Raw genomic sequence first — 46,525 nt, forward strand, 5'->3', positions numbered from 1 at the left:
AAAAGACCGTTTATGAGAATATTGCCTATGCTATGGAAGTTATCGGTGAGCATCGTAGAAATATTAAGAAACGCGTCATGGAAGTTTTGGATCTGGTTGGCCTTAAGCACAAGGTCCGTTCCTTCCCTAATGAGTTGTCAGGGGGGGAACAGCAACGGATCGCAATTGCGCGTGCCATTGTTAACAATCCTCAGGTCTTGATTGCTGACGAGCCGACTGGTAACTTGGACCCAGATAATTCATGGGAAATCATGAATTTGCTGGAGCGTATTAACCTGCAAGGAACTACAGTCCTGATGGCGACTCACAATAGTCAGATTGTAAATACCCTACGTCACCGCGTTATTGCTATTGAAAATGGCCGTGTGGTACGTGATGAAGCGGAAGGAGTATACGGATACGATGATTAGAAGATTTTTTCGTCATTTGATTGAGTCGCTTAAGAGTCTTACGCGGAATGGTTGGATGACTGTAGCGGCTGTCAGCTCGGTTATGATTACCTTGAGCTTAGTAGCTGTTTTTGCTTCAGTAATTTTAAATACAGCCAAGTTGGCAAATGATGTTTCCAATAATGTCCGCGTTATGGTATACATGCGTAAGGATGTTTTCGATAATAGCGAAACGATTGTAAAAGAAGGCAAAACAGTTCAGAATGAAGACTATCACAAGGTCTATGATGCTCTGACTTCTATGAAAAATGTAGAGAAGGTTACTTTTTCTAGTAACAAAGAGCAGTATAATAAGCTGACAGAGACCATGGGTAGTGAGTGGGATGTTTTTGATGAAGAAAATAATCCTCTTTACGATGCTTATATTGTTGAGACCAAGGCACCTAAGTATGTAGAATCTGTTACAAAAGATGCTCGTAAAATTGAAGGTGTATCAGAGGTTCAAAATGGGGGTACTAATACCAAAAATCTCTTTGCGTTTTCTAATTTCATCCAAACGTGGGGATTGATTGGGACAGCGCTTCTGATTTTCATTGCTATCCTTCTCATTTCCAATACTATTCGGATTACCATTATTTCCCGAAGTCGTGAGATTCAAATTATGCGCTTGGTTGGTGCCAAGAATAGCTATATCCGCGGACCATTCCTGTTTGAAGGAGCATGGATAGGCTTGTTAGGAGCAACAGTTCCGTCAATTGTAGTGTATTTGGCATATGGTATAGCCTACCAGACTATGAATAAGAGCTTGGTAGGTCAAGGACTTTCTATGATTGATCCGAAACTCTTTAGTCCGATTATGATAGCAACACTCTTTGTGTTGGGAATTCTTATCGGATCATTGGGATCTATCATCTCTATGAGACGCTTCTTGAAGTTTTAATAAAAAAAACAGCCTACAAAGGCTGTTCAGATTGAAAACAAACATCATTTGGTGTTTGTTTTTTTATTGCACTAACAAATTGGAGAGAGGGGCAAGGAGTAAAGTAGCATAATTTTATTCATACAAATTACTACTATCGCTTTGTTTTCGATAGGCCGAGGCTGACTATAATGAGGGTAAAAAAGAATGCAGACAGGAGGCCTTTTGTGGTACTGTTTAGAAAAGGCTTGTCAAAAACATAAAAATTATAAGCAGAAAAACCTAATCCAAGGAGAGTTAGTATAGCTGAAATAGCCAGCAGAATTAATAAAATTTTTCTTTTATCCATCATGAAGACCATCCTTTGTTTTCTATGAACTAAGTATATCATAATAAGCAAAAAGCGAAAAGACATGGAAGTCAGATTGTAGAGCCTATTTCCTGACTTTTTCTAAAAGCCCTTTTTTCATTCTTACATTGAAACAGTTATTTACTATATAAAAAAACGAGGCAGTCTTGTTATCTGCCTCACTATCAGTTTATTGGAAAAATGGATTGAAATTCTTTTCGTGACCAATCGTTGTGTCATTTCCATGGCCGGGATAGACACGATAGTCTTTGGGCAAGACAAATAACTCTTCGCGGATGCCAGCAAGGAGCTGGTCCATATTACCAGTTGGTAGATCTGTTCTGCCGATGGTTTCACGGAAGAGAGCATCACCAGTCAGAACGACCTGATCTTCTGGGAAAATAATGGAAACTCCTCCGATAGAATGACCAGGTGTCTGAACCGCGTAGAAATGAAAGTCGTCCAGTTGGTAGTCTTGGTGATAGGTGAAATAATGTTCGGCAGGTCTGAGAATGACGTCTTCCAAATCTGCATGGCGGTCAAGACCTGAAAGATTATCAGTAGGAGTATAGAGCCAGCTTGCTTCGCTCTCCGCTACATAGACGGGCGGATTGGCAAAGTTATCTCGGACCTTATCCAGACTCATAATATGATCGTAATGCGTATGAGTCAGCAAAATAGCTGTGATGGGCTTAGCGATTTCTTCTAGCTTGCGTTGGATCTTTCGCCAGTCGCTGCCGGGATCAACTACGATGACATGACGGTCATTTTCAAGGAGATAAGTGTTTTCAAAGGCGATGAGATTGACAATTTTGTGAACTTTCATTGGGCTTCCTCTGTGTATGTTTTCTCAATAAAGAGTGTAACAAAAAAGCAGAAATTTTGCACAAAATTTATTTTGAGGCTCAGCTTATTTTCAGATGTCTCAGGCTGGCATTTGTGATATAATCATAGCAGTATGACACAATCGAACTATAAATATGCTGTCATCGACTTGGAGGCTACAAGTGCGAACAGCAATGCAAAAATTATTCAAATCGGCATTGTCATCATTGAAAACGGGGTGATTTGCCAAACGTATGAAACAGATGTGAATCCGCATGAGGATCTGGATGAGCATATTAAACAGCTGACAGGATTGGATGATCAGCGCTTGCGTCAAGCTCCGGATTTCTCACAGGTTGCCCGTGAAGTTTACGAGCTGATTGAGGATGCGATTTTTGTCGCCCATAATGTCAAGTTTGATGCCAATTTATTGGCAGAAGCTCTCTTTTGGGAAGGCTTTGACCTGCTGACTCCAAGAGTAGATACGGTGGAACTAGCTCAGGTTTTTTATCCGACTTTTGATAAATATGCCTTGGGGAACCTGTGCGAACTTCTGGAAATTCCTCTGGAAAATGCTCATACTGCTTTAGCAGATGCTCAGGCGACAGCTCAGTTATTTCTAAAAATCCAGGAAAAGATAGCTGGACTGCCAAAAACTTTGCTGGAGAAGGTGCTGGAATTTTCCGATAGTCTTATCTATGAGTCGCGGCTAGCGATCGAAGAGATTTTTCAGTCGATGCCAGAGGATTCTGGTCAGGATTTGCAGGAGACGCATGGCATCTTTTTGAAAAAGCCGAGAATTCTGCCGCCTGGAAAGAAACTTTCGCAGGACTTTCTGACCAACCTTTATCTGCTAGGGCTGGACGAGCGCCCTGACCAGCTGAGATTTGCGCAATATGTGACTGAGGCGCTTAGTCAGACTGCCGCTAGCTTTTTGGAGGCCCAGACAGGACTTGGCAAGACCTTTGGCTATTTATTGCCCATTTTGGCTCATGGTCAGGATAGAGTCCTGGTGACCGTTCCGACGAAGATTTTACAGGATCAGCTGATGCAAAAGGAAGGCCGACTCTTAGAGGAAGTCTTTCATATCTCCTTCCATAATCTCAAAAGTCCAGAAAACTATCTGAAATTAGATTATTTTTATCAAAGTCTATTGGTCTTGGATGATAATCGACTTGTTAATCGTTGCAAAATGCAGCTTTTGGTTTGGCTGACAGAGACGGAGACGGGTGATTTAAATGAAATCGGTCAGGCTTATCGTTTTGAGTCTTATTTTAGCCAGATACGCCATGATGGGAAATTAATCAAACATTCTCTCTTTTATGAAGAGGATTTTTGGCGACTGGGGCAGGTCAAGGCGGCTAGCAGTCGTGTCGTGATTACCAATCATGCTTATCTTTTGACGCGCCTAGAAGATGACCAGTCTTTGCTGGACAATCGGATGTTGGTGGTGGACGAGGCTCAGAAAATGTTTTTTGCTTTGGAAAGTTTTTCGCAGGCCAGTATCAATTTGACCAAGCAATTGCAAACTATCAGTCAAGCTCTACAGACAGAAAAACGGATTTTACAAGAACGCCTCTTGCAAAGCATCCAATTTGAACTGGCAGATGCTGCCGAAAAGCATCGGGGCAAGACCAGTGAATTGGATTCCAAGAAGATAGCCAAGCTGCGTCAGGATGTGTCTGAACTGGATGAGAACTTGCTGCCAGAGCTCAGGGAATTGTTTTCAACCAAGTACCAATACTACTGGCTAACGGAAGAACAATTTGCAGATCATCGGGTGACAAGGCTTCATGCCGGGCGCTCAGAACTGATGAGATTTAAGGATTTCCTGCCTGAGACAGTTAAGGTGATCTTGGTTTCTTCTACTTTGGAGATTAGTTCCAAGGTAAATTTACCTCAGTTACTAGGCTTTGAGGATTATCATTTTTATAAACTTCCTCAGCAAAAAAGGCCCCTGCAGAAACTTTTCTTAGATCTAGATTTTCCAGATGTGGTGGAGTTATCAACGCAGGAATATGCTGAGAGGATTGTCGCAAGTTTGGAGAGATTAGCTCCACTGGATTTGCCGATGGTGGTTCTCTTTACCTCCAAGGATTTATTGCTGGCCACTTCAGACCAGCTGACCTTGCCGCATTTGGCCCAGTATAAGAATGGCGAGCCAGCCAATATCAAGCGGCGCTTTGACAAGGGAGAGGCACCCATCTTGCTAGGAGCAGGCAGTTTCTGGGAAGGAGCGGATTTTGCTCAGCAAGAGCAAATCATTCAGCTCATCACGCGGATTCCTTTTGATAATCCCAAAGATTTCTTTGTGCAAAAAATCAATCATCATCTGAAGGCAGAAGGCAAAAATCCTTTTTACGATTATCAGTTGCCGTCAGCTATTTTACGATTGAAGCAGGCTATGGGGCGAACCCGTCGCAATGAACATCAGAAGTCGGCGGTTATTCTTCTAGATAAGCGTATTTCAACCAAGCGCTACGGTCGGCAGATCCAGCAAAATCTAAATCAGCTGGCATCTCTAGAAATGCTGTCGCAGCGGGATATTGTAAAGGAATTAAAAGAATTTTTCGACTAAAACTGCTTGAAAACAGTCAATTTTATCTGGCTGTTTTTCTAAATGATTGCAAATTTTCTCGGCTACTGATGCCAAAAATCTGCTATAATGAAAAGAATAGGAAGAAGGTTATGACGTGAAAAAGAATCTACCAGGAATTGCTCTATCGTTTGCGATAGCCGCTGTTTCCATTTGTTTAGGAAATTGGTTTCCGCTGATTGGATCCAGTGTGTTTGCCATCGTTTTAGGAATTTTGCTCAGTAATTTATGGAAACTTCCAGTTGTCTTTCAGCCGGGCTTGACCTATTCAGGAAAGAAACTACTTCAATATTCTATTATCTTTTTAGGTTTTTCCATGTCTATCGGCAAGGTCTCTGCAACGGGCTTGTCCTCTCTGAAGATTAGTATTTTAACTATTTTAATTGCTTTCTTGGCGGCCTATGCAGCTGGGAAGTTCTTCAAGATGAGACGTGTTTTAACCATTTTGATTGGCTTTGGAACGGCAATTTGTGGTGGTTCAGCTATTGCAGCAGCTTCGCCTATTTTAGAAGCGGAAGAAGAGGATATTGCTCTTTCCATTTCAACCATCTTCTTTTTCAATATTTTAGCTGTTTTTATCTTTCCTTTTCTGGGGCATCTCATGCAAATGTCTGATGCCTATTTTGGGACTTGGGCAGGGACGGCTATCAATGATACTTCGTCAGTCGTTGCGGCAGGTTATACTTACAGTCAAGCAGCGGGAGATTTGGCAACTATTGTCAAACTAAGCAGAGCCTTGATGATTGTACCCGCCTGCCTCATCTTTGCTGGCTATCGATATGTCCGAGATAAGCGATCAGCGCAAAAAGTAGACTTGAAGAAGATTTTTCCATGGTTTATTTTGTGGTTTGTCTTGGCTTCTGTAGTGAGCAGTTTGGGAATTTTCCCATCAAATCTAGTTCCTTACACAAAGCTGTTGTCCCAATGGTTGATGGCTATGGCCTTAGCAGGAATTGGAGCTAAGGTCTCTTTCAAACAGTTCAGGGAGGCTGGAGCGGGACCTTTATTGACTGGAGCTTTTGCTTGGTTCTGCGTCGCAGTCTCTAGCTTGATTATCCAATATTTTTTGTAAGAAAGGAGAATTATGCCTTCACAGCAAAGAACATTTGAGTCTCGGATTGATTACAGCTTGCTTTTACCTGTCTTGCTCTTACTATCGATCGGAGTTACGGCTATTTATATAGCGGTTAGCCATGATTATCCAAATAATGTCTTGCAGATTGTTGGTCAGCAAGTAGTTTGGATTTTATTAGGCTTTCTGATTAGCTTTATCGTTATGTTTTTTAACACTAAATTTCTTTGGAAGATGACGCCTTTTCTGTATGTTCTAGGCTTAGGACTTATGATTCTTCCGCTTGTATTTTATAGTGAGAGCTTAGTGGCTTCTACAGGGGCAAAAAACTGGGTATCTATTCGCGGTGTTACTCTCTTTCAGCCATCTGAATTTATGAAAATCTCATATATTTTGATGCTGTCACGAGTTGTAGTGAAGTTCCTGCAGCAAAATAAGAACTATGAGCGAACCATTGCTTTAGATCTCTTTTTGATTGTAAAATTAGCATTATATACCTTGCCGGTTTTGTTGCTTTTGGCTTTGCAGAGTGATTTGGGGACAGCTCTAGTATTTGCTGCGATTTACTGCGGTATTGTCCTTTTATCTGGTGTTTCGTGGAAGATTATTCTACCGGTTTTCTTGACAGTATCCCTTCTTTTTACTGTCTTTATGTTGATCTTTATTTCAAATGGTGGCCGCGCTTTTCTCCATGGTTTAGGGATGCCGACTTACCAGATCAATCGGATCTCAGCCTGGCTCCATCCGTTTGAATATGCTCAGACAGTAACCTATCAGCAGGCACAAGGACAGATTGCTATTGGAAGTGGAGGTTTGTTAGGTCAAGGATTTAATGTCTCAAATCTGCTAGTACCTGTCCGTGAAAGTGATATGATTTTCACCGTGATTGCAGAGGATTTTGGTTTTCTTGGTTCGAGTTTGGTGATTGTTATTTATCTGTTCTTGATTCATCGTATGCTTCAGATTACTATTAAGTCCAACAATCAGTTCTACACCTATATCTCGACCGGTCTCATTATGATGCTGCTCTTTCATATTTTTGAAAATATTGGTGCTGTGACAGGGATTTTGCCTTTGACAGGGATTCCACTCCCCTTCATTTCCCAAGGGGGGTCCTCCATCGTCAGCAATCTCATCGGAATCGGTCTCCTACTGTCTGTCTCTTATCAAAATAGCTTAGAAGAGGAGAAGCATGCGGTGACTCCGCCTGTTCGTAAAAAAATTGTACTTAGAAAAATAAAATAAGAAGTGGATACCTTGTATCCTAGAAAGGTGTTTTACATGAAAAAAGTAGCTCTCATGTTAGCCAATGGCTTTGAAGAAATTGAAGCCCTCACTGTTGTCGATGTCTTGCGTCGTGCAGGCTTTATCTGCGATATGATTGGTTTTGAGGAGGCTGTGACAGGTTCTCATCAGATCACTGTCAAAGCCGATCAAGTCTGGAATGGGAATCTATCTGCTTATGATATGGTCGTTCTTCCAGGCGGTATGCCAGGATCAACAAATCTGCGTGATGATGACCGCCTGATGGAAGTTCTACAGGAATTTCAAGCAGAAGATAAATTTGTCGCAGCTATCTGTGCGGCTCCGATTGCTCTTGATCGCGCAGGGCTCCTGAATGGCAAGAACTTCACTTGCTACGATGGAGTGGAAGCAAACATCGAGAACGGTAGCTATCAGAAGCAGACCGTTGTCGTAGATGGAAAGCTAATCACCAGCCGTGGTCCATCCACAGCCCTGCCTTTTGCCTATGAGTTGGTTCACCAGCTAGGCGGAGATGCGGACCAATTGGCAAGTTCTATGCTTTTTAAAGACGTTTTTGAGAACTAAAAGATTCACTCGATTTTCGGGTGAATTTTTTCTGTCTAAGTTGGATGAAAAATCGATGAAAATATGCTATTTCATCATAAATAAAAGCCCTTTTTTTCAAAAAATATGATATAATAAAGGGTATGAATTATCAAGATTACATCTGGGATTTGGGTGGGACTCTCTTGGATAATTATGAGACTTCAACCGCAGCTTTTGTCCATACCTTGCAGGACTTTGGTCTGACTGCGAGTCATGATGAAGTTTATAAGGCTCTTAAGGTCTCAACAGAGTATGCAGTCCGCCAGTTTGCCCCTGGAAATAAGGAATTTTTAAAGGCTTATAAGGCGAATGAGGCCAAGGAATTAGAACATCCGATCTTGTTTGAGGGAGCTTCAGAATTATTAGCACAAATTATCCAGCAGGGTGGCAGAAATTTTTTGATTTCTCACCGAGATGATCAGGTGTTGGAGATTTTGCAGAAGACGCAGATCAGTGCTTATTTTACAGAAGTAGTGACAGCTACTAATGGTTTTAAACGCAAGCCAGACCCTGAGTCTATGCTGTATTTAAAAGATAAATACCAGATTGAGTCTGGTCTGGTTATAGGAGATCGACCGATTGATATCGAAGCTGGTCAGGCGGCAGGATTTAGCTGCTATCTCTTTGATAATATGAGAAATCTTGAAGAATTTGTAGATATTGAACTAGAAAAGGAATAACATGACAGAAGAAAAGCAACAAGACATACAAGCGCAAGAATATGACGCCAGTCAGATTCAGGTCTTGGAGGGCTTAGAAGCCGTTCGGATGCGCCCTGGTATGTATATCGGTTCGACCTCCAAGGAAGGTTTACACCACTTAGTATGGGAAATTGTTGACAACTCGATTGATGAAGCCTTGGCTGGCTTTGCCACTCACATTCAAGTCTTTATTGAAAAAGATAATTCGATTACAGTTGTTGACGATGGTCGAGGCATTCCCGTTGACATTCAGGAGAAAACAGGCCGCCCGGCTGTAGAAACCGTCTTTACTGTCCTTCACGCTGGAGGAAAATTCGGCGGTGGTGGCTACAAGGTCTCAGGAGGTCTGCACGGTGTAGGCTCTTCCGTTGTAAATGCCCTGTCCACTCAGCTGGATGTCCGCGTTTATAAAAACGGTCAGATTCATTACCAAGAATACCGTCGAGGTCATGTAGTCGCGGATCTAGAAGTCATCGGTGAGACCGATCGTACAGGTACGACCGTTCACTTTACGCCAGATCCAGAGATTTTCACTGAAACAGTAGAATTTGACTTTGAGAAGCTTAATAAACGGGTGCAGGAATTAGCTTTCCTTAATCGTGGTCTCAGAATTTCCATCACTGATAAGCGAGATGGAATGGAGCAGGTCAAGGATTACCACTATGAGGGCGGGATTGCCAGCTATGTTCAATACATCAATGAAAACAAGGATGTTATCTTTGATACGCCGATTTACACTGATGGCGAAATGGACGACATTACGGTTGAAGTGGCTATGCAGTACACGACTGGCTATCATGAAACAGTCATGAGCTTTGCTAATAACATCCATACCCATGAGGGTGGAACGCATGAGCAAGGTTTCCGGACTGCCCTGACCCGGGTCATCAATGACTATGCTAAGAAAAACAAGCTTCTCAAAGAAAACGAAGACAATCTGACTGGGGAGGATGTGCGTGAGGGACTGACAGCAGTTATCTCTGTTAAGCACCCCAACCCTCAGTTTGAAGGTCAGACCAAGACCAAGCTGGGCAATAGTGAAGTAGTCAAGATTACCAATCGCCTCTTCAGTGAAGCCTTCTCTGATTTCCTTTTGGAAAATCCTGCGGTGGCTCGAAAAATCGTTGAAAAGGGAATTTTGGCTTCTAAGGCCAGAATTGCTGCTAAGCGAGCTCGGGAAGTAACCCGCAAGAAGTCTGGTTTGGAAATCTCTAATCTGCCAGGAAAATTGGCTGATTGCTCGTCCAACAACCCACAGGAAACAGAACTCTTCATCGTGGAGGGAGACTCAGCGGGTGGTTCAGCTAAGTCTGGGCGTAACCGTGAATTTCAGGCTATTTTGCCGATTCGCGGTAAGATTCTCAACGTTGAAAAAGCCAGCATGGATAAGATTTTGGCTAATGAAGAAATCCGCAGTCTCTTTACTGCTATGGGAACTGGTTTTGGGGCTGACTTTGATGTTAGCAAGGCTCGCTATCATAAATTAGTCATCATGACTGATGCGGATGTGGATGGAGCTCACATTCGGACTTTGCTCTTGACTTTGATTTACCGTTACATGAAGCCGGTTCTGGAAGCAGGCTATGTCTACATCGCCCAACCACCTATCTATGGTGTCAAGGTCGGTAGCGAGGTAAAAGAATACATCCAGCCAGGTGCAAATCAAGAAGAAGAACTGCAAGCTGCTCTCGAGCGCTATAGCGAAGGTCGCTCTAAACCGACGATTCAGCGCTACAAAGGTTTGGGAGAAATGGATGACCATCAGTTGTGGGAAACGACCATGAATCCAGAACACCGTCTAATGGCGCGAGTTTCTGTCGATGACGCAGCAGAAGCTGATAAGATTTTTGATATGCTGATGGGAGATCGTGTAGAGCCTCGTCGTGACTTTATCGAAAAAAATGCAGTATATAGCACACTTGATGTCTAATAAGTTAGAAAAAGCAACCATTACAAATGAATTTGTGATATAATCAATATGTTTGCTTTTTAGTAAAAGAATGAAGGAGTTTTATATGTCTAATGGACTGATTATTCTCATTATTGTAGTAGCAGCACTATTAATTTTAGGCTATTTTACTGCTATCTATATGAGAAAACGAAATGAAGCGAAGCTTCGAAGTTTGGAGGAGAAAAAAGAGGAGCTTTACAATCTTCCCGTGAATGATGAAGTGGAAGAAGTTAAAAATTTACATTTGATTGGGCAAAGTCAAGTAACTTTCCGTGAATGGAATCAAAAATGGGTAGATCTCTCTTTAAATTCATTTGCTGATATTGAGAACAATCTCTTTGAGGCAGAGGGCTACAATAATTCTTTCCGTTTCCTCAAAGCCAAGCATGCGATCGAAAACATTGAAAGCCAAATTGATTTAATCAGTGAAGATATTCATGCGATTCGTCAAGCTTTAGAAGATCTTAAAAAACAAGAATCTAAAAATAGCGGACGGGTTTTACATGCCCTAGATCTATTTGAAAATTTGCAGCATACTGTGGCTAGCAATCCTGACGCTTATGGACGAGCTCTTGCAGAAATTCAGAAGCAAATGGAAAATATTGAGTCTGATTTCTCTCAATTTGTTACTCTCAATTCTTCAGGGGATCCTGTGGAAGCGGCAGAAATCTTAGACAAAACAGAAGATCGTATCTTAGCATTGACACAGATCGTCGAAAAAGTTCCAGCAATTGTAGAAGACTTGACTGAGAAATTACCAGATCAATTAGAAGATTTGGAGTCTGGCTACCGCAAATTATTGGAAACCAATTATCATTTTATTGAGACTGACTTAGAGGCGCGTTTCCAACAACTTCGTGCTAGTTTGAAACGAAATGAAGAAAATCTTGTGGCTTTGGAGTTGGATAATGCCTTGTATGAGAATGAACAAATTCAAGAGGAAATCGATGCTCTGTATGCCATCTTTACTCGAGAGATTGAGGCTCATAAAGTCGTTGAGAAGTTGGTGAACTACCTTCCTGACTATTTAGAACACACTAAAGAGAATAACCAACAGCTTCAAAGCGAAATGGAACGTTTATCACATTCCTTCTTGCTGCCAGAGCCTGAAATAAATCATATCAAGGATTTGAAATCTGAATTATCTGCTCAAGAAGCAGTGGTTCACTCTTCACTTGAAGATACAGCTGAAATGAAGAAACCTTTCTCATTGGTTAGAGAAGAGTTGGAAGCTATTCAAGACCGATTGAAAGAAATCGAAGATGAACAGATTGAACTTGGTGAGCAACTAGAAAAGATCGAAAAAGACGATGTCAATGCCCGTCAAAAAGTTACGATTTACGCCAATAAATTGCATACGATTAAGCGATTTATGGAAAAACGTAATTTACCGGGTATTCCAGAGTCCTTCTTAACAATTTTCTTTGGAGCAAGTGACTATATTGAGGAGCTGGCTAGAGAGTTGGAAGCAACTCGTGTGAATATCGAATCTGTTAACCGCTGGTTAGAGATTCTGGCAAATACAATGAATGAATTAGAAGAAGAGACATATCGCATCGTTCGAAATTCTACCTTAACAGAGCAGTTGCTACAATACTCTAACCGTTATCGTTCCTTCGATGATAATGTGCAGGCAGCCTTCAATGAATCCCTTCATGCCTTTGAAGTTGAATTTGACTATGCAAAATCTTTGGAAATTATTTCAAAAGCCTTGGATATTGTTGAGCCTGGAGTTTCAGCTCGTTTTATCAATTCATATGAAAAAACACGCGAAAATATTCGCTTCTAAGAAAGTTCCTTCGGGAACTTTTTTCTTTGCGATCTTGCTTGTTTTGCGATTAAAAATCCTGTATAATACAACAAATCACAGAAAATATGAGGTGAGTAGATGAGTCAGGTCACAGGTTTATTGGTTATGGATGTAGATAGCACTCTTATTATGGAAGAGGGCATTGATTTGCTGGGCGAGGAAGCTGGAGTTGGGCAGCAAGTGGCTGCTATCACTGAGCGAGCTATGCGCGGGGAATTAGATTTCGAGGCTGCGTTACGGGAGAGGGTTTCACTTTTGGCGGGACTTCCGGAAACTATCTTTTCTCAAATAGCTGATAAGATTCATTTCACGCCTGGTGCTAAAAAATTAGTAGATGAGCTGCATGCGCGTGGCTACAAGGTTGGCTTGGTTTCAGGTGGTTTTCATGAAACGGTGGATAGACTGGCTGAAGAGCTAGGAATTGACTATGTAAAGGCCAATCGCTTAGAAATCAAGAATGGCTTGCTTACAGGTCATGTGTTGGGAGACATTGTTAGCAAAGATACTAAAGTTCAGATGCTGAAAGAATGGGCTCAAGAAAACAATTTGGAATTAAATCAAACCATTGCTATGGGGGATGGCGCCAATGATTTGCCCATGATTCAAACGGCAGGTATTGGAATTGCTTTTAATGCCAAGCCAATTGTAAGAGAGCAAGCGCCCTATCAAATCAATGTTTATGATCTCTATCAAGTAATGGATATTTTAGATGGGAAGGAAAAATAGGAGGCATGATGCATATCTTGTTAGCACCAGATTCTTTTAAGGAAAGTTTGTCTGCTGTTCAAGTAGCAGAAGCCTTGAAAGAAGGTTTTTCCCAAGCATTGCCAGAGGCGACTTTTGACTTGCTGCCTATTGGAGATGGCGGCGAAGGGACTGTGGCTGCCTTGATTTCTGCTATGAAGCTAAAAGAGTTTCGTTATTGGGTAACTGGACCTTTCGGCCAGCCAGTCGAAATGAAATATGCAAGACAAGACCAGCTCGCTCTCTTTGAAATGGCAGATTTAGTGGGACTGGCTTTAATTCCTAAGGAAAAACGCAATCCTCTAGGATTGGAAACTAGAGGTCTGGGGGAGCTGATTCGTCATTTGGCTGAAAATGGAGTCAGGAAGATTCTAGTCGGTGTTGGCGGCTCGGCAACGAATGATGGTGGAATCGGTATGGCAGCTGGTCTGGGCTATGACTTTTTTGATGAAAACAATCATCGACTGCGACCTGTCGGTTCCTCTCTAGGGAGAGTTGCCCGAATTTCTGCGGAACGTGTTCCAACTTTCCTGAATAATATTGACATCGAAATTTTGACAGATGTGTCCAATCCTTTATGTGGACAGCAGGGAGCGACTCAGGTCTTTGGACGACAGAAAGGCTTGTCTGAATGGCTTCTTTCATCTGTCGATCAGGAAATGAGGGAGTTCTATAAACTGACCAATCCGCAGATTTTCACCCAAGCTGGTGCTGGTGCAGGAGGGGGCATGGCAGCGGGACTAGTCACATTTGCCAAGGGGAAAGTCGTGTCAGGAATTGATACCTGCCTGGATTTGCTGGATTTTGACAGTAGGGTTAAAGAAGCGGACTTGGTTGTTGTTGGTGAGGGGCGCATGGATAAGCAGTCTTTGGCGGGAAAGGCTCCAGTTGGGGTAGCAAGGCGGACACCAAAAGAGATTCCTGTTCTTGCGATTTGTGGCAGTTTAGCTGATGATTTGCCTCCATTTCCTAGGGAGAATATCCATGCAGCTTTTCCCATTATCTCGCAAGTGGTGGATTTGGACGTAACCTTAGCTCAAGCGAGGGAAAATATGGTTCGTACAGCTCGCAATATTGGCAACCTATTAGCCATCAAAAAAAGAGAGTGGGATAGAAATCGGTAATTCGTTAGAATTCGATTTCGTCGTCCCACCTCCGCACAGTTGAGCAGGGCTGTAAAAGCTGATGAAATCAGCGTAGTAGAGCCCGCTCAACCACTGCGTCTTGCTCGACAATCCAAAGACAATTAAGAGGCTAGGACTTTTGTCCCAGCCTCTTTTTCAGTAAATATTCGATCTCTTTGACAATTAAGCTGTTTGCAAATTCAAATAGATCGCAGGAAAGGTCTCCGTGGTCATTGACCAAAATTGTCAGAATCCGACTTTGCTCGGAATTGCTGTGATAGTATTGGCAACTAAACTGTGTGGAACTATTCTGATAGGCCTCCTGTATCCTGTGGAGGTAGGCTTCTTTTCCCTGAATGATTTCTGGGGATTCTCCATGCAGCTCCCAGACGACATGCTCGTTTAAAAAAGTTTGATAAATGTCCCAATTACGCTGATTTTCCGCCTCGAAAAAGGTAAATAATTTCTCTAAATTTGTCATTTATGAAACATTTTTTTCCAAAGGGAGGTCTTCTTGAGGGGAGATGGTTTACTATCTGCTGGGTGGAGGACATCGGAAAATTGCTTGCTCAAGTCCTTTTCTTCAACGGTCACAGGACGATCACTATGGATAACCAAACCGAAAGGAGAGGATTGGCAAAAGGCGGAGACAATGGCGGCCTCGCAGCCTAAGTCTTTGGCGGTTTTTAGGTAAAAAACCTGCTGGCTGGATATGACTTCAGGCGATATTTTGACTGTGACGGGCTGGTAGCTTTCAGTGATCTTCTCAACTATTTCTTTAAAATGCTGTTTTAGAAGCGAAGAATTGGCATCCGAAATAGAGCAGTAAGCAATCACCCGCTCTTCAAAAGTTTCCAGAAATTTGCGCTGTTCATCAGGATTGAGCTTAGCATTTCCCTGAGATTTTTCCATGATAATATTATTTAGATCTGTCATATTTCTAGTATATCATAAATAAAGGATTTCTGATTTTCAAACCATTAAGAAAAAGATAGGATGTAACCGATTGCATTTCAAAATTTGTGATTTTTCACGCAAAGGCACTGTTTTTCCTTGAAAAAAAAGCGCTTTTGAGGTATCATAGACTAGTAAATAATTTTAAACAATAAGGAGAGTCAAAATGTCAATTATTACTGATGTTTACGCTCGCGAAGTCCTCGACTCACGCGGTAACCCAACACTTGAAGTAGAAGTTTATACTGAATCAGGTGCTTTCGGACGTGGTATGGTTCCTTCAGGAGCTTCTACTGGTGAACACGAAGCAGTTGAACTTCGTGATGGTGACAAATCTCGTTACGGCGGTCTTGGTACACAAAAAGCAGTTGACAACGTGAACAACGTTATCGCTGAAGCTATTATCGGTTACGATGTACGTGACCAACAAGCTATCGACCGTGCAATGATCGCTTTGGACGGTACTCCAAACAAAGGTAAATTGGGTGCGAACGCAATCCTTGGTGTGTCTATCGCTGTAGCTCGTGCTGCTGCTGACTACCTTGAAATCCCACTTTACAGCTACCTTGGTGGCTTCAACACTAAAGTTCTTCCAACTCCAATGATGAACATCATCAATGGTGGTTCTCACTCAGACGCTCCAATCGCTTTCCAAGAATTCATGATCGTACCTGCTGGTGCACCATCATTCAAAGAAGCTCTTCGTTGGGGTGCTGAAATCTTCCACGCTCTTAAGAAAATCCTTAAATCTCGTGGTTTGGAAACTGCTGTTGGTGACGAAGGTGGATTTGCTCCTCGTTTCGAAGGAACTGAAGATGGCGTAGAAACTATCATTGCTGCTATCGAAGCTGCTGGTTATGTTCCAGGTAAAGACGTATTTATCGGATTTGACTGTGCATCATCAGAATTCTACGATAAAGAACGTAAAGTTTACGACTACACTAAATTCGAAGGTGAAGGAGCTGCTGTACGTACTGCTGCAGAACAAATCGACTACCTTGAAGAATTGGTAAACAAATACCCAATCATCACTATCGAAGATGGTATGGACGAAAACGACTGGGATGGTTGGAAAGCTCTTACTGAACGTCTTGGTGGTAAAGTTCAATTGGTTGGTGACGACTTCTTCGTAACAAACACTTCTTACCTTGAAAAAGGTATTGCAGAAGGCGCAGCTAACTCAATCCTTATCAAAGTTAACCAAATCGGTACTCTTACTGAAACATTCGACGCTATTGAAATGGCGAAAGAAGCTGGTTACACTGCTGTTGTATCACACCGTTCAGGTGAAACTGAAGATTCAACAATCGCTGACATCGCAGTTGCAACTAACGCAGGACAAATCAAGACTGGTTCACTTTCACGTACAGACCGTATTGCTAAATACAACCAATTGCTTCGTATTGAAGATCAACTTGGTGAAGTTGCTGAATACCGTGGTTTGAAATCATTCTACAACTTGAAAAAATAATTCATTCTAATGGAATGAAGCAAATCCCTTGAGGTTAACTCAAGGGATTTTTAATAAATAGGGGGAGATTTTTGGGATGTTTTATTTCATTTTGTATATCCTAAGCAGAGAGTGGCTAGCTCTTACTGTTTTATTTATAGGCCTCTTTTTGGCTTATAAACGCAAATCATGCTCTCTGGCACTTTTGGCAGTTCTTTTATTTCTTACAATCACCAGTATATTCTGGTATCCTCAGTTCAGCCCATGGTTTGCTTTTCCCTTTTTATTTCTCGCTTTCTATTTATTGGTAAAAAGATATAGGTGGGTTCTTTATCCCGCTCTTGCTCTAGGAGCATTGTTAGTGGCATTTTCTCCTATTCTTGGGATATTTTTTACGGTTTATGTTCCGGTGAACCATTATGCCTATCTTGAGGAAAAAGGGCAGACAGTAGTGGTTCGGGAAGATTACTATGGAGCATTTTTTAGTGAAAGCGATATAGAAATCACGACCTATGTAAATGGTCAACTCCCTCTTGTCAATAAGATAGCTTATAAAAGAGTTCCTTTACATGATTTTAATAAGGACAAAGATGTCGATAAGGATGTTTTTCTTGCTCAACCCTTGACAAGGGAGCGATTGGAAGAATTACATGATTTTATGAATCGGAAATAGACTAAATGAGGCTCGCTGAATCAAAATAGCTGTTGGATCAGACATCCAACAGCTATTTTTGAATGAGATTTTAGAAAAGAGACTTAACTTTGTTGATGACGTCGTTGAGCCCTTTTGAATTTGCTACTAAATCTTTTGCCTTATCTAAGTATTCGCCTAGCTCATCTTTGTGGTCTTCGACAAACTTCTTAGCTGCATCAAAATCTTTCTTTTCGATCAATTCTTTTACTTGATTAAACAATTCTACTGGATTCATCTTGGATGCTCCTTTGATATTTTCTTTTGATCATTGGAAGGTCACGCAGACAGCTTCTGGCACATAGAAATCATGAGAAATTTCTGTTAATCGGCCTGTTTCAGGATCGCGTTTGAAGACAGTTGCGTTGTCCGAATCTTGGTGGACAGAGATGAGGTAGTTTTGGTCAGGTGTAATATTGAAATCGCGTGGATTTTTACCCTTTGTTGGCGTGATTTCAACAAGCTGTAGACTTCCATCAGCCAGAATTTGATAAACAGCTATTGAGTCATGGCCACGGTTAGAGCCATAGAGGAATTTCCCGTCAGCAGAGATACGGATGGCTGCCGTTCCGTTAAAATCTTCAAATCCTTCTGGGAGAGTTGAGACGGTCTGCAGGTGTTCAAACTGACCAACGCCATCATAAATCAATACTTCGATAGTAGAATTTAGTTCGCAGATAAGGTAAGCAATCTTATAGTGGTTATGAAAGACAATGTGGCGTGCCCCGGCTCCAGCAGCACATGTGTAGGTGGCCAATTTGTTCAGTTGTCCGTCTTCCGTCACATCGTAGGTAGTGACTTGATCTGTTCCGAGGTCACAAGTAATCAGATATTGATCGGGAGTCAAGTCAGCATAGTGGACATGGGCAGAGGCTTGATTGGCGTGAGGTCCTTGCCCGACATGGGTGTCTGAATCAGCCAGTTTTAGACTGCCATCTTCTTGTTGCTTGTAGACCAGCACTTGTCCCTTGTGGTAGTTGGCCCCGTAGACAAGTCCTCTTTCGTTATCTACAGCAACATAGCAAAGCGGTGCGCCTTCTTCAACCACATGATTGAGAAGCTGTCTCTTTTGGTCATAGGATGCAATCCCGCCTTGTCCGTCTTTGGCACCAACGGTGTACAGATGACCAGCTTGGTCAAAGGCTAGATAAGTAGGGCTTGGTTCTTCGGCTACTAATTCTAAGTTTGAGAGTTGTCCCTTTTCAGTGTCAAACTCTGCCTTGTAAATTCCTTGGGAATCTCGTCGGGTGTATGTTCCAAAATAAACTGTTTGAGTCATGTTTCCACCTCATTTTTTAAAATCAATCTATTATACCATAAAACGACTTAAGAAGCTGTTTGGATAGGAAAAGTCCTGTGTTTAGAGGAGAATTCAAAATTTTATCAAAAAATAGATAAAAAACAGATGGTGGGTAGGAAGGGGATAGACCACTTTGATAGAATGGAATTGTTCAAAAAAACAAATACGATCAGGAAAGCTCAAAATTCCTGTTTTCTAAAACAAAGGAGAAATCAAATGAACGTAAAAAAATTCGCTATGCTTGTAACTCTTATCGGAATGTCTGTCTTCTTCCTAGCTGCATGTGGCTCTAAGAATGCTGACAATAAAGAAATTAGTGATGGGAAAAAAGTAGATTTTAAGAAAGATGCTGTTGATCAAAAAACGAAAACAGTAGACGGCAAGGAAGTGACAGAGTATACCATGCCGGACGGAAACGTGATTCAAATCCCTGCGGATGGAGAAGAATTACCAACAGATGAATCTGAATCAACTGATAAATAAAAGTTATAACTTGTAGGTTGGAGGCAATATGTTTCAAATAAAAAAAATGAATCGTAAAACCATTCTATTGGGAAGCACGGTCATTCTTGCTTGTGCAGGGCTGGGAGGCTATGTACTTCTTCATCAGGTTAATCAACAACAAGCCATGAAAATGGTCGATAATAAGATTGATTCACTGACGGTCCAAGATGCTGTTAATAACAGTAAAAAAACAAGCCTAGTTTTATCTGGAGAAGTAGTTGCTAACAATAGTAGTAAGGTCAAGATTGACCCATCAAAAGGTGAAGTTAAGGAAGTATTCGTCAAAAATGGCGATACTGTTACACAAGGACAGCCTCTCTTTTCCTATGTGACATCTCAGGAATTGACAGCCCAGTCTGCTCAGTATGATGCTCAAGCTAAGGCCAATAGCATTACGGCCGCTCAAACTAGCGCATCTATCAAATGGGAAACCTATAACCGAAAGCTGGCTAATCTCAATACTCTTAAGAATAAATACAATTCTAGTAAGGATGAGTCTTTGTTAGATCAGATAAAATCTGCTGAAGACGAAGTTGCTCAAGCGCTAAGTGACGCTAAGACTGCTGACAATGAAGTAACGAACGCTCAGATTGAGGCCGAAAAGGCTCAGGTGACAGCTCAGACGGAATCAGACCGTATGAAATATGATACCGTGACGGCTGATACAGCGGGAACCATTACGTCGATGAACGAAGACTTGCCAACTCAGTCCAAGGCTAAAAAGGAAGAAGAAACCTTTATCGAAATCATGGACAAGTCCAAAACTTTGATCAAAGGGAGCGTTAGTGAATTTGACCGTGAGAAGCTGAGCGTGGGCCAGAGAGTAGATGTTGTGGACCGTAAGGATCCTAAGAAACGCTGGAGTGGTACCGTGACGCAAGTTGGCACCTTGACAACTGCAAATACTGGAAATAGCAATGGTGGAAATAAACAACAGGAAAATCCCAACCAAGGCAAGTATCCTTATACTGTCGAGCTGGACCAAGGCGGTGAAATGCCACTTGTAGGCTCCCATTCTTATGTCAATGTCGTAGAAAATGCTCCTGAGGCAGGCAAGGTAGTCGTCAACAAGGCCTATACTTTCAGTAAAAATGGTAAGACCTATGTCTGGAAGGTAGAGGGTAAAAAGGTAAAAATGAAGGAAGTTAAGACCAAGAAAGTTTCTGACCGTTTGGTAGAGATTACAGAAGGTCTGACTATGAAGGATACCATTTCGACGCCTAGAGAAGGCATGAAAGACGGGATGGAGGTAGGACAGAATGTTAAAGCTTAAGAACATCCACAAATCTTATCAACAGGGCAGTCAGGAATTTCCGATTTTGAAAGGAATTGATTTGCATGTGAAAGAGGGGGATTTTCTAGCGATTATGGGGCCGTCTGGATCAGGTAAGTCCACTTTGATGAACATTATCGGCTGTTTGGACAAGGCTAGCGCAGGTTCTTATCATATCGAAGGGACTGACGTCTCTGACCTGTCCGACAACCAACTATCCGATTTGCGTAATCAGAAGATTGGCTTTGTTTTCCAGAATTTCAACCTCATGCCTAAGCTGACAGCCTGTCAAAATGTTGAACTGCCTCTTACCTACATGAAAGTTCCTAAAAAAGAGAGACGCGAGCGCGCTTTGGAAATGCTGCGTTTGGTCGGTTTGGAAGAAAGAAGTGACTTCAAGCCTATGGAGCTGTCCGGTGGTCAAAAGCAACGGGTGGCCATTGCGCGTGCCTTGGTAACCAATCCCAGCTTTATTCTGGGAGACGAGCCGACTGGAGCGCTGGATACCAAGACCAGTGTTCAGATCATGGAGTTGTTCAAGCAGTTTAACGAACAAGGCAAAACCATTGTCATCATTACCCACGAGCCGGAAGTGGCTCAGCTTTGCAAGCAAACGGTTGTCTTGCGGGACGGTAATATAGAGACTCGGGCATTAGGATAGAAGGGGGCTATATGGAAGATATTTTTGTAGCTCTAAACTCCATCCTGTCCCACAAAATGCGCTCTATGCTGACCATGCTGGGGATTATCATCGGGATTGGCGCTATTATTGCTATCTTTTCCATCATTGAAGGAAATACAGAAAATACCAAGCGTCAGCTGATCGGTGGTAGCAATAATACCATCAAAGTCGTCTACGACAAGAAAAGCGCCATCGATCCCTCTATTCCAGAGAAATCCCAAGCGCAGAAGCCTTCCTACATTCCCTTCATGGGAGAGGATGTCTTGTCCAAAATCAAGGAAATTCCTGGAGTTAAAAATGCTTTGATGACCTATGGGGCGGACGAAAAGATTTACTATCTCAGTCAAAAGTCATCTAGCAAGGTTCAGGCGGTTTCCCAGTCGGTAGCTGACATTAAGCAGCAACGCCTGTTGGAAGGGGAGGGCTTTGACTCTGAAGCCTTCAAAAATCAAGAGCAAGTAACTTATCTAGAGAAGTCTCTTTATGATACTCTTTTTCCTAAGGGAGACGGCATCGGTAAGTACGTAGAAGTCAAGGGCAATCCTTTTAAAGTTATTGGCGTTTTTGAGTCGACTGAGCAGAGTGGCTTAACCTCTGGTTCGGAAAAGGTGGCCTATATTCCTCTGCAACAATGGCATCGGATTTTTGATACCATCAATGTCAGTCCAGAAGTCACCGTTCAGACCCACAAGGCCGATGATTTGAAGAAGGTGGCCAAGAAGGTCAGTGATTATCTCAATCAGCAGATGCCTCAGTCAGACTATATGTTTGGTGTGCTGAATCTGCAAGAATTTGAACGTCAATTGGATAACCTTAACCAGTCTAACTTTGTCTTGCTAGCGGGTATTGCCAGCATCTCCCTTTTAGTCGGAGGTATCGGTGTTATGAATATCATGCTGGTATCAGTGACAGAGCGGACACGTGAAATCGGGATTAAAAAGGCTCTGGGAGCTCGACGAAAGATCATTCTCAAGCAATTCCTGATTGAAGCAGTCATCCTGACTCTGATGGGAGGTATCATTGGCGTGGTAGCAGGTATCGCCTCTGGCTTCGCTATTACCCAGTCTTTGGCCTATCCTTATATTTTATCCCTCTTTTCAGTCTTTGTAAGTTTGCTCTTTTGTTGTATAATAGGAGTAGTATTTGGGCTCTTGCCGGCTGTGAAAGCATCCAAGCTGGATCCAATTGAAGCCCTGCGATTTGAATAAATAAAGGAGAATCAAGCATATATGCACAAGATTTTAGTAGTGGAAGACGATACTACGATCAATCAAGTCATTTGTGAATTTTTAAAAGAAAGTAACTATGCAGTTACACCAGTCTTTGATGGAGGCGAGGCTTTGCTTCAATTTGAAGCAGAGTCTTTTGACTTAGTTATTTTGGACATGATGTTACCAACCATGAGTGGGCTGGATGTCCTAAAGGAAATTCGCAAGACTTCTCAGATTCCAGTCATGATCCTGACGGCGCTAGATGATGAGTACACTCAGCTAGTCAGCTTTAACCACCTCATCAGTGACTATGTGACCAAGCCTTTCTCACCACTAATCTTAGTCAAACGGATTGAGAATATTCTGCGACGAAATACAGTTGCTTCAGAGATTACTGTTGGTGATTTGACTGTCTCTATCGATGATTGTACCGTTTACTGGCAGGAAGAAAAGATGCCTCTGACTAAGAAAGAGTATGAGATCTTGCAGGCTCTAGCCAAGAGAAAGGATCATTTAGTAACCCGTGATCAGCTCATGAATACCATCTGGGGCTACAGTGAGCTAGACAGTCGGGTGCTGGATAATCATATCAAGAACATTCGTAAGAAAATTCCAGGTATCCCTCTAAAAACCATCACAGGTATGGGCTATCAGCTTGGAGGAGAGGACACGTGAAGATTGTCAAAAAGAACTTCCTCTTGACGACTTTCATCATCTTTGTCGTTGTGACAATCGTTCTATCCACTCTCTATTTTGCCATGCCGGTTTATTACCAGCAGGTCAAGGGGGGAGAAGCCCAGCGTGAGTTTGCTCAGGTAGCCAAGCAGGTCAAGGGAAAGTCTAGCCAAGAAATCAGTGAGCTTTTGAGCAATTATAGCAAAAAAAGCAATCAGATCTGGTTCACCTTGCTGGCGAAAGACAATACGATTCTTTACCCAGCACTTGAAACGAATGGAGAAAGCTCTCTCCAGCTGACGATTGTTCCGACCATTGCCAATAGTAACTATGAAAGCAAGACTCTGTCAGAAAGTTTTCGGACGTCGGACGGCAAAGAAGTAGTCCTGCGAGGGGAATATTCTCTGCAACCCGTTTCGGATGCCAGTCGGATCTTGCTTAATCTCTATCCTTTTGTATTATTTTTGTCGTTGAGTCTGGGAGGGCTTGCTGCCTATCTCTATAGTCGGACCTCCAGTCAGCGAATTAAGGATATCTCCTCTAGCACTCGGCAAATGACGAGTCTGCTTCCAGATGTTTCCTGTCAGGTGAAAGGGCATGATGAAATTGCCGATCTAGCTCAGGATATCAATCACTTATATGCCAACCTCCTAGCAAGTATGGAAGCTCTGCGATTAGAAAATGAGAAAGTCGCAGAAAGTGAGCGCGAAAAGGCAGAATTTCTCCGAATGACTTCCCATGAACTCAAGACACCCATCACCAGCATGATGGGAATGATTGACGGGATGATTTATGGAGTGGGTGATTTTAAAGATCGGGACAAATACCTGCAGAAGTGCCGCAAAATATTGGAAGAACAATCAGGTCTAGTTCAGTCTATCCTAGCCATTTCAAAGCTAGAAATGACCATGGAGACAGAGCGAGAAATCTTCTCTCTCAAAGAGCTGCTTGAAGCAAATATCAGTACCTACAAGGTTCTGGCTGACCTCAAGCATTATCAATTTAATGTCCAACTTACAGAAACGAAAGTTCGAGGAAATAAGACCTATTTACTGAAAGCTATAAAGAATCTGATTGACAATGCCTTCCATTATACAGTAGAAGGCGGAGAAATCTTGGTTCGTTTAGAAGATGGGCTATTAATTGTAGAAAATGAAGCAGAGCGAGTGCTGGATGATTCACAGATCCAGCAGATTTTCCAGCCATTTTATCGCCCAGACTACAGTCGCAATCGTAAGGATGGTGGTACAGGACTGGGACTCTTTATCGTGCAGCAAATTTTAGAAAAGCACCATTTTACTTATCGCTTTGAAGCCGTTGAGAATAAATGGATGCGCTTCACGATTTTTTTACCTCAAATGGAACAGATATGAGGCTGGGACAAAAGTCCTAGTCTCTTAATTGTCTTTGGATTGTCGAGCAAGACGCAGTGGTTGAGTGGGCTCTATTACGCTTATTTCATCAGCTTTTATAGCCCTACTCAACTGTGCGGAGGTGGGACGACGAAATCGAATTCTAACGAATTACCGATTTCTGTCCCAATCTCATTTTTGCTTGGATTTTTATAGGATAAATGTTTGAAAAGCACTTTTATTCAAGTTTTGTTTTAAATTTAAAAGAAAAGTGCGAAAAACGCTTACAATATCACAAAATAATTGACTATTACCTTTATTAGGAGTAAACTAATGGGGTACATTTAAAAAAATAAAAGGAGAATTCATCATGAATTTAACATTTCTAGGACTTTGTATTGCCTGCTTTGGCGTCTCATTAGCTGAAGGTTTGATTATGAGCAATCTGTTTAAAGCAGCTTCACGTCAGCCAGAAATGGTTGACCAATTAAGAAGCTTGCTCATCATGGGTGTCGCTTTTGTTGAAGGTACTTTCTTCGTTACTTTGGTTATGTCTTTCATTATCAAATAGTTTTTTCTATTTTAGAAAAGGGGGTGTCAAACCTTGGAAGAGAGTCTTAATCCGACTATTCAGCTAGGCCCAATATCCTTTGATTTGACCCTGCTTGCTATGTCACTTGTGACCGTTTTGATGGTCTTTGGCTTTATCTACTGGGGCAGTAGAAAAATGTCCATCCGACCAAAAGGAAAGCAAAACTTACTTGAGTACGTCTATGATTTTGTCATTGGCTTTACTAAAGAAAATATTGGGGAACACTACATCAAAGATTATTCTTTGTTTATGTTTGCCTTGTTTCTTTTTATTGCAGTTGCCAATAATATCGGTTTGATGGCTAAAATTCAAACCACCAATGGCTACAATCTCTGGACCTCACCGACGGCAAATTTGGGCTATGACCTAGCCTTGTCCTTTATCATTACATTGATTAGTCATGTGGAAGGAATCCGTCGTCGTGGTTTTAAAGATTACTTAAAAGCTTTTGCAACACCTGGATTTATGACTCCAATGAATATCTTGGAAGAATTTACCAATTTTGCCTCCTTAGCTCTGCGGATTTTCGGAAATATCTTTGCAGGGGAAGTTTTGGCTGGCTTGTTGCTTACCTTGTCACAACAAGCATTTTATTGGTATCCAGCTGCTTTCCTAGGTAGTATGTTATGGACAGCCTTCTCGATATTTATTTCATGTATCCAGGCCTATGTCTTTACCATGCTGTCTTCGATGTATATCGGTAAGAAAATAAACGGTGAAGAATAGTAAGTAGAAAGGAAGAAAAGGAATGCACGTAACTATCGGTGCCATTATTGGTGACTTTATTCTCATCGCTGGTTCCTTCCTTTTATTAATTTTTTTAGTAAAGAAGTTTGCCTGGAGCAATATTACCAGTATCTTAGAAGAACGTTCTAAAAAGATTACGGATGATATTGACGGGGCTGAGTCAGCCCGTAAAAAGGCTGAGGAACTTGCGCAAAAACGTGAGAATGAATTAGCAGGAAGTCGTCAGGAAGCAACGACGATTATCGAACATGCTAAGGAAACAGCTGAAAAAAATAAGGCTGGAATTTTAGCGGATGCAGCTGAAGAAGCTGGACGTTTGAAAGCAAAAGCCAATCAGGAAATTGCTCAAAGCAAGGCAGAAGCCTTGAATAGCATTAAAGACGATGTGGCTGACCTAACAATAAGTCTTGCAAGTAAGATCTTGAGCCAGCAGCTTGATACAAAAGCACACAGTGAGCTTATTGATCGTTATATTGATAAATTAGGAGATGCTTAATGGACAAAAAGCACTATGCGGTAATTGAAAAATATACCTTGCCTTTTGTTCAATTAGTATTTGAAAAAGGTCAGCAACAAGATGTTTTTGAAAAACTAAGCCAAATTAAGGCTGTGTTTGAAGAAACAAATCTTGCTGACTTTTTATCACATATTGGCGTTGATGAGGGAGAGAAGGAGAAGGCTCTTCGACTTTTTCAAAACTCAGATTCACAGCTGATTGATAACTTTATCGAAGTCGTTATTCTCAATCATCGAGCAGATTTGTTCTACGATATGTTGGTAGAAATTCAGCATCAGATTGAGAAACAAAGCAATGAATTTGAAGTGACGGTTAAATCTGTTCAAGCATTGACAGACAGTCAAAAAGAAAGATTGAAACCAATGATCGAGCAAAAAATGGGCCTCAAGGTTCGCTCGCTCAAGCAGGAATTAGATGCTGGCCTGATCGGTGGCTTCGTCATTTCAGCCAATAATAAGACAATTGATGCAAGTATAAAACGTCAATTACAACTCGTAAAAGAAAATTTGAAATAGAAAGTGGTGTGAATTTTGGCGATTAACGCACAAGAAATCAGCGCTTTAATTAAGCAACAAATTGAAAATTTCCAGCCAAATTTTGACGTCACAGAAACTGGGGTCGTCACTTATATTGGTGATGGAATTGCTCGTGCCCACGGTCTTGATAATGCCATGAGTGGCGAGCTCTTGATTTTTGAAAATGGTTCTTATGGTATGGCCCAAAACTTGGAGTCAACCGATGTCGGAATCATTATCTTGGGTGATTTTACAGATATTCGTGAGGGCGATACGATTCGTCGTACGGGTAAAATCATGGAAGTTCCTGTTGGAGATGCTTTGATTGGTCGTGTCGTAGATCCACTCGGTCGTCCTGTTGACGGCTTGGGTGAGCTTGCTACAACTAAAACACGCCCTGTAGAAGCACCAGCTCCAGGAGTTATGCAACGGAAGTCTGTGTCAGAACCATTGCAAACAGGTTTGAAAGCTATTGATGCCCTTGTACCAATTGGTCGTGGTCAGCGGGAATTGATTATCGGTGACCGTCAGACTGGTAAAACTAGTATTGCCATCGATGCGATCCTCAACCAAAAAGGGCAGGATATGATCTGTATCTATGTTGCCATTGGTCAAAAGGAATCTACTGTCCGTACACAGGTGGAAACTCTTCGCCAGTATGGAGCCTTGGATTATACTATCGTGGTAACAGCATCAGCTTCACAACCATCTCCATTGCTTTTCTTGGCTCCTTATGCCGGTGTAGCAATGGCTGAAGAATTTATGTACAATGGCAAACACGTTCTCATCGTTTATGATGATTTGTCTAAACAAGCGGTAGCTTATCGTGAGCTTTCCCTCTTGCTTCGTCGTCCGCCAGGTCGTGAAGCCTTCCCAGGGGATGTTTTCTACCTTCACAGCCGTCTGCTTGAGCGTTCAGCTAAGGTTTCTGATGAGCTAGGTGGTGGCTCAATCACAGCCCTACCATTTATCGAGACACAAGCAGGAGATATCTCAGCCTATATCGCGACCAACGTGATTTCAATTACGGATGGACAAATCTTCCTTGGAGATGGTCTCTTTAATGCAGGTATTCGTCCAGCTATTGATGCGGGTTCATCTGTATCTCGGGTAGGTGGGTCTGCACAAATCAAGGCCATGAAGAAGGTTGCAGGAACCCTGCGTATTGACCTTGCTTCATATCGTGAGTTAGAAGCCTTTACCAAATTTGGTAGTGACCTCGATGCAGCAACTCAGGCTAAGTTGAACCGTGGACGCCGTACGGTAGAAGTATTGAAACAGCCAGTTCATGAGCCACTGCCAGTTGAAAAACAAGTTGTGATCCTTTATGCACTGACTCACGGCTTCCTTGATACAGTACCAGTGGATGAGATTCTTCAGTTTGAAGCAGAGCTTTTCGCTTACTTTGATGCTCATCATGAAGACATTTATGAAACCATTCGTCAGACAAAAGATTTGCCGAGCGAAGAAGTGCTGGACGCCGCTATTACTGAATTTATTAATCAGTCTAACTTCAAATAAGAATAGAGGTGTCAGATGGCAGTTTCATTAAATGATATCAAAAATAAAATTGCATCCACAAAAAACACCAGTCAAATCACTAATGCGATGCAGATGGTTTCTGCATCTAAGTTAGGAAAGTCCGAAGAAGCAGCAAAAAACTTCCAGGTTTATGCTTCTAAGGTTCGAAAACTCTTGACCGACCTTTTGCATGGACATGAGGAAGAAAATGTTAGCCATCATCCACTGCTAAAGAGCAGACCAGTTCAGAAAACGGCTTATATCGTCATTACGTCTGATCGTGGTTTGGTCGGTGGCTACAACGCAACCATCCTCAAATCCATGATGGAATTGATTTCGGAATACCACGAAAAAGATGACTATGTCATTATTTCGATCGGAGGAATGGGAGCGGATTTCTTCCGCGCACGAGGTATTCAACCGATTTATGAATTGCGCGGTTTAGCCAATCATCCGAGTTTTGATGAAGTTCGGAAAATCATTTCCAAGACCATTGAAATGTATCAGAATGAGCTTTTTGATGAACTTTATGTGTGCTATAACCACCATGTCAACAGTTTGACCAGTCAGATGCGGGTAGAGCAGATGTTGCCAATCGTCGACTTGGATCCTAGTGAAGCGGATGAGAACTATATCCTCAATCTAGAATTAGAATCCAGCCGAAACGCGATTTTAGATCAGCTCTTGCCTCAGTTTGCTGAAAGTATGATTTACGGAGCCATTATTGACGCAAAAACTGCTGAAAATGCTGCTGGTATGACAGCCATGCAGACAGCAACGGATAACGCTAAAAAAGTTATCAATGATTTGACCATTCAGTATAACCGTGCTAGACAAGCAGCTATCACGCAGGAAATTACTGAAATTGTGGCGGGTGCAAGTGCACTGGAATAGTGTCACAGAAAATAAATAGTATAAAGAGGAGAAAAGAATGAGCTCAGGCAAAATTACTCAGGTTATCGGACCGGTTGTAGACGTAGCGTTTGCAGCTGGCGACAAGCTACCTGAGATCAATAATGCACTTGTAGTCTATAAAAATGACGAAAAAAAATCAAAAATCGTCCTTGAAGTAGCTCTTGAGCTTGGTGATGGAGTGGTTCGGACCATCGCTATGGAATCAACGGATGGGTTGACTCGTGGCATGGAAGTGCTAGATACTGGCCGTCCAATTTCTGTGCCAGTCGGCAAAGAAACACTTGGTCGCGTCTTTAACGTTTTGGGAGATACCATTGACTTGGATGCTCCTTTTGCGGATGATGCAGAGCGCCAGCCAATCCATAAGAAAGCTCCAACCTTTGATGAGTTGTCTACTTCATCAGAGATCTTAGAAACAGGTATCAAGGTTATCGACCTTTTAGCACCTTATCTTAAAGGTGGTAAAGTCGGACTCTTCGGTGGTGCCGGAGTTGGTAAGACTGTCCTGATTCAGGAATTGATCCACAACATTGCCCAAGAGCATGGTGGTATTTCCGTATTTACCGGTGTTGGGGAACGTACTCGTGAAGGAAATGACCTTTACTGGGAAATGAAGGAATCTGGCGTTATCGAGAAAACAGCCATGGTCTTCGGTCAGATGAATGAGCCACCAGGAGCGCGTATGCGGGTTGCTTTGACTGGTTTGACGATTGCAGAATACTTCCGTGATGTGGAAGGTCAAGATGTCTTGCTCTTCATTGACAACATCTTCCGTTTCACGCAGGCAGGTTCTGAAGTTTCTGCCCTTTTGGGTCGGATGCCATCAGCCGTTGGTTACCAACCAACACTTGCGACAGAAATGGGGCAATTGCAAGAGCGTATCACATCGACTAAGAAAGGTTCTGTAACTTCTATTCAGGCCATCTACGTGCCAGCCGATGACTATACTGACCCGGCTCCAGCAACGGCTTTTGCCCACTTGGACTCTACAACCAACTTGGAACGTAAATTGGTTCAATTGGGGATTTATCCAGCCGTGGATCCGCTTGCTTCAAGCTCTCGGGCTCTTTCTCCTGAGATTGTTGGTGAAGAGCACTATGCAGTGGCTGCCGAAGTGAAACGCGTATTGCAACGTTATCATGAATTGCAGGATATCATTGCTATCCTAGGTATGGATGAGTTGTCAGATGAAGAAAAGACTTTGGTTGCGCGTGCGCGTCGGATTCAATTCTTCCTGTCTCAAAACTTCAACGTTGCGGAGCAATTTACTGGCCAGCCGGGATCTTATGTGCCTGTAGCTGAGACGGTTCGTGGCTTTAAAGAAATCCTCGAAGGCAAGTACGATAAGTTACCAGAAGATGCCTTCCGTGGTGTCGGTTCGATTGAGGATGTCATCGCTAAAGCTGAAAAAATGGGATTCTAAGAGGTGAATGATGGCTCAAATGACAGTACAAATCGTTACACCGGATGGTCTGATCTATGACCACCGTGCTGCATTTGTTTCCGTAAAAACGATTGACGGAGAAATGGGGATTTTGCCTCGCCATATCAATACAATTGCTGTTTTGGAAGTGGATCAAGTCAAGGTACGCAGAATCGATGATGACAAGCATATTGACTGGATTGCGGTCAACGGTGGCATCATAGAAATTGCTGATAATGTGATTACCATTATCGCGGACTCAGCTGAGCGTGAGCGTGATATTGATATCAGCCGTGCCGAGCGAGCTAAGCTGCGTGCTGAGAAAGAGATCGAAGAAGCCCAAGACAAGCATTTGATTGACCAAGAGAGACGCGCTAAAATCGCCCTCCAGCGTGCCATCAACCGTATTAACGTTGGAACAAGAATGTAATGAAAAAAGAATGGAGTTTCCATTCTTTTTTATTGTCCCATACTCCTTTCCGCTAGAAATAGCTCTTCTTATGGTATAATAAAATCTATGATAGAATTAATGTTTCGATTATGCAGCCATCTGCTCTTTATCTTTATGTCTTTTCATCTTTTGTCTACAGTGGTCAGTTGGGAAAGATTTCTAAAAGTAAATGCTGATAATGCCATCAAAATTCGTTTTTTGATTTTATTGCTAAGTATTGCCTTGGGCTACATGGCTAGCCTATTTTTTATCGGTATTTATGATATGAGTCGGGCAATCTTTAATGGAACTTTATAAGGTCAGAATCTTGATTTTATGGTATGATAGTAAGGATGAATTTTTAAGATTTGGAGTAACTAGTTAGTATGGAAAAAATTATTATTCAGGGTGGAAATAACCGTCTGGTTGGCAGAGTTCGGATTGAAGGAGCTAAAAATGCGGTACTGCCGCTGTTGGCAGCAACTGTCTTAGCCAGTGAAGGAAAAACAACTCTTAAAAATGTGCCAGTCCTTTCGGATGTTTTTACCATGAACAATGTTGTTCGCGGCTTGAATACGCAGGTAGACTTTGATCAAGATGAAAATACTGTAGTTGTAGATGCGACTAAACCATTGACCGAAGAGGCTCCTTATAAGTATGTCAGCAAGATGCGGGCTTCGATTGTTGTATTGGGTCCCATTCTTGCTCGTAATGGGCATGCTAAAGTGTCCATGCCGGGCGGTTGTACGATTGGTAGCCGGCCTATCGACCTTCATTTGAAGGGCTTGGAGGCAATGGGTGCTCAGATTACGCAGACTGCTGGATACATTGAAGCTAAGGCAGACCGCTTGATGGGGGCGCATATTTACATGGACTTCCCAAGTGTTGGTGCGACACAGAATATTATGATGGCGGCAACTTTAGCTCAAGGTACCACTGTTATCGAAAATGCTGCTCGAGAACCTGAAATTGTCGACTTGGCCTTACTGTTAAATAAAATGGGCGCTAAGGTCAGAGGAGCAGGAACGGAGAATATAACAATCATCGGTGTTGAAAAACTTCATGGAGCTGAGCACAATGTCGTGCAAGACCGTATCGAAGCTGGTACATTTATGGTTGCTGCTGCTATGACGGGTGGTGATTTGCTGATTGAGGATGCGATTTGGGAGCACAATCGTCCTCTTCTGTCAAAGATGCAAGAAATGGGTGTGGAAGTGACTGAAGAAGACGAAGGAATTCGCGTCCGTTCAGATGTTTCAAAGTTAAAAGCTGTGTCTGTCAAAACCTTGCCTTATCCAGGTTTCCCAACCGATATGCAGGCTCAGTTTACTGCCTTGATGGCGATAGCCCAAGGAGAGTCTGTCATGGTTGAGACGGTCTTTGAAAACCGCTTCCAGCACTTAGAAGAGATGCGACGGATGGGTCTTCACTCTGATATTATGCGGGATACCGCTCGGATTTGGGGTGGTAGCAGCCTGCAAGGAGCAGAAGTGATGTCGACAGATCTCCGGGCTAGTGCGACCTTGATTTTGATGGGCTTGATTGCTGAAGGGGAGACAAAAGTTAGCAAGTTGGTCCATTTGGATCGTGGCTATTATAAATTTCATGAAAAGCTGGCGGCTCTTGGTGCCAACATCAAACGCGTAAAGGAAGAAGATGATGAGTGAAAATTGGAAATATTTGGCTAGACAACTAGGCATCATTGCCTTGGTGCTGGTAGTCGCTTTTATCATTTTTTGTCTTGGTCTGGTTATCGGATATGGCGTGATTGGAAATGCAGACAATCCTTGGTCTATCTTATCGCTAGATACTTGGAATGAACTTGTTTCTAAGTTCACTGGTCATTGATCTGCCGAGAGTGTTCACTAATTTACCGACTGTGCAGAACTTTGCGCAGTCCTTTTAAATGGAAAAGGAAAGATGCCCAAAAAAAAATTACAAAAAAAGAGCATTAAATCTACTCAGACTATAGCTGGGCTTCTGGTTGCTCTGACTTTATCACTGGGAGCCTACTTTTTTGGAAATGGCAATCAGTCACCAGCGGTAAATACATCGTCAGCCATTAGTCAAAATAGGGATACCAGCACACCAGATCAAGCGCTGGCTGAGAGTGTTCTCACTGACTCAGTGCGTTCACAACTTGGTGGAAAAATCGAGTGGAATGGAGCTGGAGCTTTCATCATCGATGGGAATCAAACGAACTTAAATGCCAAAGTGTCGAGTGCGCCTTATGCAGATAATAAAACGAAGATGGTTCAGGGGCAGACAGTTCCAACAGTAGCCAATGCCTTGCTTGCCAAATCGACCCGCCAGTATAAATCACGGGAAGAAACGGGAAATGGTTCCACTTCTTGGGTTCCTGCTGGTTGGCACCAAGTCAAACATCTATCTGGTGAATACAACCATGCAGTGGATCGCGGGCATCTCTTAGCTTACTCTCTAATCGGTGGCTTAAAGGGCTTTGATGCTTCCACTAGCAATCCAGCCAATATCGCAGTCCAAACAGCTTGGGCCAATCAGGCAAATAAAGACAACTCGACGGGGCAGAATTACTATGAAACTCAGATTCGCCGTGCCTTAGACCAGAATAAGCGAGTCCGCTATCGTGTCACCTTGATCTATGCTTCGGAAAATGATCTGGTGTCCTCTGGCTCGCATTTAGAAGCCAAGTCCAGTGATGGAAGTTTGGAATTCAATGTCTTCGTTCCCAATGTCCAGTCAGGAATTGTCCTTGATTATCGCACTGGCAGAGTGAGCATTAGATAAACATGATTTAAATAATATGATCCATTTGAAGTTAGCAGCTAGGATGATTTGTGTGCTTCAATAGACTTGTCGGTATCTCAAGAGATGCCGATTTTTATTTTGAGTGAAATAAGCACAAACTAAACGTAAAAAATCCCGTGCAAACCTTTTCACCGTTAAAAAAATCTGCTATAATAAGAGGGAGAACGAATACAGAGGAGAATATCATGTCAAAAAAAATTATTGGGATTGACCTTGGTGGTACATCTATCAAATTTGCAATTTTAACGCAAGAGGGCGAAATCCAAGAAAAATGGTCTATTAAAACTAATATTTTGGATGAAGGAAGCCATATTGTAGACGATATGATTGAGTCTATTCAGCATCGTTTGGAGCTCCTAAATCTATCAGCTGAGGACTTTGTCGGAATTGGCATGGGATCACCGGGTGTGGTTGACCGTGAGAAAGGGACTGTTATTGGTGCCTATAACCTGAACTGGAAAACCCTCCAGCCGGTAAAAGAGAAAATCGAAAAAGCGACAGGCATTCCATTCTTCATTGATAATGATGCCAACGTAGCTGCGCTTGGTGAGCGTTGGATGGGTGCTGGTGACAACCAACCAGACGTTGTCTTTATGACACTTGGTACTGGTGTTGGTGGCGGTATCGTTGCGGAAGGTAAATTGCTCCACGGTGTGGCAGGTGCGGCAGGCGAGCTGGGCCATATCACTGTTGATTTCGATCAACCAATCGCATGTACTTGTGGTAAGAAAGGCTGCCTTGAAACAGTAGCTTCTGCAACTGGGATTGTCAACTTGACTCGTCGATATGCCGATGAATACGAAGGCGACGCAACTTTGAAACGCTTGATTGATGACGGTGAAGAAGTAACAGCCAAAACTGTATTTGATTTGGCAAAAGAAGGCGACGATCTTGCCTTGATCGTTTATCGCAACTTCTCACGTTACTTGGGAATCGCTTGTGCCAATATCGGCTCTATCCTAAACCCTTCAACCATTGTTATCGGTGGCGGAGTGTCAGCAGCGGGAGAATTCCTTCTACAAGGTGTCCAAAAAGTTTATGATGAAAATACCTTCCCACAAGTGCGTACATCAACTAAATTAGCTCTTGCAACTCTCGGAAACGATGCCGGGGTTATCGGAGCAGCTTCGCTGGTACTTCAATAGTTCTAATTACTTCCTCTCTTAGCATAGCTATAAGGAGGGCTAAAAATGAAGAGAAAAGTTGCATATTTTCTAATATTATTTCCCGTTTTTCTTTTGATCTTATCCGCTTGCGAATCAAAGACAGAAGGTTTTCTGACCATATTGAATAGTCAGAATCAGCAGATTTATCAGACAAGAAACACCAAAACCTTGGATGAATTTGCAGACATTCTGGATAAGGTCGAATCTGAGGAAGATAATGAAGATGCTTGGGTTGATTTACCTGATGATGCAGAGGTTAATTATATTTATGATATTAGTGGAAGAAAGGGAGAAAGTGGCGTTAAATTCACGACCTACAAAAACTACCCCTATGTCACTCTTTCAAATATTCCTGCTGTGTCAGATATTACCTTGAGATTATCAGAAAAGGATGCGAATAAGCTCAATCATCCAGATGAATGGGTCAAATAAAGTTTTCTCCTGCTAAACTTGGCAGGAGAATTTTTATGGAAAATTTGCTATACTAGAAAAAGCTCACTGAACGAAGGAGAAATCATGACGCTAGCAGATACGATTTTCAAAGAGAATATTAAAAAAATTATGGAGCAAGGTGTTTTTTCTGAGAATGCCCGTCCGCGCTACAAGGATGGAAATGTGGCCAACTCCAAATATATCACAGGTTCATTTGCAGAATATGATTTGAGAAAGGGCGAGTTTCCAATTACGACTCTGCGCCCTATTGCCATCAAGTCTGCCATCAAGGAAGTCCTTTGGATTTATCAAGACCAGTCCAATAGCCTGGAACTGCTCAACGACAAGTATCATGTTCACTATTGGAATGACTGGGAAGTTGGCGACACGGGTACTATTGGCCAGCGCTATGGTGCTGTTGTCAAGAAGCACAATATTATCCATAAAATTCTCCAACAGCTGGAAGCCAATCCTTGGAATCGTCGCAATATCATCTCTCTCTGGGATTATGAAGCGTTTGAAGAAACAGACGGCTTACTACCATGTGCTTTTCAAACCATGTTTGATGTTCGACGTGTAGATGGAGATATTTATCTGGATGCGACTCTGACCCAGCGCTCAAATGATATGCTGGTTGCTCACCATATCAATGCTATGCAATATGTGGCTCTGCAGATGATGATTGCCAAGCATTTCGGCTGGAAGGTCGGCAAGTTCTTTTACTTCATCAATAACTTGCACATCTATGACAACCAGTTTGAGCAGGCGGAAGAACTATTGCGTCGGGAACCTAGCAACTGCCAACCTCGACTCGTTTTAAATGTGCCGGATGGGACCAATTTCTTCGATATTAAAGCAGAAGATTTTGAGTTATTAGACTATGATCCGGTCAAACCTCAACTCAAGTTTGATTTGGCGATTTGAGTGTATTTTCCCTACTGAATGACCGTCAGTAGGTTTTTTAATTTTTAAGAGCAAATGATTGAAATATATTTTGTAAGTGCTATAATGACAATAGATATATGTGTTTCGCTAGTGCCTATCTCGGAGGTATTGATATGGAAGCAAATTTTTTAACACATAGAAGCAGGAGAAAACTCTTTAGTCTGAGCATTTGTTCATTTTTACTTGGCCTATCGGTTTCTGTGACACCGATGGCTGTTGTGGGTGCGGATGAAGTCCAGCAGGCAGAGTTCCAACTTGAGCAAATTGCGGATTCTTCAGTGGAAGAAGATGACTTTCTACAGCTTGTAGACCAAGGTTCGGATGGGGCAAATCAGGGAAAGAAATCCTATACGATTGATTTGCTTTGTCATGGAAAAGGCCCTAAAAACAAAGGGACCGAGCAAAGCAATGCTGAGGATTCAACTGAAGGCAAGTCAGTCAAAAGAGAGGGGTGCGATATTGATCCCTTAGCGGATAAAAAAGAGGCTGCTACTGCTGAGCCTAAGAAGTCAGACTCAACGCTCTTGAACGTTTCCTTGTTTGGCCTTGTGGCTGCTGTTGTAGGATTTGTCTTTGTCAAAAAGATGAAGAAAGAGTAATTTGCCTAGCAAATGAATAGTCGATAATCTTTTGGGTTATCGATTTTTTGTCTGGATTGGCTGACAAAAATAAATAGATAGAAGTGATAGTCCAAACAAGTCTTTTTTAATAAATTTTGATAGAATAGAAATATCAATGTGAAGGATAGAGAAATGACGAAAAAGATTGCGGCGATTTGGGCACAGGATCAAAATGGTCTGATTGGCAAAGACCAAAGCTTGCCATGGCATTTACCAGCAGAGTTGAAGCATTTCAAAGAAATCACGACTGGACATGCGATTTTAATGGGGCGGGTGACTTTTGATGGCATGCATCGACGCGTGTTGCCAAATAGAAAAACTCTGATTTTGACACGCGATAGGAATTATCAGATTGAAGATGAGCGTGTTTTGGTATTTCATGATCTTTCAGCGGTGTTGAAATGGTACCAAGAGCAAGAGAAGAATCTCTATATTATCGGTGGCGGCCAAATCTTTTCTTTATTTGAGCATGAATTGGATGAGGTGATTAAGACAGAAATCCATGCTAGCTTGGAAGGTGATACTTATTTCCCAGTAGACTTTGATCTGACACAGTTTGAAGAAGTAAGTAGTCGCTTTCGACCCAAAGATGAAAAAAATGAGTATGATTTCACCGTAAAAATCCTCAAAAGAAAGGGTTCATAGGAATGGAAAGAAGTGTTTTTGGTTTTTTTACGGCCTTTTTATGTGCAATTTGTCTGATCTGTTCGCTTCAGACTTTTCGTAAAAAACGTTATGGATTGGCTATTTTATTTTTGTTAAATGCTTTTACGAATCTTGTTAATTCCATCCATGCTTTTTATATGACCCTCTTTTAAAATGTAAATAAAAATTGAATTAGAAATTTAGAATGGGAGTAAAAAATGCCTACAAATCGTAATAATGAGATGATGGTATATTGTTCTTTCTGTGGAAAGAATCAGGACGAAGTCCAAAAAATTATTGCGGGCAACAATGCCTTTATCTGTAATGAATGTGTCGAGTTGGCGCAGGAAATTATTCGAGAAGAATTAGCTGAGGAAGTTTTAGCTGATCTTTCTGAAGTACCAAAACCACAAGAATTGCTCAATATTTTGAACCACTATGTGATTGGTCAAGATCGGGCTAAGCGGGCTTTGGCAGTTGCTGTTTACAATCACTATAAGCGGATTAATTTTCATGACAGTCGCGAAGAGGATGATGTGGAACTACAAAAATCAAACATCCTCATGATTGGTCCAACTGGATCTGGGAAAACATTCCTGGCTCAGACCTTGGCGCGCAGTCTCAATGTTCCTTTTGCTATTGCGGATGCCACTGCTTTGACTGAGGCTGGCTATGTTGGTGAAGATGTGGAAAATATCCTGCTCAAGCTTTTACAGGCAGCTGATTTCAATATTGAACGGGCAGAACGCGGCATCATTTATGTGGATGAAATCGACAAGATTGCTAAGAAGAGCGAAAATGTTTCTATCACTCGTGATGTCTCAGGTGAAGGTGTTCAGCAAGCCTTGCTGAAGATTATCGAAGGAACGGTTGCTAGCGTCCCTCCTCAGGGTGGCCGCAAGCATCCGCAGCAAGAAATGATTCAAGTTGATACCAAGAATATTCTTTTCATTGTTGGCGGTGCTTTTGACGGTATCGAAGAAATTGTCAAACAACGTCTTGGTGAGAAGATTATCGGTTTCGGTCAAAATAATAAGGCCATTGACGAGGGTGCGTCTTATATGCAGGCCATTGTCGCTGATGATATTCAAAAATTTGGGATTATTCCTGAGTTGATTGGTCGTTTGCCAGTTTTTGCAGCCCTAGAGCAGCTGACTGTTGATGATCTGGTTCGCATTTTGAATGAACCTAGAAATGCGCTAGTGAAGCAATACCAAACCTTGCTTTCTTATGATGATGTTGAACTTGAATTTGACGAGGAAGCCCTGCAAGCCATTGCGAGAAAAGCCATCGAACGCAAGACGGGTGCGCGTGGACTTCGTTCAATTATTGAAGAAACCATGATGGATGTCATGTTTGAAGTGCCAAGTCAGGAAAATGTCAAACTGGTTCGTATCACGAAGGAAGCAGTGGACGGCACAGACAAGCCAATCTTAGAAACTGCCTAGGGGAAGCTTATGGAAATCAATACACATAATGCTGAGATTTTACTGAGTGCGGCCAATAAGTCGCATTACCCTCAGGATGATATCCCGGAAATCGCCTTGGCGGGTCGCTCCAATGTTGGTAAATCTAGTTTTATTAATACTCTACTCAATCGCAAAAATTTAGCGCGGACTTCGGGTAAGCCTGGTAAAACGCAACTGTTGAACTTTTTCAATATCGATGATAAGCTCCGTTTTGTGGACGTTCCTGGTTACGGCTATGCCAAGGTTTCAAAAACGGAGCGCGCTAAATGGGGCAAAATGATTGAGGAATACTTGACCAGTCGGGACAATCTGCGAGCGGTCGTAAGTCTAGTAGACCTGCGTCATGACCCTAGTGCGGATGATGTACAGATGTACGAGTTTCTCAAATACTATGAAATTCCAGTTATTGTTGTGGCTACCAAGGCTGATAAAATTCCGCGAGGTAAGTGGAATAAGCATGAAAGTGCCATTAAGAAAAAGCTGGACTTTGATAAAACTGATGATTTTATTATCTTTTCTTCAGTTGATAAAACTGGTCTTGATCAAGCCTGGGATGCGATTTTAGGCAAGATCTAGATGCTAGATTGTATCGGAATGATAGTTGAACTTTCAGAGTTTAAGATCATAGCCTGATTCCGTATGAATTGGAGTCAGGTTATTTTCATCTTCAGTTCAGCCTGTATATCTTTATGATAAGGCTCATTATGCAAGTCGAACGAGGAAGTTTTGAATGGAACAATCGTGGCTTGTGAAACTTATATTCGTAGAAGATCTAAAAAATGTCATATACTTGTAATTTATTGCTAATGTTATTTTGCTTTTAGTATGTTACAATAGTAGAACAAATATTGTATTTAGGAGAAAGACTGTGAAGAAGAGAATTTCAAAAGAAAGAAAAAAACTTTTGACAGGTTTGGCAGTGATGGCTTCAACCGTTGTCTTTGGTCTGGCTTTGTCAAAGCAAATCAAGCCAGTAAGTGCAAATGATGCTGTTCAGCAACCATTGAACCAAACAGAATATTTCATTTCACAAATTAGTGAGCCAGCTCGCCAATTGGCCCAGGATAATGATCTATATGCTTCTGTGATGATTGCACAAGCTATTTTGGAGAGTGGTTCTGGCCAGTCTGGTCTATCAGGCTATCCTCACTATAATTTGTTTGGGATTAAAGGAGCTTATGCTGGTCAGTCAGCGACGATGGAGACCTTGGAAGAAGACGGTCAGGGCAATACCTACGCAATCAACGATCAATTCCGCTCTTACTCAAGCTACGCTGAGTCACTTCAGGATTATGTCTACGTCTTGAGACAAGGTCATTTTGCAGGAGCTTGGAAGAGCAATGCCCCGACTTATCAAGATGCGACAGCTGCCTTGACAGGTGTATATGCAACGGATAGTCATTACTATGCAAAATTGAACTATCTGATTGAAGCATACAATCTGACTCAGTTTGATTCGCCTAGCTATCAGACAGGAGCGTCTAATATGGTTTACAATCCTTACCGTGGACAATATACGACTCAAGATGTTCTGGAAACAGATCAAGCATGGGCATCACGTAACTAGATAAGAAAAAAGAGATTGTAGTAATCTCTTTTTTGCGTTTTACTAATGAAATAGACGATCATTTCAAATAAGCAGACTTATTTATCTTTAGCAAAACTGACTAAGCTGTTATTTTAGAAAAAGCTTGAGGAGCAAGAATGGGAGCGTTTAAAGACTTACTTGAAAAGCAAGACATAATAATTCTAGATGGTGCTTTGGGGACAGAGCTGGAGAGGCAGGGTTATGATGTTTCTGGTCGGCTTTGGTCAGCCAAGTACTTGCTTGAGAATCCTCAGATTATCCAAGACCTGCATGAGGATTATGTTCGGGCGGGCAGTGACATTATCACCACTTCCAGTTATCAGGCCAGCATTCCAGCTTTTGTCGAAGAAGGATTGAGTTTAGATAAGGCTCATGAACTATTCAAAGAGACAGTCTTTTTAGCACAGGCAGCGGTTAAAAATGTCTGGGGGAGATTATCGCTAGATGATCAGCAGCGATCATATCCTCTGATAGCTGGATCTGTCGGACCTTATGCTGCTTACCTGGCTGATGGATCGGAATATACAGGAGCCTATCACTTGAGTGAGGAGGAATTTAAAGACTTTCATCGTCCGCGGATACAGGCCTTGCTGGATGCGAGGTGTGATTTGCTGGCACTTGAAACGATTCCTAACGGAGCAGAAACCAAGGCGCTTGTTCATTTACTATCAGAAGAATTTTCGCAGGTGGAAGCCTATTTATCTTTTACTGCTCAAACGGCATCAGCGATTTCAGATGGAACACTAATAGAAGAAGTTGGGCGCTTGGCTCAGTCGAGTCCACAAGTATTGGCTGTCGGTTTTAACTGCACAGCTCCACATTTGATTGCTCCTTTATTAGAAAAGTTAAAACAGGTGTGCGATAAGCCCTTACTAGCCTATCCAAATTCTGGAGAAATCTATAATGGTGTGACCAATACTTGGCAGGACAATCCAAAGCAGGATCTCTGTTTGCTCGACTATAGTCAACTTTGGAAAAAGCAGGGCGTTCAGCTTTTTGGCGGTTGCTGTCGAACTCGGCCAGAAGATATAAGGCGGCTAGCAAGCGAACTAAGAACTTGAAATATAGCATTCCAATTTCAAGTTCAAATTTAGAAAAAAACTTACAGAAAACGCTTTCGAAAAACAAAAGTTTGTGATATACTGTACATAGTTTAACTTAGAGGAGAATTATTATGGTCGAATCGACATTTATTCCAAAAATAGAAGCAGCTTGCCGTAAGAAAGAAGGCTTGTTTGACACAAATAAAGGGAAGTATGCTGTCCGCTCTATCTTTGCGGGGGCTTTTCTGACTTTCAGTACAGGAGCAGGAGCTATTGCGGCAGACCTAACAAATAAGATTGTCCCAGGAACGGGTCGTTTTCTCTTCCCTTTTATCTTTGCTTGGGGATTGGCCTACATCGTCTTTTTGAATGCTGAGCTGGTGACATCCAACATGATGTTTCTGACGGCGGGCACTTTCTTGAAGAAGATTGACTGGAAAAAAGCATTGATTATTTTGTTCTATTGTACTTTCTTTAACTTGATTGGGGCTCTGATTGCTGGGTGGCTCTTTGCTAATTCGGCGGCTTATGCGGGACTTAGCAAGGAAAGTTTCATTGCTGGTGTTGTGCAGATGAAGCTTGCCCGTTCCAATGAACTTATTTTACTTGAGGGAATACTCGCCAATGTCTTCGTTAATATTGCGATTCTTTCCTTCGTCTTGGTGAAAGATAGTACAGCTAAGCTTTTCTTGGTTATTTCAGCCATTTATATGTTTGTATTCTTAACCAACGAACACTTGGCAGCTAACTTTGCTTCTTTTGCTATCGTCAAATTTAGCTCAGCTGCGTCACAGGTGGCAAATTTTGGTATTGGAAATATCCTGCGGCACTGGGCTGTGACCTTCGTAGGAAACCTGATTGGTGGTGGTCTCCTAATCGGTCTGCCATATGCTTGGTTCAATAAAAAAGAAGAACATTATGTAGATTAAAATGTAGTCTTAGGGCTACATTTTTTTGAAGAAATGACGCTCTGATTCTTGTCTAGATTTTCCTAAATTGACAAACATATAAAATTTTGTTAAACTTTATTAATATTTTTATATTTAAGGAGATCTTGATGAATAAACTCACTATTCAAGCACCAGATGGCAGCAATGTTAAGACTTTGTCACCAATGTACTCTATTACAACCTTGCTATTTAACTTTTTCGTTCCTCTCTTTCGTAAAGACTGGAAATACTTTGGGATCATGCTTGGCTCACTGTTTGTATTTGCTGTGATTGCAACGCTTCTTATCCCAGATGATTTCTTGAGACCTGTAGGAACTGCCTACAACCTATTTTGGGCCTTTTTCTATAATCGTCTTTGGATAAAAGACCGAGTTTTCACTGATGGCTGGGTGCCTGCTGACGATGCTAGTAAATCCTTGCTTGACAAGACTTTTTCTAAAAATGCATAAAAAAGTAAAAAGATTGCACAAAAAGCTTGCAATCTTTTTTTTCTTTTGCTATAATTATCCATGGTTTGAAAAAACTGCCTAAGACAGTAGGGGAGCACGACTCATAAAAATCCTACCGAGGACAAAACGTATCATTAAAAGAAGCGTATTGTACTTTCGTGTCTAGGTTTGGGCGCGTTTTTCTTTTAGAAAAATTCCCCCAAGCAAAATAATTACGGAGGTGAAACACTAAATGAGTGAAGCAATTATTGCTAAAAAAGCAGAATTAGTTGACGTGGTAGCTGAGAAAATGAAAGCTGCTGCATCAATCGTTGTTGTGGACGCTCGTGGTTTGACAGTTGAGCAAGATACTGTTCTTCGTCGTGAGCTTCGTGGAAGCGAAGTTGAGTACAAAGTGATTAAAAACTCAATCTTACGTCGTGCAGCTGAAAAAGCTGGTCTTGAAGATCTTGCATCAGTATTTGTTGGACCATCTGCAGTAGCATTTTCTAACGAAGATGTTATCGCACCAGCGAAAATCTTGAACGATTTTGCTAAGAATGCAGAAGCACTTGAAATCAAAGGTGGTGCTATTGAAGGCGCTGTCGCATCAAAAGAAGAGATTCTTGCACTTGCAACTCTTCCAAACCGCGAAGGACTTCTTTCTATGCTCCTTTCTGTACTTCAAGCGCCAGTTCGCAACGTTGCACTTGCTGTCAAAGCAGTTGCAGACAACAAAGAAGACGCAGCTTAATCTTAAGCTACGCAGCGTAGCCTAGCTACAAAACATTATTATAAAAATAAAAACTTATTTGGAGGAAATAACAATGGCATTGAACATTGAAAACATTATTGCTGAAATTAAAGAAGCTTCAATCCTTGAATTGAACGACCTTGTAAAAGCTATCGAAGAAGAATTTGGTGTAACTGCAGCTGCTCCTGTAGCTGTTGCTGCAGCTGGTGCTGCTGATGCTGGTGCTGCTAAAGATTCATTTGACGTTGAATTGACAGCTGCTGGTGACAAAAAAGTTGGCGTTATCAAAGTTGTACGTGAAATCACTGGTCTTGGCCTTAAAGAAGCTAAAGAACTTGTTGATGGTGCACCAGGTGTCATCAAAGAAGGCGTTCCAACTGCAGAAGCTGAAGAAATCAAAGCTAAATTGGAAGAAGCTGGAGCTTCAGTTACTCTTAAATAATAAGGGTACGCAATTTGATTGCGAAAGCCTAGTAAATCAAGGTTTTCAAGTCGCTTAGGGCGATTAAAATAGTGGGGAAATAGTTTCATTCCCCACCAAAACCCCACTAAGATTTATTCTTGGTGGGGTTTATTTATAACCATCAAAGGTTAGATTGCGGAGTAAACCAATTTGCAACAATGAAAAGAGGAAATCAGTGTTTTGTTGACTTCCTCTTTTTTTATTCCTCAGTATTAATGTATTCAATTATATCTTCAACATCGCACTCCAATATTTCACATAATCTATCAATGGTTTTTGTCGTAATAGATTCTCCATGCTTCATTCTATAAAGTGTGTTAGCAGATATTTTTTCTATTTTAATGAGATAATACTCACTCACATCTTTTCGTAGTAATGTTTGATAAAAAGGTTTGTAAGAAATTGCCATAGTTACTCTCGCATATAATAATTTTATTATATAAAGACAATATCACAACCAATCTATTGACTATACTCAATTTATTGAGTATAATTATGAAAAAGATTTTAAAAAGGAGTTTTTATGAAAAACAAAATAGTAACCGCAAGTCTAGCCCTACTCTCGGTTTCTCTGCTGTTGGGAGCATGTTCAAATAGTAAAGAAAAATCAGAAAGTAAAACTACTGAAAACACTGAAAAGAAGGTTGTAGAAAAGAAAGAAGTAGGTCTGGGTGAATATCTGAACCAAAGTGATAAAGAAGCACAAATCTGGTATGCAGTAGATAGTGTTTCTCAAGACGGGAAAGTGAAGGAATTGTTTTTAGTACAAGATAGAAAGACAACTTATTACAATACGTCTACAGAGACTAGTCTCTCATCAATATCTGCGAAGGACTATGAAAAAGATTATCTAGGAAGGAATCTTTATTCTTCAGGAAATATCGCGCAAGGTTTATTAGATGATTTCAATGAGACTGATACCATCACTAAAATTACGATGGATAATTTAATAGATGTTATAAAGAAATACGATACAGAAGATGGAAATCAAGATGGTGTTATTCAAGTGCCATCAATAAATGCTTTGACACTTGCTGAAGTCGCAAAATCCTCAGATTCAGAGATTATTAATCTAGCGAAAAAAATAGAGAGTGCAAAGATACATTATACAATTTTAAGAGCTAAAATTAATTTAGAGATGCAGACTTTAACAGATGGTTCTGATAAAACTCATGCGTTAAAAAAATTAAGTCAGTTAGAGGAGAGACTTGTCAATAAAAAAGGTGACGAATATTTGTTAGAATCTTACACTGATGAAGATTTTGAGAAGACAGAGTATGAAGTTTTACAGTTTAAAACTTATAATCTAATTTATGAAAATAAAGTTTATGATGACTTTATGATAAAAGAAGACAGATTTAACTTAACTACAAATCAAATACCGCTTGCTACAAAAAAGGTAGGTAATACTAATTTCATGGGATTTGTAGGTACTGCTTCTCTATCTTTTGTGACTAAGCAACCAGAAAATAATATGGAATTAACGGTAGATACGTATGTTAAAAAACCAAAAAATGTTAGCTTTTATCAAGTAGGACATTCAGATAATAAAGAATAAAATAAAGGTGGCTGTAGAGAATGAATAATTTCAAGAAAATAGTAGTATTTGTGGTAACAATGCTGATGGCGATTTTTTTAGTTGCCTGCTCATCTAAAAGCGATTTAGATGGGACTTATACCTACAAAGAAGACGGAGCAAGTATGATGATTACAATTAACGGGAACAAGGGGCGTGTGAAAATTCAGGCTGGCGATGATAACGCTGCACTAAATCTTGCTTTAAATAATATAGAATTTACTATTGATAGGGAAAGTAAGACATTTAATTTTGCAGGTAAAGAAGATTCACAATTATACTACTCTGTTTCGGGAAATTCGTTAACAGTTCGGGGTGGTGGATTTGGTTCAGTGACCTTACAGAAAAAATAACTATCTATACTAATTAAAGACTTACTAAAACAGCTCTATAAATTTATAGAGCTGTTTTTGTGATATTTTCATTCATACATTTATTGTTCGTTACAATTCAAGTATTTCAGCATACAGTTTCTGATACTCATCTAATAATGAAAAATCTAGTTTGGTTTTTAGCATAATATTCCAATTTTGAATATTATCTATATTTAGTAGTTTTTTAAATAAAGGGGTTGCT

53 protein-coding genes and 1 other annotated feature (1 of these 54 only partly in view) are annotated in these 46,525 nt (G+C 41.5%); of the genes, 46 read left to right on the forward strand and 7 right to left on the reverse strand.

The genetic code is table 11. From position 1 onward, the window contains the following. A protein-coding gene (ftsE, locus tag ACWPVL_RS07990; protein WP_125371075.1) for a cell division ATP-binding protein FtsE crosses the window boundary here: on the forward strand, positions 1 to 410 show its 3' portion. The gene continues 283 nt to the left of window position 1, outside the view; only the last 410 of its 693 coding nucleotides appear in the window; its start codon lies beyond the left edge, outside the window; it ends in the stop codon at positions 408 to 410. Next, a complete protein-coding gene (gene ftsX, locus ACWPVL_RS07995) occupies positions 403 to 1,329 on the forward strand; it encodes a permease-like cell division protein FtsX (RefSeq protein ID WP_454388147.1) in 927 nt (308 codons plus the stop codon). The genes ftsE and ftsX overlap by 8 nt, the downstream gene beginning before the upstream one ends. A gap of 133 nt (positions 1,330 to 1,462) precedes the next feature. Here the strand turns inward: ftsX and ACWPVL_RS08000 are convergent, their stop codons facing one another. Next, entirely contained in the window at positions 1,463 to 1,660 is a 198-nt protein-coding gene (locus tag ACWPVL_RS08000; RefSeq protein WP_125389886.1) for a hypothetical protein, read from the reverse strand. A 187-nt stretch (positions 1,661 to 1,847) separates the two neighbouring features. Next, on the reverse strand, positions 1,848 to 2,483 hold the full coding sequence (locus tag ACWPVL_RS08005; RefSeq protein WP_005589702.1) for an MBL fold metallo-hydrolase: 636 nt from the start codon (positions 2,481 to 2,483) through the stop codon (positions 1,848 to 1,850). A gap of 132 nt (positions 2,484 to 2,615) precedes the next feature. Here ACWPVL_RS08005 and ACWPVL_RS08010 point away from each other — a divergent pair, with 132 nt between their 5' ends. The 9 genes from ACWPVL_RS08010 (at position 2,616) to ACWPVL_RS08050 (ending at position 14,331) form a co-directional block, all read left to right on the forward strand. Next, the gene (locus ACWPVL_RS08010) at positions 2,616 to 5,060 is read left to right on the forward strand and encodes a bifunctional DnaQ family exonuclease/ATP-dependent helicase (protein ID WP_454388150.1); all 2,445 of its coding nucleotides are present in this window, start codon (positions 2,616 to 2,618) and stop codon (positions 5,058 to 5,060) included. A 115-nt stretch (positions 5,061 to 5,175) separates the two neighbouring features. Beyond that, the gene (locus tag ACWPVL_RS08015; RefSeq protein ID WP_454388152.1) at positions 5,176 to 6,150 is read left to right on the forward strand and encodes a YeiH family protein; all 975 of its coding nucleotides are present in this window, start codon (positions 5,176 to 5,178) and stop codon (positions 6,148 to 6,150) included. Positions 6,151 to 6,162: 12 nt separating this feature from the next. Further along, complete coding sequence (locus ACWPVL_RS08020) at positions 6,163 to 7,395, forward strand: FtsW/RodA/SpoVE family cell cycle protein (RefSeq protein WP_454388154.1); 1,233 nt, start codon at positions 6,163 to 6,165, stop codon at positions 7,393 to 7,395. 36 nt (positions 7,396 to 7,431) lie between these two features. Further along, complete coding sequence (locus ACWPVL_RS08025) at positions 7,432 to 7,980, forward strand: DJ-1 family glyoxalase III (RefSeq protein WP_125389890.1); 549 nt, start codon at positions 7,432 to 7,434, stop codon at positions 7,978 to 7,980. A 122-nt stretch (positions 7,981 to 8,102) separates the two neighbouring features. After that, the gene (locus tag ACWPVL_RS08030) at positions 8,103 to 8,681 is read left to right on the forward strand and encodes an HAD-IA family hydrolase (RefSeq protein ID WP_454388156.1); all 579 of its coding nucleotides are present in this window, start codon (positions 8,103 to 8,105) and stop codon (positions 8,679 to 8,681) included. 1 nt (position 8,682) lies between these two features. Then, on the forward strand, positions 8,683 to 10,632 hold the full coding sequence (gyrB, locus tag ACWPVL_RS08035) for a DNA topoisomerase (ATP-hydrolyzing) subunit B (protein WP_314481813.1): 1,950 nt from the start codon (positions 8,683 to 8,685) through the stop codon (positions 10,630 to 10,632). 85 nt (positions 10,633 to 10,717) lie between these two features. Next, positions 10,718 to 12,442 (forward strand): septation ring formation regulator EzrA, encoded by a 1,725-nt coding sequence (gene ezrA / locus ACWPVL_RS08040; RefSeq protein WP_454388158.1) that lies wholly within the window; start codon positions 10,718 to 10,720, stop codon positions 12,440 to 12,442. 99 nt (positions 12,443 to 12,541) lie between these two features. After that, on the forward strand, positions 12,542 to 13,189 hold the full coding sequence (serB, locus tag ACWPVL_RS08045; protein ID WP_454388160.1) for a phosphoserine phosphatase SerB: 648 nt from the start codon (positions 12,542 to 12,544) through the stop codon (positions 13,187 to 13,189). A gap of 8 nt (positions 13,190 to 13,197) precedes the next feature. Beyond that, positions 13,198 to 14,331, forward strand: a complete 1,134-nt coding sequence (locus tag ACWPVL_RS08050) for a glycerate kinase family protein (protein WP_454388218.1) — start codon at positions 13,198 to 13,200, stop codon at positions 14,329 to 14,331. Positions 14,332 to 14,461: 130 nt separating this feature from the next. On the opposite strand, the gene ACWPVL_RS08055 is transcribed toward ACWPVL_RS08050, so the two are convergent. Together ACWPVL_RS08055 and ACWPVL_RS08060 are read right to left on the reverse strand one after the other, a co-directional pair. After that, the gene (locus ACWPVL_RS08055) at positions 14,462 to 14,812 is read right to left on the reverse strand and encodes a nuclear transport factor 2 family protein (protein ID WP_454388162.1); all 351 of its coding nucleotides are present in this window, start codon (positions 14,810 to 14,812) and stop codon (positions 14,462 to 14,464) included. Next, entirely contained in the window at positions 14,809 to 15,267 is a 459-nt protein-coding gene (locus ACWPVL_RS08060; protein WP_454388164.1) for a DUF1694 domain-containing protein, read from the reverse strand. The genes ACWPVL_RS08055 and ACWPVL_RS08060 overlap by 4 nt, the downstream gene beginning before the upstream one ends. A gap of 184 nt (positions 15,268 to 15,451) precedes the next feature. Between ACWPVL_RS08060 and eno the strand changes: the two genes are divergently transcribed. Then, positions 15,452 to 16,756, forward strand: coding sequence for a surface-displayed alpha-enolase (eno, locus tag ACWPVL_RS08065; protein ID WP_015604660.1), 1,305 nt, complete (start codon positions 15,452 to 15,454; stop codon positions 16,754 to 16,756). Between the two features lie 76 nt (positions 16,757 to 16,832). Beyond that, positions 16,833 to 17,408, forward strand: a complete 576-nt coding sequence (locus ACWPVL_RS08070) for a hypothetical protein (protein ID WP_454388167.1) — start codon at positions 16,833 to 16,835, stop codon at positions 17,406 to 17,408. A 70-nt stretch (positions 17,409 to 17,478) separates the two neighbouring features. Here ACWPVL_RS08070 and ACWPVL_RS08075 read toward each other — a convergent pair whose 3' ends face one another. After that, the gene (locus tag ACWPVL_RS08075; protein WP_454388169.1) at positions 17,479 to 17,664 is read right to left on the reverse strand and encodes a hypothetical protein; all 186 of its coding nucleotides are present in this window, start codon (positions 17,662 to 17,664) and stop codon (positions 17,479 to 17,481) included. Positions 17,665 to 17,694: 30 nt separating this feature from the next. After that, a complete protein-coding gene (locus tag ACWPVL_RS08080; RefSeq protein ID WP_454388171.1) occupies positions 17,695 to 18,705 on the reverse strand; it encodes a lactonase family protein in 1,011 nt (336 codons plus the stop codon). Positions 18,706 to 18,942: 237 nt separating this feature from the next. Between ACWPVL_RS08080 and ACWPVL_RS08085 the strand changes: the two genes are divergently transcribed. The 31 genes from ACWPVL_RS08085 (at position 18,943) to rplL (ending at position 44,352) form a co-directional block, all read left to right on the forward strand. Then, on the forward strand, positions 18,943 to 19,209 hold the full coding sequence (locus ACWPVL_RS08085) for a hypothetical protein (protein WP_005592220.1): 267 nt from the start codon (positions 18,943 to 18,945) through the stop codon (positions 19,207 to 19,209). Between the two features lie 28 nt (positions 19,210 to 19,237). Beyond that, complete coding sequence (locus ACWPVL_RS08090; protein WP_454388173.1) at positions 19,238 to 20,503, forward strand: efflux RND transporter periplasmic adaptor subunit; 1,266 nt, start codon at positions 19,238 to 19,240, stop codon at positions 20,501 to 20,503. After that, complete coding sequence (locus ACWPVL_RS08095) at positions 20,490 to 21,164, forward strand: ABC transporter ATP-binding protein (protein ID WP_005589728.1); 675 nt, start codon at positions 20,490 to 20,492, stop codon at positions 21,162 to 21,164. The genes ACWPVL_RS08090 and ACWPVL_RS08095 overlap by 14 nt, the downstream gene beginning before the upstream one ends. 11 nt (positions 21,165 to 21,175) lie before the next feature. After that, positions 21,176 to 22,393 carry an ABC transporter permease gene (locus ACWPVL_RS08100; RefSeq protein WP_048764025.1) on the forward strand — a complete coding sequence of 406 codons (1,218 nt, stop codon included), beginning with the start codon at positions 21,176 to 21,178 and terminating at the stop codon, positions 22,391 to 22,393. 21 nt (positions 22,394 to 22,414) lie between these two features. After that, positions 22,415 to 23,071: a response regulator transcription factor gene (locus ACWPVL_RS08105; RefSeq protein WP_045496783.1), complete on the forward strand. Its 657-nt coding sequence runs from the start codon at positions 22,415 to 22,417 to the stop codon at positions 23,069 to 23,071. Next, entirely contained in the window at positions 23,068 to 24,444 is a 1,377-nt protein-coding gene (locus tag ACWPVL_RS08110; protein WP_454388176.1) for a sensor histidine kinase, read from the forward strand. Before ACWPVL_RS08105 ends, ACWPVL_RS08110 begins: the two co-directional genes overlap by 4 nt. 349 nt (positions 24,445 to 24,793) lie before the next feature. After that, positions 24,794 to 24,994, forward strand: coding sequence for a F0F1 ATP synthase subunit C (locus ACWPVL_RS08115; protein ID WP_005589732.1), 201 nt, complete (start codon positions 24,794 to 24,796; stop codon positions 24,992 to 24,994). A gap of 33 nt (positions 24,995 to 25,027) precedes the next feature. After that, positions 25,028 to 25,741 (forward strand): F0F1 ATP synthase subunit A, encoded by a 714-nt coding sequence (atpB, locus tag ACWPVL_RS08120; RefSeq protein ID WP_045496788.1) that lies wholly within the window; start codon positions 25,028 to 25,030, stop codon positions 25,739 to 25,741. A gap of 22 nt (positions 25,742 to 25,763) precedes the next feature. Further along, positions 25,764 to 26,258, forward strand: coding sequence for a F0F1 ATP synthase subunit B (atpF, locus tag ACWPVL_RS08125; RefSeq protein WP_454388179.1), 495 nt, complete (start codon positions 25,764 to 25,766; stop codon positions 26,256 to 26,258). Further along, the gene (locus tag ACWPVL_RS08130) at positions 26,258 to 26,794 is read left to right on the forward strand and encodes a F0F1 ATP synthase subunit delta (RefSeq protein ID WP_062004702.1); all 537 of its coding nucleotides are present in this window, start codon (positions 26,258 to 26,260) and stop codon (positions 26,792 to 26,794) included. The genes atpF and ACWPVL_RS08130 overlap by 1 nt, the downstream gene beginning before the upstream one ends. A gap of 15 nt (positions 26,795 to 26,809) precedes the next feature. Further along, a complete protein-coding gene (atpA, locus tag ACWPVL_RS08135) occupies positions 26,810 to 28,315 on the forward strand; it encodes a F0F1 ATP synthase subunit alpha (RefSeq protein ID WP_061910380.1) in 1,506 nt (501 codons plus the stop codon). Between the two features lie 15 nt (positions 28,316 to 28,330). Continuing rightward, a complete protein-coding gene (locus tag ACWPVL_RS08140) occupies positions 28,331 to 29,209 on the forward strand; it encodes a F0F1 ATP synthase subunit gamma (protein ID WP_005589739.1) in 879 nt (292 codons plus the stop codon). A gap of 37 nt (positions 29,210 to 29,246) precedes the next feature. After that, on the forward strand, positions 29,247 to 30,653 hold the full coding sequence (gene atpD, locus ACWPVL_RS08145; protein ID WP_005589740.1) for a F0F1 ATP synthase subunit beta: 1,407 nt from the start codon (positions 29,247 to 29,249) through the stop codon (positions 30,651 to 30,653). A gap of 7 nt (positions 30,654 to 30,660) precedes the next feature. Next, positions 30,661 to 31,083 carry a F0F1 ATP synthase subunit epsilon gene (locus ACWPVL_RS08150; protein WP_005589741.1) on the forward strand — a complete coding sequence of 141 codons (423 nt, stop codon included), beginning with the start codon at positions 30,661 to 30,663 and terminating at the stop codon, positions 31,081 to 31,083. 87 nt (positions 31,084 to 31,170) lie between these two features. Continuing rightward, entirely contained in the window at positions 31,171 to 31,401 is a 231-nt protein-coding gene (locus ACWPVL_RS08155; protein ID WP_005589742.1) for a DUF1146 family protein, read from the forward strand. Between the two features lie 68 nt (positions 31,402 to 31,469). Continuing rightward, on the forward strand, positions 31,470 to 32,750 hold the full coding sequence (gene murA, locus ACWPVL_RS08160) for a UDP-N-acetylglucosamine 1-carboxyvinyltransferase (RefSeq protein WP_061910379.1): 1,281 nt from the start codon (positions 31,470 to 31,472) through the stop codon (positions 32,748 to 32,750). Continuing rightward, positions 32,743 to 32,931, forward strand: a complete 189-nt coding sequence (locus tag ACWPVL_RS08165; RefSeq protein ID WP_005592154.1) for a DNA-directed RNA polymerase subunit beta — start codon at positions 32,743 to 32,745, stop codon at positions 32,929 to 32,931. The genes murA and ACWPVL_RS08165 overlap by 8 nt, the downstream gene beginning before the upstream one ends. Before the next feature lie 72 nt (positions 32,932 to 33,003). Continuing rightward, the gene (locus ACWPVL_RS08170) at positions 33,004 to 33,849 is read left to right on the forward strand and encodes a DNA/RNA non-specific endonuclease (protein WP_454388183.1); all 846 of its coding nucleotides are present in this window, start codon (positions 33,004 to 33,006) and stop codon (positions 33,847 to 33,849) included. A gap of 206 nt (positions 33,850 to 34,055) precedes the next feature. After that, positions 34,056 to 35,015 carry an ROK family glucokinase gene (locus tag ACWPVL_RS08175; RefSeq protein ID WP_454388185.1) on the forward strand — a complete coding sequence of 320 codons (960 nt, stop codon included), beginning with the start codon at positions 34,056 to 34,058 and terminating at the stop codon, positions 35,013 to 35,015. Between the two features lie 45 nt (positions 35,016 to 35,060). Further along, positions 35,061 to 35,468 (forward strand): hypothetical protein, encoded by a 408-nt coding sequence (locus ACWPVL_RS08180; RefSeq protein WP_454388187.1) that lies wholly within the window; start codon positions 35,061 to 35,063, stop codon positions 35,466 to 35,468. Between the two features lie 84 nt (positions 35,469 to 35,552). Then, positions 35,553 to 36,392: a thymidylate synthase gene (locus ACWPVL_RS08185; RefSeq protein WP_454388189.1), complete on the forward strand. Its 840-nt coding sequence runs from the start codon at positions 35,553 to 35,555 to the stop codon at positions 36,390 to 36,392. A gap of 134 nt (positions 36,393 to 36,526) precedes the next feature. Beyond that, positions 36,527 to 37,012 (forward strand): hypothetical protein, encoded by a 486-nt coding sequence (locus ACWPVL_RS08190; RefSeq protein WP_454388191.1) that lies wholly within the window; start codon positions 36,527 to 36,529, stop codon positions 37,010 to 37,012. Positions 37,013 to 37,165: 153 nt separating this feature from the next. Further along, complete coding sequence (locus ACWPVL_RS08195; RefSeq protein WP_454388193.1) at positions 37,166 to 37,678, forward strand: dihydrofolate reductase; 513 nt, start codon at positions 37,166 to 37,168, stop codon at positions 37,676 to 37,678. Positions 37,679 to 37,896: 218 nt separating this feature from the next. After that, on the forward strand, positions 37,897 to 39,126 hold the full coding sequence (gene clpX / locus ACWPVL_RS08200) for an ATP-dependent Clp protease ATP-binding subunit ClpX (protein WP_015604700.1): 1,230 nt from the start codon (positions 37,897 to 37,899) through the stop codon (positions 39,124 to 39,126). A 9-nt stretch (positions 39,127 to 39,135) separates the two neighbouring features. Next, positions 39,136 to 39,723: a ribosome biogenesis GTP-binding protein YihA/YsxC gene (gene yihA, locus ACWPVL_RS08205; protein WP_005589759.1), complete on the forward strand. Its 588-nt coding sequence runs from the start codon at positions 39,136 to 39,138 to the stop codon at positions 39,721 to 39,723. Between the two features lie 292 nt (positions 39,724 to 40,015). Continuing rightward, positions 40,016 to 40,714, forward strand: coding sequence for a glucosaminidase domain-containing protein (locus tag ACWPVL_RS08210; protein WP_454388196.1), 699 nt, complete (start codon positions 40,016 to 40,018; stop codon positions 40,712 to 40,714). A gap of 137 nt (positions 40,715 to 40,851) precedes the next feature. Next, on the forward strand, positions 40,852 to 41,796 hold the full coding sequence (gene mmuM, locus ACWPVL_RS08215; protein ID WP_454388198.1) for a homocysteine S-methyltransferase: 945 nt from the start codon (positions 40,852 to 40,854) through the stop codon (positions 41,794 to 41,796). Between the two features lie 113 nt (positions 41,797 to 41,909). After that, positions 41,910 to 42,707, forward strand: a complete 798-nt coding sequence (locus ACWPVL_RS08220) for a formate/nitrite transporter family protein (protein ID WP_045496828.1) — start codon at positions 41,910 to 41,912, stop codon at positions 42,705 to 42,707. Between the two features lie 128 nt (positions 42,708 to 42,835). Beyond that, on the forward strand, positions 42,836 to 43,177 hold the full coding sequence (locus ACWPVL_RS08225) for a hypothetical protein (protein WP_454388200.1): 342 nt from the start codon (positions 42,836 to 42,838) through the stop codon (positions 43,175 to 43,177). Positions 43,178 to 43,236: 59 nt separating this feature from the next. Beyond that, positions 43,237 to 43,370: a sequence feature (ribosomal protein L10 leader region), on the forward strand. 39 nt (positions 43,371 to 43,409) lie between these two features. Next, positions 43,410 to 43,910: a 50S ribosomal protein L10 gene (rplJ, locus tag ACWPVL_RS08230; RefSeq protein WP_001287273.1), complete on the forward strand. Its 501-nt coding sequence runs from the start codon at positions 43,410 to 43,412 to the stop codon at positions 43,908 to 43,910. 73 nt (positions 43,911 to 43,983) lie between these two features. Continuing rightward, a complete protein-coding gene (gene rplL / locus ACWPVL_RS08235) occupies positions 43,984 to 44,352 on the forward strand; it encodes a 50S ribosomal protein L7/L12 (RefSeq protein ID WP_001196964.1) in 369 nt (122 codons plus the stop codon). 220 nt (positions 44,353 to 44,572) lie between these two features. Here rplL and ACWPVL_RS08240 read toward each other — a convergent pair whose 3' ends face one another. Beyond that, positions 44,573 to 44,782, reverse strand: coding sequence for a helix-turn-helix domain-containing protein (locus ACWPVL_RS08240; RefSeq protein ID WP_005589770.1), 210 nt, complete (start codon positions 44,780 to 44,782; stop codon positions 44,573 to 44,575). Positions 44,783 to 44,896: 114 nt separating this feature from the next. Here ACWPVL_RS08240 and ACWPVL_RS08245 point away from each other — a divergent pair, with 114 nt between their 5' ends. Continuing rightward, positions 44,897 to 45,931, forward strand: coding sequence for a hypothetical protein (locus ACWPVL_RS08245; RefSeq protein ID WP_005589771.1), 1,035 nt, complete (start codon positions 44,897 to 44,899; stop codon positions 45,929 to 45,931). 20 nt (positions 45,932 to 45,951) lie between these two features. Beyond that, a complete protein-coding gene (locus tag ACWPVL_RS08250) occupies positions 45,952 to 46,302 on the forward strand; it encodes a hypothetical protein (protein WP_125381682.1) in 351 nt (116 codons plus the stop codon). Positions 46,303 to 46,525: the final 223 nt, after the last annotated feature.

It is taken from the genome of Streptococcus sp. Marseille-Q8145, assembly GCF_965112035.1.

Coding starts and splice junctions, on each gene's coding strand:
- ACWPVL_RS08050 (WP_454388218.1), top strand. CDS start 13,198: ATGCATATCTTGTTAGCACCAGATTCTTTTAAGGAAAGTTTGTCTGCT.
- rplL (WP_001196964.1), top strand. CDS start 43,984: ATGGCATTGAACATTGAAAACATTATTGCTGAAATTAAAGAAGCTTCA.
- ACWPVL_RS08240 (WP_005589770.1), bottom strand. CDS start 44,782: ATGGCAATTTCTTACAAACCTTTTTATCAAACATTACTACGAAAAGAT.
- ftsX (WP_454388147.1), top strand. CDS start 403: ATGATTAGAAGATTTTTTCGTCATTTGATTGAGTCGCTTAAGAGTCTT.
- serB (WP_454388160.1), top strand. CDS start 12,542: ATGAGTCAGGTCACAGGTTTATTGGTTATGGATGTAGATAGCACTCTT.
- atpF (WP_454388179.1), top strand. CDS start 25,764: ATGCACGTAACTATCGGTGCCATTATTGGTGACTTTATTCTCATCGCT.
- ACWPVL_RS08220 (WP_045496828.1), top strand. CDS start 41,910: ATGGTCGAATCGACATTTATTCCAAAAATAGAAGCAGCTTGCCGTAAG.
- ACWPVL_RS08165 (WP_005592154.1), top strand. CDS start 32,743: ATGAGTGAAAATTGGAAATATTTGGCTAGACAACTAGGCATCATTGCC.
- ACWPVL_RS08060 (WP_454388164.1), bottom strand. CDS start 15,267: ATGACAGATCTAAATAATATTATCATGGAAAAATCTCAGGGAAATGCT.
- yihA (WP_005589759.1), top strand. CDS start 39,136: ATGGAAATCAATACACATAATGCTGAGATTTTACTGAGTGCGGCCAAT.
- ACWPVL_RS08150 (WP_005589741.1), top strand. CDS start 30,661: ATGATGGCTCAAATGACAGTACAAATCGTTACACCGGATGGTCTGATC.
- ACWPVL_RS08105 (WP_045496783.1), top strand. CDS start 22,415: ATGCACAAGATTTTAGTAGTGGAAGACGATACTACGATCAATCAAGTC.
- ACWPVL_RS08180 (WP_454388187.1), top strand. CDS start 35,061: ATGAAGAGAAAAGTTGCATATTTTCTAATATTATTTCCCGTTTTTCTT.
- ACWPVL_RS08130 (WP_062004702.1), top strand. CDS start 26,258: ATGGACAAAAAGCACTATGCGGTAATTGAAAAATATACCTTGCCTTTT.
- murA (WP_061910379.1), top strand. CDS start 31,470: ATGGAAAAAATTATTATTCAGGGTGGAAATAACCGTCTGGTTGGCAGA.
- ACWPVL_RS08175 (WP_454388185.1), top strand. CDS start 34,056: ATGTCAAAAAAAATTATTGGGATTGACCTTGGTGGTACATCTATCAAA.
- ACWPVL_RS08250 (WP_125381682.1), top strand. CDS start 45,952: ATGAATAATTTCAAGAAAATAGTAGTATTTGTGGTAACAATGCTGATG.
- eno (WP_015604660.1), top strand. CDS start 15,452: ATGTCAATTATTACTGATGTTTACGCTCGCGAAGTCCTCGACTCACGC.
- ACWPVL_RS08010 (WP_454388150.1), top strand. CDS start 2,616: ATGACACAATCGAACTATAAATATGCTGTCATCGACTTGGAGGCTACA.
- ACWPVL_RS08030 (WP_454388156.1), top strand. CDS start 8,103: ATGAATTATCAAGATTACATCTGGGATTTGGGTGGGACTCTCTTGGAT.
- ezrA (WP_454388158.1), top strand. CDS start 10,718: ATGTCTAATGGACTGATTATTCTCATTATTGTAGTAGCAGCACTATTA.
- ACWPVL_RS08085 (WP_005592220.1), top strand. CDS start 18,943: ATGAACGTAAAAAAATTCGCTATGCTTGTAACTCTTATCGGAATGTCT.
- ACWPVL_RS08100 (WP_048764025.1), top strand. CDS start 21,176: ATGGAAGATATTTTTGTAGCTCTAAACTCCATCCTGTCCCACAAAATG.
- ACWPVL_RS08080 (WP_454388171.1), bottom strand. CDS start 18,705: ATGACTCAAACAGTTTATTTTGGAACATACACCCGACGAGATTCCCAA.
- ACWPVL_RS08115 (WP_005589732.1), top strand. CDS start 24,794: ATGAATTTAACATTTCTAGGACTTTGTATTGCCTGCTTTGGCGTCTCA.
- ACWPVL_RS08070 (WP_454388167.1), top strand. CDS start 16,833: ATGTTTTATTTCATTTTGTATATCCTAAGCAGAGAGTGGCTAGCTCTT.
- ACWPVL_RS08185 (WP_454388189.1), top strand. CDS start 35,553: ATGACGCTAGCAGATACGATTTTCAAAGAGAATATTAAAAAAATTATG.
- rplJ (WP_001287273.1), top strand. CDS start 43,410: ATGAGTGAAGCAATTATTGCTAAAAAAGCAGAATTAGTTGACGTGGTA.
- ACWPVL_RS08225 (WP_454388200.1), top strand. CDS start 42,836: ATGAATAAACTCACTATTCAAGCACCAGATGGCAGCAATGTTAAGACT.
- ACWPVL_RS08055 (WP_454388162.1), bottom strand. CDS start 14,812: ATGACAAATTTAGAGAAATTATTTACCTTTTTCGAGGCGGAAAATCAG.
- mmuM (WP_454388198.1), top strand. CDS start 40,852: ATGGGAGCGTTTAAAGACTTACTTGAAAAGCAAGACATAATAATTCTA.
- ACWPVL_RS08170 (WP_454388183.1), top strand. CDS start 33,004: ATGCCCAAAAAAAAATTACAAAAAAAGAGCATTAAATCTACTCAGACT.
- ACWPVL_RS08020 (WP_454388154.1), top strand. CDS start 6,163: ATGCCTTCACAGCAAAGAACATTTGAGTCTCGGATTGATTACAGCTTG.
- gyrB (WP_314481813.1), top strand. CDS start 8,683: ATGACAGAAGAAAAGCAACAAGACATACAAGCGCAAGAATATGACGCC.
- ACWPVL_RS08075 (WP_454388169.1), bottom strand. CDS start 17,664: ATGAATCCAGTAGAATTGTTTAATCAAGTAAAAGAATTGATCGAAAAG.
- ACWPVL_RS08090 (WP_454388173.1), top strand. CDS start 19,238: ATGTTTCAAATAAAAAAAATGAATCGTAAAACCATTCTATTGGGAAGC.
- ACWPVL_RS08140 (WP_005589739.1), top strand. CDS start 28,331: ATGGCAGTTTCATTAAATGATATCAAAAATAAAATTGCATCCACAAAA.
- ACWPVL_RS08000 (WP_125389886.1), bottom strand. CDS start 1,660: ATGATGGATAAAAGAAAAATTTTATTAATTCTGCTGGCTATTTCAGCT.
- ACWPVL_RS08245 (WP_005589771.1), top strand. CDS start 44,897: ATGAAAAACAAAATAGTAACCGCAAGTCTAGCCCTACTCTCGGTTTCT.
- ACWPVL_RS08155 (WP_005589742.1), top strand. CDS start 31,171: ATGATAGAATTAATGTTTCGATTATGCAGCCATCTGCTCTTTATCTTT.
- atpD (WP_005589740.1), top strand. CDS start 29,247: ATGAGCTCAGGCAAAATTACTCAGGTTATCGGACCGGTTGTAGACGTA.
- ACWPVL_RS08095 (WP_005589728.1), top strand. CDS start 20,490: ATGTTAAAGCTTAAGAACATCCACAAATCTTATCAACAGGGCAGTCAG.
- ACWPVL_RS08195 (WP_454388193.1), top strand. CDS start 37,166: ATGACGAAAAAGATTGCGGCGATTTGGGCACAGGATCAAAATGGTCTG.
- ACWPVL_RS08025 (WP_125389890.1), top strand. CDS start 7,432: ATGAAAAAAGTAGCTCTCATGTTAGCCAATGGCTTTGAAGAAATTGAA.
- ACWPVL_RS08005 (WP_005589702.1), bottom strand. CDS start 2,483: ATGAAAGTTCACAAAATTGTCAATCTCATCGCCTTTGAAAACACTTAT.
- ACWPVL_RS08190 (WP_454388191.1), top strand. CDS start 36,527: ATGGAAGCAAATTTTTTAACACATAGAAGCAGGAGAAAACTCTTTAGT.
- clpX (WP_015604700.1), top strand. CDS start 37,897: ATGCCTACAAATCGTAATAATGAGATGATGGTATATTGTTCTTTCTGT.